The organism is Bifidobacterium aesculapii (genome assembly GCF_001417815.1).
GTDB lineage: Bacteria > Actinomycetota > Actinomycetes > Actinomycetales > Bifidobacteriaceae > Bifidobacterium > Bifidobacterium aesculapii.
In genome coordinates this window covers 1-47,236 of sequence record NZ_BCFK01000034.1, presented here as the reverse complement: position 1 = coordinate 47,236, position 47,236 = coordinate 1, and the positions used below count along the sequence as shown (strand labels likewise).

Sequence of the window (47,236 nt, the reverse complement as noted above, 5' to 3'; positions counted from 1 at the left end):
CCGCAAGCCGGACACCTACCGACGGACCTTCATCCCTCATCTCCGCAATCCGCATCCGCGCAACAACGCACCCTGCACAAGCGCACTATATATAAGGACAGAACCCGTGGATTTCGCATACGTGCTCACCCTGCTGCCGGCGTTCCTGCTGAAACTGCCGTACACGCTGCTCATCGTCGTCGGCTGCTACGCGGCGGCGTTCGTGCTGGCGTTCCTCATTCTCAGGGCGCGAGTCGACCGCATTCCCGTCCTGTCCGCGATCCTCGACGTCTACGTCTCGTTCGTGCGCTGCGAGCCGATCGTGCTGCTGCTGTTCCTCATCTACTTCGGATTGCCGCAGCTGCTCGGCACGTTCGGCATCGACATCACCTCATTGAGCAAGACGACGTTCGCGTGCGTCACACTCATCTTCTTCAACGCCGGCTGGCTCAGCGAGATCCTGCGCGGCGCATACCTGAGCGTCACACCCGACCAGTTCGAACTCGCCGATTCGCTCGGCTACAGCAAAGGCCAGCTGTGGCGCCGCACGCTGCTGCCGCAGATCATCGGCATCGCCATCCCCGATCTAGGCAACGCGGCCGTGGATCTCCTCAAGGACACGTCGCTGCTGTTCACCATCGGCGTGGTCGACATGATGGGACTCGCCTCGATCAAAGTGGCGAACAACTACGGCGTCAAACAGTCCGAAGTGTATCTGGCGGTGGCGCTCATCTACTGGGTCGCCGCACTGCTCATCGAATTCCTCGTGTGGCTGGCGAAACGCAACAACCGCTACTACCAGGTCATCGACGCGGCATCCCGACTGCGCGCCCGCACCGCCGCGTAAAACCCGCCGTCACACCAACCGATCGACCCGCCAGACGACCACCAGACAGAAAACAAACCACGGGAAACGGCCCCGCGCACAGACCAGAGGAAAACCCATGCCAGCGTTATTGGACTACATCATCAAGATCGCCACCATCGTGCCATCGGTGCTGCTGCACGCGATCATCATCCTCGCGCTCGGACTGCTGTTCGGCATCCCCGTCGCACTCGTGTTCCGCGCGCACGTGCCCGTCCTGTCGCAACTGCTGCGCCTCTACACGTCGTTCTTCCGCGGCACGCCGATCCTCGTGCAACTGCTGTTCTGGTACTACCTGCTGCCGCAATGGTCGTCCGCCATGCTCAACACCGTCGGATTCCACGTCAGCAAGAACTCGGTGAACGCGACCATCGTGCTCATCTTCACGTTCGTGCTCGTCTACACCGCCTACCTGCAGGAGACCGTGCAGGCATCGCTCGCCTCCATCGACCCGAACCAGCTCGAACTCGCCGACTCGCTCGGCTACACACGCTGGCAGAAAGCCATCCACGTCATCATCCCGCAGGCGGTGGTCTACGCGCTGCCCAACCTGTTCAACATGTTCATGAACGTGCTCAAGGCGCTGTCGATGGGATTCACCATCGCCGTGATCGACATCTTCGCGCAGGCCAAGCTCATCGCCGGACTCAACGGCGACTACATGACCTCATACACGGCTGCGGCACTCGTCTACTGGGCGTTGTGCGGCGTGCTGTTCATCATCATGAACCTGTACCTGCGCAGGCATGACGCCGTGCTCACCGGCACACGCCTGTAACGCGCGGATTGCGGGGCCGTAGGTTCCGCCCACCCGCATTCCAACCACGCCCCGCAATCCGCACACGATACTTACCCATCCATCAACCAACCTGTTGCCGTCCCCGCCGCAAGGCGGCAGCATCGACAACGCGGCACACGAAAGGCAGTACCATGACCCGCGACCGCAGACAGGAATTCCACGACCTCGCCAAAGGCGAAGGCACCACGCCGTACCTGACCAGTGCGTGGCAGCACTTCATCGGCGCCGAATACGACGTGGAGCTGCAGGCCCGCGCGCACATCGACTTCGTGCGCAAATGGGATTGGGATTACGTCAAGATCAACCCGCGTTCCGCCTACTACGCGGAAGCCTTCGGCGCCCACTTCGACCCGGACGACTACGGCACCGGCCGCTCCCCGCGCCTGCTGGACTACCCGGTGACCCGTCCGGAGGATCTGGCGAAGATCACGCCCGTCGACCCGACCGCGAGCAAGCCGTTCGCCGACCAGATCGCCTCCGCGCGTCTGATCCGCGAGGACCTCGGCGACCGCGCGATTCTCGAAACCGTGTTCTCCCCGCTGACGGTGCTGCTGTTCGTGGCCGGCCTGCCGCGTATCAACGGCAAGGCGTTGTACGGCGCCGCGCCCGTGCTCGACAAGGACACGCTGCTGTTCACCGACAAGGAAGCCACCCTCAAGGCGCTGGACGCGATCACCGAGACGCTCATCGCCTATGTGAAGACCGTGATCGCGCCGGTCGAGCAGGGCGGCGCCGGCCTTGACGGCATCTTCTACGCGGAGACGGGCATGGCCAGCCGCGGCTACTTCACGCACGAACAGTTCCTCGAGCTCGCCCGCCCGTACGACGAGCGCATTCTCGCCGCCGTGGGCGACCACGTGAGGCTGCTGCACACTTGCCGTGACCACGCCAACCCGGACTGGTTCGCCGACTACCCCATCGACCTCCTGCAGTGGGACCCGTACGTGCCCGGTAACCCGCCGATCTCCGACGATTTCAACGCGGTGCCGGTCGGCGGCCCCGACGCGGTGCTCATCGGCGAAGGCACCGACACGGACGAGCTCGCCAAGCAGATCAAGGAGACGGTCGACTTCCGCAAGGGCAAGCCGTTCCTGCTGGCTCCGAGCTGCACGATCCCGCCGAAGCCGGACGACGAGCACCTGCGCCTGCTGCGCGAAGCGTGATTGGTTGCCGTCCGGTCGATATGTCCGGGCGGGCGGCCCCTCCGGACATATCGACCGGCGTATGAATCCGCGCATCCTACTCGAAGCACGGATTCATACGCCGGTGCCGTCCCAGCCCGGCACGAGGTTCGCATTCATCCGCGAACACGCATAGCCTCATCACCGATCTGCGCAGTTCGGCCTATGACCTGTTCAATCAGATGCGCAACCTGCTCATTCGGCAATATAACCTGAGCGGTTTCGTATACAACCTGCGCAATCGAGACCGCAACCTGTGCACCCCCATTCTGAAGAGAGCCGTTCCCGAGCCAAGCAACGATTCTGAAATCGGCGGATTTCCAAGCATCTGGCGACCGGTCAGCAGCGCCGGAAAGCCCCACTACCCGACCCCTATGCGCAGGTTCGCCTCCAGACTGCGCAAGTTCACCCTCAGACTGCGCAAGTTCGTACCTCAACTGTGCAGGTTCGCCTCCCAACTGCACAGGTTCACTCCACTGCCCACTCCGCTACCCACTCCTTCACGTTGCTCCATCGCTCAGCAGCTTCGTTCACGCTACTCCGTCACTCCACTACCCACTCGTTCACGCCACCCCGTCGCTCCGCCGCTTCCTTCACTTTCATCACATCGCTCCGCCGCCTCCCTCAACATCACCCCATCACTCCACCGCCCGGCCATGCCGCCCATTCCCTCTATTCCACCCTTCATCCGCATGGCACGGGTAGCATGAAGGAAACCCTCCTCACCGAGCGCCCCTCCCACGAGAATCGAGCCGCATATGACGGAACATCCGACGCCCTCAGCCACGCATCACGCGACTGAGCTCAACCCGCAATCGCTGGTCACCCTGTGGCAGATCGAACGGTATGGCTCGTTCTCGGCCACGGCAAAGGCGCTCGGCTGGTCGCAGCCGGCGATCAGCCAGCAGGTCAAGAAGCTGGAGGCGCAATGCGGCACAACACTGGTGGAGCGCACGCCGCATGGGGTGCGCCTGACCGCCACGGGCGCGATGCTCGCCCGTCACGGCGAGTCCATCGCGGAGCGGCTTGAGCATGCCGAGCACGAGTTGGAGGATTACCGCGAACGACGTTTCGTGCATTTGAGTCTGGTCGCGCCTCCCTCTATCTGTTCGACGATCGCGGCGCGCGCGGTGGTCCGCCTGGGCATGGTCAATGATGTGAAGCTGTCGCTGACGCAGATGGAGCCGCCGGAGGCGATTGTGCAGGTGTCGCAGGGCAAGGCGGATGCGGCGGCCGTGTTCCGCTACGGCAGCATCCCTTCGTTCCTGCCGTTGGGCGACGATTTGGAGTTCCATTCGCTGGGCTCGGATCCGCTGCGCCTGCTGGTGCGGCGGTCAAGCGACGTGGCGCAGCGCTACGAGGAGGACGGCAAGCCGGTTTCGTTGGCCACGGCGAAGGACGAGCCGTGGATCGCCGGCTGCCCGACGTGCCGCGCGAATCTCGTCAAGCTGGCTTCCCGCGCCGGGTTCACGCCTGATGTCGTGCACGCGACGGACGACTATTGGGCGACGCAGAACCTGGTGGAGGTGGGTATGGGCGTTTCGCTTGTGCCCGAGCTGGATACGCATATCAATCTGGGCGAAGGGCTGATCGCCTGTCCGATCGCCGACGATTACGCGACGCGTGAGATCGGCGTGGTGACCCGCGCCGGCGACCATCGTCCCGCGCTGGACGCGCTGGTGCGTGAACTGCAGCGCACGGCCACGGCCTATCTGACGGCGGCATAGCGCCGCCACGGGTTTGCGGCATGGGCTCCGACAAGTCACGCCGGCGCCCATGCCGGAATCCACGACAGACCATGAGCATCCAAGGTCCACACTCGACAGATCGGATACACCCAGACCACACACGCCCGAAGAGCCAAATGTATATACCAAAAGGTGCCGCGGACACCCCCTACAGGGCATCCGCGGCACCGAATCAAGCGGCAAGAGCCGGAATAGGCAACTGGCCTGACGCACCGGAGTAAACAGCCGGTTCCGGCATCCAGAACCAACCAACGCACCGGAACCAGCCGACGTTCCTCCTACTGTCTAGTTGCTTACGCGAGCACGCCCGCGGTGAGCGCGCTGAACACGTCGGTGTCGGCGTGACGTTTGATGTACTGCTCGTAGGCGATGTCGAACGCCTGGCCAAGGTCTTCGATGAGGTCCGCGGCGTCTTCGATGCCGACGGACAGGCGCACGAGTTCGTCGGTGATGCCGACTTTGAGGCGTTCCTCACGCGGCAGTTCGAAGTGCGTCATGCGACACGGCAGCTCGGCGAGCGATTCGACGGCGCCGAGCGAAACGGCCAGCCGGAACACGTGCAGGTTGTCGAGCACGTCGGCCGGGTCGACGCCGGGCACGACTTCGAAGGCGAGCACGCCGCCGGCGCCCTTGAAACCTTTGGCGCGCAGTTCGTCTTCCTGGGCGGGCAGGCCCGGGTAGTACACGGTCTTCACGAGCGGGTGGGCGAGCAGGTATTGCGCGACGGCTTTCGCGTTGGCCTGCTGGCGGTCCATGCGCAACGCGAGCGTCTGGATGCCGCGGCGCACGGCGTCGCATTCGAGCGGCGCGAGGACGCCGCCGAAACGGTTCTGCGCGAAGTAGATCTTCTCGCCGAGGCTGTCGCTCAGGGTGACGACGAGTCCCGCGTTCACGTCGGAGTGGCCGGCGAGGTATTTCGTCGCGGAGTGGATGACGATGTCGGCGCCCAGATCGAGTGGACGCTGCAGGTACGGGGTGACGAACGTGTTGTCGACGATGGCGATGGCGCCGTGGCGGTGTGCGATGTTGGCGATGCCGCGCACGTCGTTCACGTCGAGCAGCGGGTTGGTGATGCCTTCGAAGTAGACGGCCTGGGCGGGGGCGACGCCGTGCTCGCGGTCGCCGGCGACAGCCCGCTCGAGCGCGTCGAAGTCCTGCGTGTCGACCGAGGCGATGCTCAGCCCGCGGTCGGCGAAGTACTCGTGGAACATCGAGTAGGTGCCGCCGTACACGTTCTTGCCGACGACGATGCGGTCGCCCGGCTTGAAGATGCTGAGCACCGCGTGGATGGCGGCGAGGCCGGAGGCGAATGCGAATCCTCGCTTGCCGTGTTCGAGCTGGGCGATCTGGCGTTCGAGGAAGTCGCGGGTCGGGTTGCCGCTGCGCGCGTAATCGTAGCGGGGCATGGAATCGACCTTCTCGAAAGCATATGTCGTGGAGTTGTAGATCGGCGGGTTCACGGCTCCGGTGGCATTGTCGCCGACCGGCAGGCCGTGGACGAGCTGAGTGTTGAACCTGGTCATTGCGCACCCCCTATCGTGTTGCGTTTGCGCTGCGCGTGCGTCCCGTACTGCTTGGCGCTGTCGCATGGCACTTGTTGTTTTCCCCACCCCACGAGGCCGTTCCCCGTGCGGCTGTTATCGAAGATAACGGATGATGCCCGCGAAGGGAACGGCGTTGCTATATGGGTTGGTTATGGGACGCTATATACGGTCCAGCGCTATACCAGGCTAAGGTCCACATTGCCGGCTCTGCGCCGTCCCGCGCTCGCCCGTCCCGCGCTCGTCTCACTCCGACTCACTCGCCTTGCCCTTCACTCGCTCCTCCCGACACTCGCTCCTCCCGACACTCGCTCCTCCCGACACTCGCCTTGCCCCTCACTCGCTCTAGTCCGCATTGCCGCCCCTCGCTCGCCTCGCCCCATACTCACCCCGGTCCGCATGCCCCTGCCGTAATCGACGCGGCCTACACTGATTGGTATGAAGATCACCAAGGCTTTGACGCGTCTGAGCGCTCCCACTGCCTCCGATGCCACCGCCAGTGTCACCGCCACCGCCGGTTCCGGTGCCGCTTCCGATGCCCCCGTGTTCGTGCTGCTGCACGGCTGGGGTTCCAACGAGTACGATCTGCCCGATCTGCTCGACTACTGCGGCGCGGGTTCCGCCGATTATGCGAGCCTGCGCGCCCCGATCCCCTACGGCATGGGCGGCACGTGGTTCGGCGATTGGGCGCATGAGGGCGTGCCGGAAGGCGAGTCGCTCACCCGACAGGCCGGCGAGGCTGCCGCCGCGATCGACGAATGGGTCCATGCGAACATCCCCGACGAGCGTCGGGTGGTCACGATGGGCTTCTCGCAGGGCGGTCTGCTCGCCGCGCACATGCTGCGGTTCGATCCGGAACGCTATGCCGCTGCCGTGAGTTTCTCGGGTTGGCTCGCCCCCGGCGCGATGCCCGGCGACGACGCGCTGATGGCCTCCCGCCCGCCGGTCTTCTACGGTCATGGTTCGGCGGACGACATCTTCCCCAAGTCCGATGTGGCGGCGATGAGCGCGTTCTGGGATGCGCATGCCACGCTCGACGAGCACGTCTACCCCGGCATGACCCATTCCATCAATATGGATGAGCTGCGCGACGTGCGGTCGTTCCTCGAATCGAACGGTTTCGTCCGCCCGCGGATCTGGTAGGCGTCGTTCCGTCCCGCCTGGACGCGCGCTCGGCACTCGCGCTCCGCGCACGCCGCACGATCGTGCACGCCCGCGCACCGTCACACGCGGTCACGCACGACGACCACGCACGTCACACAACCGCGCACGCCACACGCCCGCACACCACACCATACACACCCACACACGTCACGCGGTCGCATAGTCGACGTGTGCGAATTCCGGCACTTTGTACCATTTGACCGGGTAGCCGGCGCCGTGCGCGCAGAACACGGAGTCGGGCGTGTTCTCCAGGTCGGATTCGGGATCGTAGGCGGCGGCTTCGATCACGCGCGCGGCGTCATGGCAGAGCCGGTATCCGCCGAATGTGGCGGAGAACCGGCCGCGCCCGTGCGTGTATGCGTTCACATCCATCGCGTAGTCGCGCATTTCGGAGACGGGCGCGTACCCTTCGACGACCGCGTAGTCGCCGTCGTCGGTCGGCGCGTCGAACGTGCCTGACATGCGCTGCACGTCGCTCATGGCGCGCCCGACCATGCTGTTCGGCACTTCCAGCCGGAACCGGTACCACGGTTCGAGCAGCCGGCAGTTGCCTGGGTCGGCGGCCACGGCCTTCACCATCGCGTCCACGTCGCGCGTGTCCGCATCGGCACCACCGTGTCCGGCACCACCGTTCCCGGCACCGCTGTGCCCGGCGCCGTCGCGCCCGACTCCTTCCGCACTGCCGCGCGCCCCGTCGCGCGCGCTGTCGCGCACGTCGTCCTCGTCTTCGGGCGGCTCGTATGCGGGGCGTTGCGTGTCGCGCCCGACGACCGGACGCCCCGTGATGCCGCCGCGCGCCTCCATGAGCCCCTGCCGTATCGCACGGTAGGTGGCCTGCCGGAAGTCGCCGCCTTCCGTGTGTTTCAGGTGCGCGCGCCCGGCCACGAGCGTCATGCGGATGTCGGTGAGCGGCGAGCCGGTGAGCACGCCGAGATGGTCGCGTTCGGTCAGGTGCGTGAGGATGAGCCGCTGCCAGTTGCGGTCGAGTTCGTTTTCGCTCACGTTCGTGGCGACGCTCACGCCGCTGCCCGGCTCGCCCGGTTCGAGCAGGATGTGCGCTTCCGCGTAGTGGCGCAGCGGCTCGAAATGCCCGACGCCCTCGATGGGCGCGGTGATGGTTTCGCGGTAGAGGATCGATCCGGCGCCGAACGAGACGTCGAGTCCGAACCGGTCATGCAGGGTCTGCTGGATGATTTCGAGCTGGACCGCGCCCATGAGCTGCACGTGGAGTTCCTGCACGCGTTCCACCCATACGACGTGGAGCAGCGGCTCCTCGTCTTCGAGTTCGCGAAGTGCGGCGATCACCTTGTGGAGGGTGAGGTCGTCGAACCGTGGGGCCGCCGGGGCCGTGTCGCCGCCGGGCGTTCCGGCGTCCGCTCCGGCGGGCAGCACGGTGTAGGTGAGCACCGGCTGCATCGTCGTCGTGCCGGCGTCCGGTTCGTCGCCGAGGCCGGCACCGGGAAACGTATGCGTCAAGCCGGTGACCGCGCACACCGCGCCTGCGGGCAGTTCGGTGGCGATGTCGAAGCGGGAGCCGTTGTAGACGCGCACCTGGTCGATTTTCTCGCGTTCCGCGACGGCATCGCCGGACATGACGGGTGTCGACGCGCCTGCGACACCTTCGTCGCCGCCTGCGGCACCGGCGGCGACGTCGGCATGCTCAGTGTTCCGCGCGTCCACCCCGCCGCCGAGTGCGACCATCGATTTGGCTTTCAACGTGCCGCCGGTCACGCGCAGCCAGGTGAGGCGATTGTGTTTGTCGTCGTGGGAGATTTTGAACACGCGGGCGCGGAACGGTTCCGGCCAGACGGTTTCGCGCGTGTACGCGTCGAGCGTGTCGAGGAATTCCGCGACGCCGTCAAGTTTCAGCGCGGAGCCGAAGCAGACGGGGAACAGCGCGCGTTTCGCGATCATCGAACGCACTGTGTCTACGGTGAGCGCACCGGTTTCAAGGTATTCGTCCATCGCGGATTCGTCGAGTGTGGCGATGTCTTCGGCGGCGTCGCCGAGATCGACCGTGGCGGCGCCGGCGGTATCGTGCGCGGCGGCGTCACCGTCGCGCGCGGCGTCGCCTGCCGCGTCGCGCGACGGCAGCGGCAGCGGGTAGACGGCGTCGGACAGGCGGCGGCGCAGGTCGGCGAGCGCGGTGGCACGGTCGAAGCCTGCGGCGTCGCTTTTGTTGACGAAGACGAATGTGGGTACGCGGTAGTGTTTCAGCAATCGCCATAGGGTTTCGGTGTGGCCTTGCACGCCGTCGATGCCAGAGACGACGAGGATCGCGTAGTCGAGCGCGCGCAGTACGCGTTCGGTTTCGGCGGCGAAGTCGACGTGGCCGGGGGTGTCGAGCAGGGTGAGCTGGAGGTCGCCGTGTTCGACGAGCGCCTGGTGCGCGGAGATGGTGATGCCGCGCGCTTTTTCGAGGGTGTCGGTGTCGAGGAAGGCGTCGCCGTGGTCGACGCGGCCGAGTTTGCGGATTTCGCCGGTGCGGTAGAGCAGCGCTTCGGAGAGGGTGGTCTTGCCCGCGTCCACGTGTGCGACGATTCCCGCCACGATCCGTTTCATGTTCCGCCTTTCGTTCCGTGTGCGCCGCGCGGGGCGCGTGCGCGTTGCGCCGGTCTTTCAGGTCGCGGTGTCCGGCGCACGGCAGCCGGGTCGCGATGTCTGACGCACGGCGCCCGGTCACCGACCACCGGGTCGCGATATTCGCCCGGTCGCGGTCTGCGCAATCGCCGCCGGCCCGGACCGCGGTATCCGCCGCCGAGGGGCGCGCGACACGCTACCCCACTATAAACCGGTCTACTTGTTCCGTGTCCCGGCGGCTCGGCTACGATGGTCTGCGCAAGGATGGCACGTGCGGCTTCGCCGGGCTGCGGGGCGATGTGCAGCATCTGCGTGGCCACGTGCGTCACGCATGCATGGCACATGTTTTGCGGCATGCGGCTCCCGCGTATGCGGCGTGCGTGGCGCATCCATGCGACGTTTGGATTTTTAGGTAAGGAGCAGCCGTGACCGTTTCCGGCATCACCGTTTCCGGGCAGCAGTCCGATCTCGAGACCGCCGCGGCGGCCTTCCTCCCGCAGGGGTTCCCGGCGGATTATGTGGCGCTCGATTTGGAGACCACGGGGTTCTACCCGAACAGTTGCTCGATCACGGAGATCGGCGCGGTGCGCGTGCGCGAGCGGCGCATCGTGGACCGGTTCCAGCGCCTGGTGAACCCGCTGCGGCCGATTCCTCCCGCGGTGGTGCGGCTCACTGGCATCACGGATGATATGGTCGCGGGCGCGGATCCGATCGACACGGTGCTGCCCGAGTTCGTGGCGTGGCTCGGCGAGGGCGCGGAAGGCGGCGAGACGACCGATGCAGCGGCGGGCGCGCAGATCGCGGTGGAGCCGCTGATCGGGCACAACATCCGCTTCGACCTGAGCTTCCTGGATTGGAATGCGCGCAAGGTTCTGGACACGCCGTTCTCGTGCGTGGATTTCGACACGATGCAGATCAGCCGCGCGCTGTTCTCGTATGAGCGCCATCATCGTCTGCTCGACCTGATCCGCCGGTTCGATATCGCGGACAATGAGGAGCACCGCGCGTTGAGCGACGCCATCCAGACGCAGCAGTGCTTCGAATGGATGCGCAAGTTCGTGGACCGTCATGCCGGCCGCGCCAACGGGTTCGAGTCCGTCACGTGGAAGACGGTGCCCACGAAGGGCAACGACGCGATTCTCAACCGCCAGATCGTGCTGCTGTAGGCAGCTTTCGCCGCTCGGCCGGCCTTGGCCCGCACCGGCTGCGGTCGGCCGTACCCGTGGTCTTCGCGGTCGCGGATGCGGCCGATCACAGCCGAACCGCATCGGAACCGCCGGTGAACTATGCGCGTGGCGGGCGGGCGGAACGTGCGCGGAACCCGCACGGCCGACTACTGTGGTGTGCATGAGTGAAACATCTGCAACCATTGCGGCCGGCTCCGCGCCGGCGCTGAAGTCGGGCATCGACCCGGCATCGTTCTCCGGCGTCGTCAAGCCCGCCGACGACCTGTTCCGCTACGTGAACGGCCCGTGGATCGACACGTACCGTCTGCCCGACGACCGTTCCCGCTACGGTTCGTTCGACAAGCTCGCCGAGGACGCGGAAAACCAGATCCGCGACATCCTCGAAGACGATGACGCGCAAGGCGTCGGCACCGCCGATGCGCCCGACGCGAACGCCGCCGCGGCCGACGTGAACGCCATCGCCGCTCCGGCGGCGAAGTCGCGCGCCCTGTACCGTTCGTTCCTGAACACGGATGCGATCGAAGAGGCGGGCATCAGCCCGATCCGTCCGGAACTCGACGCGATCGACGCCGCCGAAGACAAGGCGGCGCTTACGCGCGTGCTCGGCCATCTCAACCCCGCGGGCGGCCCCGACCTGTTCGGCGTCGCCATCTACGGCGACCCGGGCGACCCCGACTTCAACATCGCGCACATCGAACAGGGCGGCATCCTGCTGCCGGACGAAGCCTACTATCGCGAGGAGCATTACGCGCCCGTGCGCGAATCGTTCGTGACGATGGTCGCCACGCAACTGGTGAACGCGGGGTACGCGCCCGCCGCCGAAGACAATCCGAACGTCGACGACGAACTGCCGCGTCGTGCCGGCGATGACGCGGACGACGCCGACGAGGCGCAGGGCGCCGCCGGCGAGGCCGCGCTCCCCACGCCGGGCGAGGAGGCGCTCGCCCTGGCCCACCGTTTCCTCGACGTGGAGACGCGCATCGCCGCGAACCATTGGGACAACGTGGCCACGCGCGATTCGGTGAAGACGTACAATCCCACCGATTTCGCCGATCTGGCCGCGTCGCTCGCGCATTTCGGGCTCGACGCGTGGATCGACGCATGGCAGCGCGCCTACGACGCGACGCCGGCCGCGACCGTGCAGCCGCTCGACTTCCGCACCGTGTTCGCCCGGGTGATCGTGCACGAGCCGAGCTTCCTGACCGGACTGGACGCGTTCTGGGATGCGGCCGATCTGGACGATCTGAAGCTGTGGGCGCGCGTGCACGTCATCGTGGGTTCGGCGAGCATGCTCTCGCACGTGTTCGACGCGACGAACTTCTCGTTCTACGGCAAGGTGCTGTCCGGGCAGAGGAAGCAGCGCGACCGTTGGAAGCGCGGCGTGAGCCTCGTCAACGGCGCGTGCGGTGAGGACGTGGGCCGCGAGTATGTGCGCCGCCACTTCCCGGAAAGCTCCAAGCGGCGCATGGAGCAGCTGGTCGCGAACCTCATCGACGCCTACCGCGTGTCCATCACGAATTCGGACTGGCTGGGCGAGGAGACGCGCGCGAAGGCGTTGGAGAAGCTCACCAAGTTCACGCCGAAGATCGGCTACACGAACCATTGGCGCGACTATTCCGCGTTGGACGTGCACGAGGACGCGGTGCTCGCCGAGAACGCGAAGGCCGTGACCCTGTACGAGACCGGCTACCAGCTGGCGAAGGTCGGCAAGCCGGTCGACAAGGACGAGTGGCTGATGAACCCGCAGACGGTGAACGCCTACTACGAGCCGACGATGAACGTGATCGTGTTCCCCGCGGCGATCCTGCAGCCGCCGTTCTTCGACCCGGATGCGGAGGATGCGGCCAACTACGGCGGCATCGGCGCGGTGATCGGGCATGAGATCGGGCACGGGTTCGACGATCAGGGCGCGCAGTACGACGGCGACGGCAAACTCAACGACTGGTGGACCGCCGAGGACAAGGCGAACTTCGAGACGCGCACGAAGGCGCTGATCGCGCAGTACGACGCGTTCACGCCCCGCCAGCTGGCCGAGAAGTACGCGGACGAGCCCGACAAGATGCCGCATGTGAACGGCGCGCTGACGATCGGCGAGAACATCGGCGATCTGGGCGGCGTGAACATCGCGTTGAAGGCGTACGCGTTCGCGCTCGACAAGGCCGCCGGCCGCGCGGAGGACGGTTCGCCCGCCGCGATCGAGGCGTCGCTCGCGGGCGCGCCCGAACTCGACGGGTTCACCGGCCTGCAGCGCTTCTTCCTGAGCTACGCCTCGATCTGGCGCACGAAGAACCGCGACGAGCTGGCCGAACAGTACCTGCAGATCGACCCGCATTCCCCCGCCGAATGCCGCACCAACGGCATCGTGCGCAACGTGGACCTGTTCTACAAGGCGTTCGACGTGCGGCCCGGCGACGCCATGTGGCTCGCCCCGGAGGAGCGCGTGCGCATCTGGTGAGTGCGGCCCGTGACGGCCTTGCATTTCCACCCCTGAACACCACACTCCCTGGCGGGGAAGTCTCGATTCGCTCCGGGGTTTATGCCCGGAATACGGTACAAACCCCGGAGTGAACCGAGAACGCCACGTGACGAACACCTCTCCCGTTACATCGTGCCGCTGTTGAAGTCGTCGGGTTCGCGCATCTCGCCGGTGGCGGGGTCGACTGCGGCATCGCCCGCGCCGGAGTCGGCCACTCTGCCGGCATCACCGGCGCCACTGGCGTCATCATCGCCGGTGGCGCCGGTGACAATCGCACCGCTTCCGGCGGGTTCACCGGAAACGGTGGCGGCATCATCATTCCCGACCGTTCCGCCGGTGTCGTCGCTGATGCCGGACGTGTCGATGACGACGCCGGGGGCGCCTCCCGCATTGGCTATGGGGTTCGACGGAATCGCGGGGTTCAGCGGATTGTTCGACGGCGGGCCGTACTGTCCGCCGACCCCCGGCGCACCGGTACCGGATTCCGGTGCGTTCGCCGCCGCGGACGCACCGGGCTCACCGGCACCACCCGCGCCGGCGGCGGCACCGCCGGCTCCGGTCTGGTTGCGCGGAATGCGGTTGAGTCTGGCGATGCCCTGGCTCAGGTCAGGCCCGACGGCCGAGGCGTCGATGACCGGCGTGACGCGGTCCACGCCGTCCTTCTGCCAGCGTTCGGTGCGCATCGTACCGACCACGATCACCGGATCGCCTTTTTCCAGCGAACCGAGGATGTTCTTGGCCAATCCGCGGTAGGCGCATACGCTCACCCATGAGGTGCCGCGGTCACGCCACTGCCCGGTGCTCTGGTCGAAGAAACGCGGGGTGACGCCCATGCGGAACGAGCATGCGGGGACGTTCGCGCTTGTGGTGAAGGGGTTGGGTACCGCCCCGAGGTTGCCGGTGACGGTCACCAGCGCTTGTTGGATGCCCATGAGAGGTCCTTTCCTGCCGGCTTTCGCTGTCCGGCGCCGTTGCTGTTCGCGGGGTCGTCCCGCGAGTCCGATGTGGTGGCTGTTCGGTTATGGACCGAAGGAGACCGCCGCATCGGTGCCGTGCGTCGCCGACTTCGCCGATTCCTCCGGTGCTTCCAGCGTGCGTCATCGCACGCCTCCCGCGCCACCTCCACCGGCCGATGTGGAAAGAGCCCCCTGCCCCGGGCGTGTTGTGGACAACGTGTGGATTGCGGCAGGTTATCCACCGTCATGTCAACGGTCTTTACGATTTCGTGCGGTCGTGCAGCGACTGCACATCCACAGATGGATGACATGACACATACGGCAAGACCGCCGCATTCGAAGGAGTGAATGCGACGGTCTCGTCGTATATCGGGAGAAACGCGGTCAGCTCACGCCCGGCGCTTGCGCCAGACGGTCAGGCCCGCGCCGGCCGCGGCGAGCAGCGCGACCGCGGCGGCCACGCCGGCGACCGTGGAACCGGTCGTGGAGAGCGCGCCGTTGCCCTTGCCGGCGGTCGAACCGTTCGGGGACGGCTTCGGAGCCGGGTTCGGCGACGGGTTCGGAGCCGGGGTCTTCTCCTTCAGACCACCCACGGCCTCGGCGAGCGCCTGCTGGGCGGCGGTCACCTCATCCTGGGTGACGTCGGCGTTGTCGAGCACCTTCTGGGCTTCGGCGATGGCGTAGTCAAGCGCCTTGAGGGACTCGTCGGTGTACAGGCCGCGGTCGACGGCCTTGGCCGTGTCGACATCGGCCTGGAGCGCGGACTTGTCGACCGGCGTCGGAGTCGGAGTCGGAGTCGGCTCGACGGCCTTCTTCTCCAGTCCGAGGATGGCCTTGACCAGTGCGGTCTGCGCGTCGGTCACGTCGTCCTGCGTGGCGGACACGTCGCCAAGCACGCCGTTCGCGGCGGCGAGGGCGTCGGCGAGCGCCTTCCAGGATTCCGGCGTGTAGTCGGCCTCATTGAGGTTCTTCGCGTTGACCGTGTCGACCGTGGCCTTGAGACCGTCCTTGACCACCGGCGTCGGCGTCGGCTCGACGACCTTCTCCAGACCGGCGACGGCCTCGACGAGCGTCTTCTGGGCGGCGGTCACCTCGTCCTGGGTGGCCTTGGCGTTGTCAAGCACGGCCTGCGCGTTCTTCAACGCCTCGGACAGCTTGGCCCACGACTCGGCGGTGTACTGCTTCTCGACCAGCTTGCCGGCGACCTCGACGGAGACCTTGAGACCGGACTTGTCGACGGTGGGCAGCTGTTCGACCGGCTTGAGGCCTGCGACGGCGTCGGCCAGCTTCTGACGGGCGGCGTCCACCTGGTCCTGCGTGGCGGACTCGTCGGCGAGGACCTTGTTCGCGGAGGCGAGCGCATCGGAGAACGTCTTCCACGTCGCGGACGTGTAGGCGGACTGCTGCAGCTTGCCGGCGATCTCGACGGCGGCCTTCAGTCCGGACTTGTCGACCGGGGCCGGCTCGGGCTCCTTGGCCTTGACGGTCACCTCGACGGAGGCGGACTTGGACTCGTCGACGGTGGAGGTGGCGGTGATGGTCGCCTTGCCGGCGGCCACGGCCTTCACGTTGCCGTCCTTGTCGACGGTGGCGATCTTCTCGTCGGAGGACTTCCAGGTCACGGTCTTGGCCGCGTCGCCGGTGGTCTTCACGTCGGCGGCGAGCTTGGCGGCGTCGCCGGCGGTGAGCGCCAGCTTGCCGTCCTTCACGCCGTCGCCGGTGATGGCCACGGAGTCGACGGACGGGGTCGGCTCGGGCGTGGCCTCGCCCTTGCCGAGGTTGATGTTGGCGTAGGCGGACTCGTTGCCGGCGGCGTCCTGCGCGTAGAAGTGCACGTAGGTGTTGTGGTCGGCGGAAAGCTGGACCTTGATCTTGTCGGCGTCCACGTAGGTGCCCCACATGGTGTTCTCGTTGGACTTCGGGTTGTTGGACGGACCGGTGGAGTAGAGCACGCGGGTCACGCCGGAGCCCTTGGCGCCGTCGTCGGCGGTGAGGGCGACGACCACGTCGTTGCCCTTCTTGCTCTCCTGCTTCGCGGTGACCTTCGGCGCGGCGGTGTCGACCTTGATGGTCTGGGAGGCCTCACGCGAGTTGCCGTTGGCGTCGGTGGCGCGCGCAGAGACGGTCACCTCGCCCTGCTCGTTCACGCTGACCGGGCCGGAGCCTTCGATCCACTGGCCGCCGCCGATCTTGTACTCGACGGAGGTGACGGGCACGGTGGAGACGCCGCGCTGCGCGGAGACGGAGAACTTCGGCGCGATCGTGTACCAGCCGGAGCCGGGCGCGGCGGAGTCGAAGTCGATGGCGACGAGCGGCTTGGCGTTCGGATCGGACGGGGCGACCACGAAGAACATGCCCTGCGCCTTGATCTCGGTGCCTTCGATAACGCCGGAGACCTCGCCCATCTGCTCGGCTTCGGCGTAGTCGGCCTTCGGCACGTCGGCCCACGTCACCTTGGCGCCGGATTCGACGGAGCCGTCGGCGTAGGTGAGGGCGACCGTGTCCTGCAGCACGGGCTTGACGCCCGGCGTGGTGACGGTGGAGACGTACTCCGCGTCAGTGACCTCGGTGTTGAGCTGGTCGTACACGCCGATGGTGGCGGTGACCTGCCCTGCCTCGACCTTGATGCCGTCATACGTGCCGGCCTTGGTCTCGCCCTTCACTTCGCTGGTGGTACCGGCCTTCGCGTAGGCGTCAGCGCCGACGGCGTCCCAGGTGACGGGCACCTTGAGGCTCGGGCCGTTTTCGGGCGTCACCCACACGTTCTTGGGCAACTTGGCGGTCGGGTCCGCGCCGGGCGTGGTGCGCACGGCGACCTGCTGCGTGTACAGGAACGCGTCCGGATCGCCCGGGTCGACCGGCTCGGCGGCGCTGGAGCCCAGCACCTGCCATTCGGTGACGGTGATGCCCTTGTTGTCGTTGGCCTGCTTGGCGACGACGAGGCGCAGCGACTTGGTGGTCACTTGGTCGAAGGTGTACGTGTACGGGCCGTAGACCGGGTTGTCGGCGTCGAGTTCGGAGTCGGACGGGAACGCCTTGTCGACCTTGAGGTTCGGCACGGTCTCGTACTTGCCGGAGTCGGCGTTGAGGTATTCGATGGACACACTCTTCGGCAGCAGCACGCCGGCGTCGCCGGTCTTCGCGTTCGTCCAGTAGTACCCGACGGACTTGGCGGTGGTCACGTCGCGGTTCCACGTGTAGGTGGCGGTCTCGTGGTCGCCGGTGTTGCCCCACGTGCCCCATCCGCCGTAGTTGGCGTTGCCGTCGAGGCTGCCGTCGTTGAGTGCCGTGGTCTTGTTCCAGCCGGTCACGTAGCTGACGGCGATGTCGGGCGCGTTGTCGTTGCCTTTGTCGGCGCTGAGCGCGACGTTCGTCTCCGCGGGAGCCGGCTCGTCCGCCGCGCTTGCCGTTGCGGCGATGGCGCCGCCGGCCAGCAGCGTCGCGGCGGCGACGGCGAGCGCGGCGAAGCGTTTCGCCAGTCCCGCTTTCGCGGCCGTTGCAGTGCTTGCGATGGTCATGTATGTTCTTTCTCTTCGATTGGTGTCTTCGATGATGACGGTGGTGTCCGTGCGATGTCGTCCGTGCTCAGCCGGGTCAGCTCATCCTGGCGCGGCCGGCGGCGAGGAGCACCTGCTGGCGGTCGTGGCTGGACAGGAGGCCTTCGTCCTGGTAGGTCTTGGAGACCTCCTGGACCTTCCTGACGAAGTCGGCGCGGCTGGCGAACGGCGCGGCGGCCCAGATGTCGTCCATCAGGGTGGAGGCGTCGCGGTCCTTGGCGGCCGGGCGCTTCGGGTTCTTCACGTCGGTGAGGCGCCCCGCGAAGCCCACGTAGTCGTCCTTGCGCTGGAAGTACATGTGGTACGGGGTGTTGTCGCCGTTGTACGCGGGTTCGAACTCGTCGCCGTCGATGATGAAGTAGTTCTTGGTGCCTTCCTTCTTCTGCACGCCGAGCTTGATGGTGCCGTCGAGTCCGTTGCGCTCGTAGAAGCCGCGCTGGATGAACTTGGTGGACGGGTTGAGCGCGTTGAGCAGGGTCGGCCCGTAGAACAGGGATTGGATGTCCTGGCGGTCGTCGGTGGATTCGGTGCGCAGCTGCAGCGGGATGGTGACGGCGATCTTGTCGCCTTCCTTCCAGCTGCCGGCCACGGTGGCGTATTCGCCGGCCTTGACGCCGTCGACCGCCTTGCCGTTCACTTCGATCTTCGCGCCCCTGCTCCACGCGGGGATGCGGATACGGAAGGTGACGGCGCTCTTCGGCGCGGCGGTGACGATGAGCGTCGAGGTCTCCTCCTCCGGGTAGTTGGTCTCCTGGGAGAGCTTGAGCCCGGTCTCCGTCCAGTCGAGGGTGGACGGCGTGAACAGGTTGACGTACAGCTCCTTGTTGTCGGCCGAGTGGAAGTAGATGGAGTCCTGGTACTTCGTGTGGCTTTCCAACGCGGTGCCTCCGCAGCAGGTGCCGACGTTGCCGTCGCCGTATTCCTTCTGGGTGGCGGGGTTCACCGGGTACATGTAGCAGTTACCCGGGGTGAAGCCGGTCGTCGCGCTCGCGTCGGTGGGGTTGTGCAGGTCGCGCGACTTGCCGCCGAGGATGTGGTTGAGCACGGTGCGCTCGTAGTAGTCCATGTAGGCGGGCTTGTGGTCGATGAAGAACAGGCAGCGCGCGATCTTGAGCATGTTGTACGCGGCGCAGGATTCGCAGTTGCGCGTGCCGATGTCGCCGGCCACGGTGTGCGCCGGACCCCACATCTCACCTTCGCCGGTGCCGCCGTGCGAGTACATGCGACCGGGCACGATCATGCCCCAGAAGCCTTCGACGGCCTTGAGGTAGCGCTTGCGGTCCGCCTCCTTGATGTCCGCCTCGGGCATGGCGGCGTCCTTGGCGTAGCCGACGAACTGCGGCAGGTGCTGGTTGGCGTGCAGGTTGTTGAGGATGTCCACGCCGGCGCCGCAGTTGTCGATGAGCTTGTCGGTGTCGAAGAACTTGGACGCCTTGAGGAACTCGGCGCGGTCCTTGTCCTTGGAGAGGTTGTACAGGTCGACGAGCGAATCGTTCATGCCGCCGTATTCGCCGCCGATGTAGATGTCCCACATCTTCTGCAGCTGGGACTTCGTGCACTTGCTCAGGCGCGCGTACGTCCAGTGGCCGATGCCTTCGGCCAGGTCGAGCGCGTCCTCGTTGCCCGCGTACTCATAGCAGGCGAGCAGGCCTGCGAGGATCTTGTGCTCGGTGTACCAGGGAGCCCAGATCTCGCCGTAGGGGGCGTACTCCTCCAGCGCCTTGAACTGCCATTCGCCGTAGGCGGCGAGGAAGCCGGGGTGCGTGTAGCGGGGCTTGCCGTCGTAGGTCATCTTGCGCAGCGCGTCGCGGCACTCCACGAGGCCCGCGATGAGCGCGTTGATCTTGTTGAGGATGGTCTCCTCGCCGCTTTCCGCGTACGCCTGGGCGAGCATGGACATCGCATGGCCGGCGTAGTGGCCGCGCAGCAGGCCGTCGGCGCCGTTCTTGTTCTGGCCGCGCTTGTACTCGGCGTCGCCCCACTGCTGCTCCTTGGCCTTGTCGAGCGAGCCGTTCGGGAAGTTCTCCCAGCCGCCCGCGGGCTGCGCGCCTTTGGTGTCGAGTCCGGCCTGCGCGCGGAAGCAGGTGAGCATTCGGTCGATCGGGTAGTAGCGCGCGAAGTTGAGCTGGTCCTGCTTGGCGCGATCGAACACGCCGCCGGTCACGGCGACCTTGCCCAGCGGGAACGGTTGGACGTCCCATCCGGGCAGCACCGGTGAATCCGGAATGGACTTCACGCTCTTCGTGGTGCGTTGCGCCGCGGGGACGGCCACGCCGCCCGCGCCCTTCGCGCCGCCCGCGCCTGCGGCTCCGGTGGCCGCGGGCGAGGCCGTCGCCGGTGACGTGCCCACTCCCAATGCGCTCGCCACGGCGATGGTGCCGCCGATGGCGGCCGCGCCGGCGAGCACGGCACGGCGTGAGATGCCGGTCGTTGCTTCTGTAGAACTCATCTTGCTCCTTCGCTGAACACCGGCGCATCCATACGTCGGCTCGTGCATCGCATCGATGACGGGCGGCGGTTGGACGCAACGGACCCGGGCCTCCACGCCCTGCCGTCGATCCCGTTGAGGTGCGTCCCCTGTCTGCTTGCGTATGTTGCGGGGTGGGATCGTCGGTTCGTCGCTTCGGTCCTGTTGGTCTGTTGTAGGCTTCCCTCCTTCGGTTCGCCCATGTGGGGCGGCATCCGTTGCCGCTCCGTCTTCGCTGTGCACGTTCACAATAAGCACGTTCCGCCGGGCGCGCCACACGCCTCGTCCACCTTGTTGCGCATCCGTTGCACAGTGCGAAATCGGTTTCCCCTAAGGTTTCGCACGGTATTGAACACCGTTTTGCACAGGTTTGCCGGTTCGTTTCCCGTTGCGCAACGGCCCGTTGCATGGCACCCACGCCACACAGACGCTATACTGTGTGACTGGTGCGTCAATAAGGTGATACTTCCCTGCCTCAACATAGGAGTTGGAAGGAATACAGTCATGCCTAATCTTCGTCCCACCGAGCTCATCATCATCCTGCTCATCATCGTGCTGCTGTTCGGCGCCAAGAAGCTTCCCGAACTCGCCAAGTCCGTCGGCCAGTCGCTGAAGATCTTCCGTTCCGAAACGAAGACCGATGATGCCCCCACGGCGGAGAAGTCTGCGGAGGCCCCCACGCCGGCACCCGCCGCCCAGCCCGCACCCGCACCCGTCGTCTCCCCTGCCGCCACGGTGAGCGCCACCGCCGCGCCGGTAGCCGCCCCCGCGACCGGGGCCGCTGCACGATGAGCACGGCCGCGATGGGCACGGCGGCCGGGGGCGCCACGCTTCCGGCTCCGGCGCTGCATCCCGGCGACAACGACACGCATCTCGATCTCGACAGCCTGCTCGACCATTCCGATGACGACGTCTCCGCCGGGACCGGCCGCACGGCCGCCGGCCGCAAGACCGGCCGGACGCGCGGACCCCGAGGACTTCGCAGGCCCCGCAATCCCGAAGCGGTCATGCCGCTTGCCGACCATCTCGTCGAATTCCGCAAGCGGTTCATCCGTTCCATGGCGGGCATCATTCTCATGACCGTGGCGGGGTGGATGGTCAGCGACCAGGTGTTCCGGATCCTGCAGCAGCCGTTCCTCACGGCGGCCGCCCAGCAGCAGGGTCTGATGAGCATCACGTTCAACGGCGTGGTCTCCGCGTTCAACGTGAAGCTGGAGATCGCGTTCTTCCTGGGCATGGTGGCGTCCTGCCCGTGGTGGTCGTACCAGCTGTGGGCGTTCATCAACCCCGGTCTCAAACGGAAGGAACGCTGGATGGCCGTCGCGTTCATCGGCGCGTCCGTGCCGTTGTTCCTCACCGGCGCCGGCCTCGCATGGGTGTTCCTGCCGCAGGCGGTGGCGATCCTCACCGGCTTCGCCCCCGCGGACACGGCCACGTTGCTCAGCGCCGACGTGTATTTCGACTTCATCCTGCGCATGACGCTCGCGTTCGGATTGTCGTTCCTGTTGCCGGTGGTGATGGTGGCGCTCACGATGATGGGCGCGGTCGAGACGCGCACGTGGCTCAGGCAGTGGCGTGTGGCGGTGCTCGTCGCGTTCGTCTTCGCGGCCGTCGCGACGCCCACCGGCGACCCGGGAACGTTGTGCGCGCTCGCGCTGCCGATCATCGGCATCTATTTCGCGGCGATCGGCGTGTGCGCCCTCTACGAGCGCATCCAGTTGTGGAAAATCATGCGCGAGGCCGGCGAGGAGCCGAAGCTGTTCGCAGTGGCGCGCAAGGTGCGTGCCGTAGTGACGTTCGCATGGCTGCGCTCCCGCAAGATCGGCCGTAAGGGCGCCGGCGAGACCGTCGGACAGGTCGCGGCGTCACGGCCCGAAGGAAGGTGATGGTGATGTTCGGTATTTCCGGCACGGAACTGGTGGTGATTCTCGTCATCGCGCTGATTCTGGTCGGCCCGGACCGTCTGCCCGGATACGCCCGCAAGGCCGGCCGCTTCGTACGCGACATGCGTACACGCGGCACGGCGTTGCGGCGTCAGAGCGACATCGACGTGCACGGCATCGTCGAGGACTCCGGCATCAACGACATCCGCCGCAATCTCGACGCGGCGAAACAGGATGTGGACCGTCTGCTGCCGCCGATCCGGTGACGCGCGCGTCTCGCCGGCGATGAACTGTCAGTCCGAGGGCAGCGTCGATTCCCGCTGTATCAGCGACGCCGCCACGTATTCCACGCCGTGGTGCGGACGCCCGTCGATGGCGTCCATCAGGCACACGGCGGCCTGGCGGCCGACATCCTCGTTGCGGTCGTTGATGGAAGTGAGGTGCGGGTGCACGTATGCGACGTAGTCAGGCTTGTCGTCATGCCCGATGACGGCCGTATCCTGGGGGACTCTCCGGCCGCTGCGCTCGAGTTCATCGATGCATCCGCGCGCCAGCACGTCGCTTTGGCACACCACCGCATCGAACGTGGGGTCGTCGTTCAACAGCAGTCTGGTGGCGGCGCGACCCCACTCGGTGTCCCATGGGCCGAACCGCGGCGTACCCACCGGTTCCAGTCCGTGCGCGCGCAACGCGTCGAGAGCGCCCTCCATGCGTTCGCGCGAGGCCACATACGCCTTGTCGCCACCGATGATGGCGATGCGGCGATACCCGCATGAGAGCAGATGTTCGACGGCCAGACGCCCCGCCGCCACGTTGTCCTGCACGATGGAGCAGTCGTCGGGGTCGCTGGAGCGCCCATACGCGTAGACGCATGGCACGGGTACGTCCAGATGCGCGACCGGGTCGGTGCGCCGGGAGATGACGAGCAGCCCCGCGACGTCCTGTGCGAGCAGCTGTTCGACGCACCGGTGCAGCAACGCCTCGTTGCCGCCCGCGTTGATGAGCAGCATCGCCGTCGCACGTGCCTGGAACGCGTTCTCCGCACCAAGAAGGATCGTCGGCGAGAACGTGCCCTCCAGATCGAGGCAGACCACGCCCACGCGCGTGTCGCGCGACGGGCCCACGGCACGGCGACCCGCCGCACTCTCGTCGTCCGCGTCGGCCCGTCCGCCGCCGTCGGGAGCCGCGCAACGCCCGACGTCATAGCCGAGCCTCCGCGCCGCCTCCCATACGCGCCTGCGTGTCTCCACATTGATGCGCGACTGCCCGCGCAACGCACGGGACGCGGTGGACAACGCCACGTTGGCCGCTTCCGCGACGTCCCGCAACCGCACGGAACGCGGCATCGCCGCGCCCGCCGTCGGGTCATGCTCCTCACGTTGTTCCGGCATGCGCCACTCCTCTTCGCCTCAGACTGCAACGTCTGACCGGTACGTCATCGTTTCAGGCACGATTCTAGCCGCGCCTCCGCGTGAACGCTCACTTGTGCGAGAACGATTCTCACTATCCGAAAACGGCTTTCCCTTCGGTATGCCGTGGCGGCAGGCCGAACCGGAAGGCAGCCACGGGAGAGATGCCGCGCCATCCAATCGCGCCCCGCCGAACGCTACGCGCCCAGTCGTTTCTCGTATATCCGCCCGCTGCTCTCCAACGGCGTGCGCCGCCCCGCCTCGGTGGATTCGCGCACGATCATCGGGCATTCCACGCTGAACACGCCGTGATGCGGGTTCCCGTTGATCGCGTCGAGCAGGTATTGCGCCGCGGTCTTGCCGATCAACGTGATGTTGTTGTCGAACGTGGTGAGCGTCGGGTGCGTGTTCGAACTGAACACGTACCAGTTGTCATGCCCGATCACGGCCACGTCGCCCGGCACGTTGCGCCCCGCGGCCATGAGCCCGCGTACGGCGCCGCGCGCGATCTCGTCGCTCAGGCAGTAGATCGCGTCGAGGTGCGGGTGCCGTTCGGTGAGGATCCGCGCCGCGCGTTCGCCCCAGTCCTCGCTCCACGAGTCGTACAGCACGTCCACCGGGCGGAAATCGTACAGCACGAACGTGCGCTGCGCGCCCTGGATGCGGTCGCGCGCGGCCTGGAAATCCTCCGCGCCGGCAATGATGGCGATGTAGCGGCGACCGAGACTCAGCAGGTATTCGATGGCCTGCGCACCGGCGCCGACGTTGTCGCAGATGATGCTGCAGTCGTCCGGGTCACGCGAGGGATCGTACGTGTAGACGACCGGCAGGCCCATCGTGGTGCGTTCTTCGAGCGGGTTGCGCGGGTTCGTGGTGTCGCCCACGACGATCAGTCCGTCCACGCCGTAGGCGGCGAGACGGTCGATGTGCCCGCGCTCCAACGCGGGCTGTCCGTGCGAGCTCATCAGCAGCGCCGCATGGTTGGACGCGCCGAGCGTGGTTTCGGCGCCGGTGAGCAGCGGCAGGGAGAATCGTCCGTTGTAGTCGGAGGTGATGAGCCCGACGAGCCCGGAGCGCTTGCGTTTCGCCGAGCGCGAGGCGCGTTCGGCCGGGCTCGCGTAGCCGAGGCGCCGCGCGGCTTCGGCCACGGCGCGTTGCGTCTGCGCGGAGATGCGGTCGGTGTGCCGCAGCGCCTTCGACGCGGCCGACACCGACACGTTCGCCTCGCGCGCCACGTCGGCGAGCGTCACTTTGGGATGTCTCCGTGCCGTCATGATTCCGTCTCCTGCCGATCCTCCCGTCGAATTCGCCGATACGGCCACATACGCGACGGACTATCGCCATGATACCCGCCATCGGATGCCTGAGCCATAAGCCCCGGCTGTTCAATGGAATGCAACACTGATCAACACATGGGGGCGCCCGTCGGGTATTCCCGACGGGCGCCCCCATTCAGCGGCGGCTACCGATGGCTGCCGTCAATCGCCGTCAACAGTCACGGCGTCGCTTGCGGATCAGAACCGCGGTTCCGACCGTCACGGCCACCAACGCCACGGCCAGCACACCGGCTACTTCGCTGCCGGTGACCGTCAGAGAGTCGTTCTTACCGGAGGCGGCATCGGCCTTGCCGTTGTCTCCCTTGCCGCCCGACTGGCCGGGTTCGGTCTTGTCCGAACCGTCGCCCTTGTCCGAACCGTCGCCCTTGTCCGAACCGTCGCCGGGGTTCGGAGCAGGACCGACCTCGCCGCCGCCCTCACCGGTGCTGATGGTCACGGTGGCGGTGGAGCCTTCGAGCGACAACGGCACCGTGGCCGAGCCGTCGGCCGCACGCGTCACATCGGCGGTAGAGCCGGAACCGGCGACGGAGACCTTCCACTCGCCTTCCGGCAGGTTGGTCAGGTCCACGGTAGGCGTGTATGCCCCGTCGCCCTGGGTGTTCTCCAGTTCGAGCGTGACGCTCTTGCCGTCGGCCGCGACCGTGGCCTTCGTGTACTTGGCTCCACTCAGTTCGAATCCGAGCTTGCCGAGGTTGTAGAACACGGCCTTCCTGCGCACGCCGTCCTTCGGCGTGATCACGTAGGTGCCGTCGCCGGTCTTCATGTCGGCGCCGTACGCGTATTCGCCGAGGATCTTGTCGTCGACGACGTTCACGGAGGCGGTGCGCAACGCGCCCCAGAAGCCGAGGTCGGCCTCGCCGCTCCACATCCACCAGTGGTTCTGCACCTTGATCATCCTGTACGAGCCTGAAGCGGTGGTGTCACCGCCCTCGGACTGGTACTGCCATGCGGCCGCGCCGATGTTGCGCTTGTCGGAGCTGATCTGCCCCATGTTGATGTTCGACCATCCGGCCATGTAGGCGCCGTAGGTGGAGCGCATGAGCTCGTCGGCGTCGAAGCCGGCCGCCGCCACGTCGGTGTTCTCGAGGTACGACTGCTGCTGCCATGCTCCCAGTTGGGTCTCGTATCCGAGGTTCCACCAGGATTCGCCCATGTGCCGGTTGTCACCGCCGTTGTAGTACCACAACGGCTGCGTGCCGCGCGCGGACAGCGAGGCGAGCGTGGTCTTCTTCTGCAGCGCGGTGTCGCCGAACATCTTCGACATCGTGTACGTGGATTCGAACGCGGTGGTGTCGATGCTCATCTCGGAGGCGAACGGGTAGTCCTTCGACTGGTACGTGCCCAGCTTGTTCTTGGCGTGCTCGGTGAGCACGTCGGCTTCGTCCGTCTTTCCGGCGGCCTTGAGCGATGCGATGATCTCGGGAATCGTTCCCTCGCCCATCGCGCCCATCTCACGGGAGGAGTTGTCGAGGAAAGCGGCCTTGTAGTCGAGGTCGTGGTTGTAGAAGGCGTTGGCGGTGTTGTACGCCATGTCGAGGTATTGGTCCGCCGTAAACTTCATGTCCTTGGCGAGGGACGGATACGCCTTGGCGATGCGGTACATGTTGTAGTACGTGTTCCACACGTGCGGCGCGTTCATCACACGCCAGGTCACCGCGCCTTCGCCCACGTTGCCGCTGTTCCACGTGCCGGAGGGCCTGTCGCCGTCGGTGCCGTCATACCAGTGGTAGATGTTCCACGTACGCTCGTTGCACTCGTCTCCGGTGCAGGCGACGCCCGCGTCGGATTTGCGCTCGTTCTGCAGGTAGCCGAGCAGGAAGTTCTCGATGTAGTAGTCGAGGGCCTTGACCTGCGTCTTATCGGGGGATTCCGCGTTCTTTTCGGACAGGAACTCCGCCGGGGACAGTCCCAGATCGTCGGCACCGCCGGCCATCCAGCGCTTGTTCCATTCGCTTTGGCCCTGCATGGTGGCGCTGTCGCGCGTCACGAGCTCGGCGGCCGCCATGTTCCATTGCAGGAACGCGCCGTCATAGCCCTTGGACGGGTTCTTGGCCTGCTGGTTGTCCACGAGGAAGTCGGCGTGCGTGTCGATGAGTTCCTCGATCGGCTTGATCGAGTTGTACTGCATCACGGATTCGCGTTTGCCGTCCTTGCCGAAGTGCACGGTCAGATAGTTTTCGCCGAGGCTCGGAAATTCGATCTCATAGAGGTCGTAGCCGTTCTTTGAACCGGTTTTGGCGATCTTCGCGTCCTCACCGGCCTTCGTGCCCTTGCCGCCTCCACCGGTGATGGAGGAGACGCCGTCCTTGGCGCGCACGGCGAGCGTCGCCTTGGAGTCGGTGGAGACCGTGTAGCCGGGGTAGGACACCGCGTCCACCACGCCGGCTTCGTAGAGCACGTTGTGCAGGTCGTCGTAGCTGTCGGCCCAACGGAACGTGAATCCGTAGGTGGCGGAGTCTCCTGCGCCGAGCGTCAGCTTCGTGGCGTCGAGATAGCCGTCGATCTTGCCCTTGCGCGCGTCCTGGACGTGGTTCGAGTGGATTGCGAATTCGGTCAGGCCCTCCCAGCTCGGATCGGATTCCGCGAAGGTGCCTTCGCCCGGCTTCGCCTTGTCCTTGAATTCGAGCGAGGTGCCTTCCTTCGGCACCATCACGAGGTATGGGCCGGTTCCGGAGGGGCGCTGCCAGTAGATGTAGGAGCCGTCCTTGGCCACGTAGGCGTGGCGGGAGACGTTCTGCTCGTAGATGTTGTCCTGGCTGGAGGAGTCCCACCACGAGTTGAACAGCATCGGCAAGGTCAGGTCGTCCATGGTGAGTTCGGCGCCGGAGGTGTTGTCGACGGTGATGTCCCAGTCGAGCACGTCGCCGCCGTCACCGGAGAGCGCGTAACGTTCCGTAAGGTCGAAGTCCTTGATTGCGCCGGCGCGGTTTTCGGTTTTGCCGGAGTCGTACGAGACGGTGACGCTAGCGCCGTCCTTGCTCTTGACGACGGTGCGGCCCTTGTCGGACAGTCCGGTGTTCTGTGCCTTGCCGTTCGTCCAGGTGCTGATGTCTCCGGTCCAACGCGAGTCGTCCACGTTGAATCTGCTTCCGGCGGTCTTGGTGGTGGGGTTGATGACGTAGTTGGTGCACTGGGGCGCGTCGGCGGTGTTCGTGAGGTTGTAGATGCCGCCGGTCTCGCGGCTCACCCCCACTTGGAAGCTGTCGGATCGCAGTACGGCCAGCCCACTGTTCGGGTTCGTGGGCACGTCGCCTTCCGCGGTGACGGCGAATTCGCTCACGCCGATGGCGGCGTTCGTCTTGCCGTCGCTTGAGGCCGTGAAGACGGCGCGCAGGTACTTCGCCTTGACCGGCGCGGCGAAGGTCACGTCGTTCGCCTTGTCCTTGTCACGCGGGTACGCGGCGTCGTCGGCGAGCGCGACGTCGACCCATCGTTCACCGTCGTCCGATGTCTGCAGTTTCCATGATTGCGGTACGGCCACGCCGTCGCCAGCCGTGTCGGAGTCGTTGTCATGCCAGAAGGAGACGGACGCGCCGGTGAGCGTCACGTCGCCGGACCAGCCGTATCGCAGCCATTGCGTGTCGGGGCGGTTGTTCGAGTAGGTGCCCCATACCTGCGAGTTGTCGCCTTTGGTGAACACCGATTCGCCGTCTCGCACGGCTTCGATGTTGTTCCATGATGCCGTGTAGGAGGCGGTCAGTTCCGCTTTTTGCGCCGGCGTCTGGTTCGCAGAGGCGTCTTCGGCGTCGGTCAGCGGCGCGCAGGCCGCGGTTTGGCCATCGTTCGCGGGCGCAACCGTACCGTTCGTGTCGTCTGCGAAGGCGACGAGTCCTCCGGCGAGCAGCGTCGCCGCGGCGGCGCTTATGCCGACCGCCGCGCGCATGGCGTTCTTCAATCGTCGTCTGCCCATGTGCGTTCCTTTCCTGTAGTGCGGCGCGCTGCAATGCCTACGCCGCTGTTGCGTCGTGGGAGTGAGGAAGGATGCGAAGGCGGGAGGTACCGCTCCCATGACGGTGCCTGCATCGTGTCATTCCCTGTTCGGCACAGATTGTATTGGGCCGTGTTCTGCCGTCATCGGCCTATCGCTCCAATGCGAAAGATTTCGCATAGTGAACGATTACGCAGGCCGTGGGCGGTGGGAAGGAAGGACGACGTCGGCGTATTTCCGCGCGATGCTACCGCGCGTCGTCCAGCAGCCGCGTGGATTCGCGCGGCACGAGCCGGCAGGGCACGTAGTCCGTGCCACGCCGCCGTCTGCCGCCGACCGCGTCGAGCAGGTAGCGTGCGGCGCACCGTCCGATGCCTTCGCCGTTGTTGTCGATGGTGGTGAGCGTCGGGCTGGTGGCTTCGGCGATCACCTCGCGGTTGTCGTGTCCGATGACGGCCACGTCGTCGGGAACGCGCACGCCGCGCGCCTTGAGCTCTTCGAGCGCGCCGCGCGCGAGTGCATCGCTCTGGCAGATGACGGCGTCGAAATCGACATGGTCCTCGTCGATGAGACGGCTCACGGCCTGCCGACCCCAGCTTTCGTGCCATGAATTGAAGCGCACCGGGCCGGCCGGCTGCAATCCGAGCTCGCCGAGCGCCTCCAATGTGCCTTTGAGCCGGTCCGCCGCGGCGAGGAACCTCCGGTCGCCTCCGATGACGGCGATGCGGTGGCGCCCGCAGTCGACGAGATGGTTGACTGCGGTGCGGCCGGCCTCCAGATTGTCGCAGGTGACCGAACAGTCGGCGGGATTGGTGGAGGGACCGTATGCGTAGACGATGGGGATGCCCCAATCGTCGCCGAGCGAGGGATGCGGGTTGGTTTCGTTGTGGACGATGATGAGCCCGTCGACGTTCATGGAAATCAACTGTTCGACATGGCCGGGTTCCAGTGAGGCGTCCGCCTGCGCGTTGGCGAGCAGCATGCTGATGCCGCGTGCGCTGAGCTCCTGTTCGATGCCGACCAGCACCGGGCCGGTGCAGTGCGCGCTGAGCTCGTAGGCGAGCACGCCGACGCTGCTCGTGTGTCCGCCGGCAAGCGACTGCGCCTGCTTGTTCGGCGAGTATTCGAGCGCGCGGGCGGCCTCCATCACTCGTGTGCGCGTCGCCTCGCTGATGCGCGGCTTGTTGTGCAGGGCCTTCGACGCGGTGGAGATGGATACGCCTGCGGCGGCTGCCACGTCCTCCAGCCGCGCCGCGGCGCGCGCGTCCCTGTTGCGGGCGTCTCTGCCCATGGGTGGCGTCCTTTCTACGGTCTTTGGTGATGGACGGATGGTCGTGCGGATGCCGCACGACCGCGTGCATCCATCGTAGGGGATAAAGGACCGTGCCCCGGCGCATGGATCGCTGGGATTCACACGCCGGGGCACGGCCGGAAGGAAGAAATGGAAAGAAAGAGATAAGACGGAGGGCATCCACTGGCCGGACCCCGCCCGGTCCGCCGCCGCGTTCCGCCGGATTCATCGAATCGGCTGGAACGGTGCGGGAACGGTCGGGGCCCGGTCTACGGGAGCCTTATCAGGCGTTGGCCTCTTCGGCCTTGAGCTGGGCCTCGTGGCGTTCGGCGAGCTCGGCCTTGATCTGCGGCTCCATCTTCTCGAACTTGCGGTAGAAGCACATGATGACGCCGACGATGACGTAGACGATCACGGGCAGCCAGATGAAGCAGAAGGTGATGGCGTCCTGGGCGGCCTGGGACTGGACTTCCTTGGTCGCGTCGTAGCCGGCGGCGCCCATGATCTCCAGCGGCAGGAAGGCTCCGAAGCCGGAGCCGACCTGGATGCAGAAGGCGGAGCCGACGGCGGTCAGGAAGCCGGCCGCGTGGATGCCGGTCTTCCACTCGCCGTAGTCGACGGTGTCGGCGAGCATGCCGAACGGCATGCCGATGGCGATGGCGGCGCCGAGCACGCCGATGGTCCAGAAGACGACCAGCAGCGGGACGTTGGTGCCGGCGAGCGGCATGAGCGCCTGGCCGAGACCACCGATGATGAGGCCGATGATCATGGTCAGGGTCTTGTTCTTGGTCTTGTTGGCGATGATCGGCATCGCGATGGTGCCGATCAGGCCGAGGACCTGCACGCCGTTGAAGATGGACACGAGGTCGCGGTTGTTGAGCACGTACTGCGCGTAGTAGGTGGAGACGCCGTTACGGGTGGACTGGGCGACCCAGTAGATCACGAAGGCGACGACCAGGATGATCCACGGCCAGTTGCCCTTGGCGGCCTTGAGGGAGTCGGACAGCGGAATCGGCTTGTTGAGCTCCGGGTGGTAGTTACGCTCGTTGAGGTTCTTGAAGGAGAACAGCAGCAGGATGATGGCGACGATGCCCCAGATCGCGGTGACGATCATGAAGCCGGTCTTGTCGCCGCCGCCGAACTGGACGCCGAAGAAGCCGACCAGCGGGATGGTGAAGGACGAGGTGATGAAGGAGCCGATCTGGCCGCCGGCCATACGGAAGGAGTTGGCGTTGTTGCGCTCGACCGGGTCGGAGGTGAGGTTCGGCAGGATGGCGGTGATCGGGGTCTGGATACCGGTGTACACGGCGCCGGCGGCCAGGATGTAGGTGATCAGCGCGTACCAGAACTTCGGGGCGCCGTCAGGCAGGCTCGGAGCGGTGAAGGCGATCCACACGGTGATCGCGAACGGCACGCACAGCCACAGGAACCACGGGCGGGACTGGCCCCACTTGGTGTTGGTGTGGTCGACGATAGAACCCCACACGACGGCGGAGATGGCGTCGGCGAAGCGGGCCACCAGCAGGATGGTGCCCGCGCCGAGCGCACCGGCGGCCGGGATGTGGAACACGTTGGTGTAGAAGTACATGATGTACGAGGAGATCGTCACGTACAGCAGGTTGCCTGCCATATCGGTGAAGGAGTAGGCGACCTTCTCCTTGACCGACAGCTTCACGGCAGAAGCGTCCTGAGTTGCAGCACTCATTGCTTGTTTTCCTTCTTCATTGATTGGGTTGTTGATGGACAACAGGTGGTGGTTCACGCCGTTCCCGCGCCCGCACTACAGGGCGCTGGGGCGGGAACGGCGATGGGGCGCGAATGGGCCGGACGGATGGATGAATGGTTCGGCGTACCTCCGGTGCCGGCCTGGTCGCGCAAGGGTTGGAATCAGAAGTCGGAGTCGAACCAGACCTGCATCTGGCCGACCTCACGGTTCGCCCACGCGTAGTACGGGATGAGCTTCAGGTCGTAGGACTTCTCCCCGACCGGGTGCTCCTCGACGTCCGCGTACAGCGGGAATTCCACGTCGTCGTGCGTGCGCTTGGTCGCGGGAATCGTGATGACCTCCACGCCGTCGAGCTCGCCGAAGTGGTATTCCGCACGCGCCTTGGAGGCGTCGTGGCTGCCGATGTGGTAGTTCCACAGCGGAGCCGAGTTGTCCGCCTCCTCCGCGCAGTACACGATCGGGCCGCGCATCACGGCGATCTTGCCGATGTCGTGACGCACGACGGTCTTGGAACGCATGAACTTGACGGCCATGTCGAGGTCGAGCGTGATCTTCGACTCGCCGGAGGTCAGTTCGATGGTCACGAAGCCGTCCTCGACGGGCAGACGACGCGCGTCCTCTCCGTTGACGGTCAGCTCGTGCTTGTACGCGGACCAGGACGGGATGCGAACCAGGAACTTCACCGGATCGGCGCCTTCCGGCACGTCGACGGTGAACTCGATGTGGCCCTCCCACGGGAAGTTGGACTTCTGGGAGACCTTCACGCCGTCGAAGAACTCGGCGTCGTTCGCGATGAACTGGTGGGCGATGATCTCGCGCTTGTCCTCATGCACCGTGTACAGGTAGCGGTCCACGGAGGCGATGAGGCGGGCGATGTTGGCCGGGCAGCAGGCGCAGCCGAACCATTCGGCGCGGTGCATGAGCACGTGGTAGCGGTCCGGGTTGTGGTCGGTGGCGGTCGGGTCGGCCTCGAGCGCGTTCACGTAGTAGAAGTGCTTGCCGTCGAGCGCGATGCCGGCGATGGAGCCGTTGAACAGCTCCTTCTCGAGCACGTCGGCGTATTCGCCCTTGGTCTCGAGCTCCAGCATCTGCTTGGCGAGGAAGCTCATGGCCACGGAGGCGCAGGTCTCGCCGTACATGGTGTCGTTCGGCAGGTCGTAATCGTAGGTGAACGCCTCGCCGACGTGCGTGGAGCCGACGCCGCCGGTGATGTACATGCGGCGGGTGACGATGTTCCTCCACAGGCGCTTGGCGGTCTCCTCCAGCTCCTTGTCGCCGGTCAGGCGAGCCACGTGGGCGACGCCGGTGAGCATGTAGCCGACGCGCACGGCGTGGCCTTCGGCGGTCTTCTGCTGGCGGATCGGGCGGGCGGTCTGCGTGTACTCGTGCGTCCAGCCGCGCATCTGCGGGAAGATGTCAGTGGAGCCGTCGCCGATCTTCTCGTTCTGCTTGTCGTAGAAGCTCGGGTCCTTGCCGCGCACGTCGATGAAGAACTGAGCCAGCTTGAGGTACTTCTCCTCCTTGGTGACCTCGTACAGGCGGGCGAGCGCGAGCTCGATCTCCGGGTGGCCGTCGGCGCCGGGGATCTTGCCGTCCTCCTCGCCGAAGTTGGCGTCGAGGCAGGCGGCCATCTTCTCGGCGACCTCGAGGGCCTGCTGGTTGCCGGTGACCTCGTAGTAGGCGACGGCGGCCTCGATGTAGTGGCCCATCACGTACATCTCGTGGGACTGCTGGATCTGGGTGAAGCGCTCACGGTCGGCGAAGGCGCCGGACTTGATGATGTACGGGGTGTCGAGGTAGCCGTCCTCGCGCTGAGCGCGGGCGATGAGGTCGACGAGCTTGTCGCACAGCTCCTTGAGCTGGTCGTCGGGCTCGTAGGCGAGCGCGTAGGCGGCCTCTTCGAGCCACTTGTAGACGTCGGAGTCCTGGAAGACGAATCCCTTGAAGTCGCCTTCCTCGTCGCCGGCGGCGATGCGCAGGTTGCGCACGGCGCGGCTGTAATGGTAGTCGATGTCCTGCTTGGCGCCCGAGGGGTCGCGCGGGATGTCGATCTTCTGCTCGTCGTTGATGACCGCCCACTGGTAGGGGATCACCTCTTTGGCGACGTTCTCGCGGTATCGCTTCCAGAATGGCGACGTCACCGTGACTTTCTGGCTCATGCCTCGTCCTTTCCATGGCGCTGGGACGCGATTCGACCCGTCGATCCGCGCCCCGTACGTGTGCTGTTCACATGTTGTGTTGTACTGCCGGCCGCATTGTCTGGCTGGGGAACGTGGCCGCTGCGCAATCGATATCGCGTTCCTCCGAACGGCTTCGGTTAGCAATATAGGAGGGCAGGAAAAGCCTTTTTCCCGGTTTTCGCAAATGCGAAATATTTCGCTGCGACATTTTTCGCAACCGTGAGTTCCGCCTCCGCGAAGCGGTCACGAAACCATAACATTGCGGCGAACGCCACATATCCGATGTGAGGTTCGGCATTCGGGAGCGCAACAGTGCAGTGGTTCGTGCGCCCGCGAACGAATAGGGAATGACGGGTGTGTGGCGATAACCCAAATCAGCCCGGTCCGGTGTGGCATCGGCGGTAGTGCGTGCGACGGCGGACCGTGCAGACCAAGGAGAAGGAACACAGCATGGACTCATCCACGCAAAGGTCCACTAGGAAGAAGTGGATCGCGTCGATAGGTGCCGTCGTCGCCGCAGCGACGATGTTCGGTTCGGGAGCGCTCACCGCCTCCGCCGCGGACATCGCCGAGCCTAACGCCGACGTGCAGTATCCGAAGTTCTACGGATCCGACGATCCGATGCAGACCAAGGCCAACGGCGTCGCCTACAACCCCACGCAGAGCTATCTGGCGAACACGTTCGCCAAGGACCAGGCGAACGGCGCAGGCACCGACACCGACCACGACTTCTGGATCGACCGCATCCTGGCGCGCACCGGCAACACGCCGAACGGCAAGGACGGCAAGAACGACGCCGGCACCTACAGCTTCGACGGCGCCGACAACAACGCCATCCTGTTCACGCGAGGTCGCGCCGCCTACATGTACACGCACGAGCCCTCCCGACTCGGCTTCGTGGGCGACGCCGCATACTGGGACCAGACCGGCAAGGACGGCTTCACCGTCACCGTCGACGGCCAGTCCCTCACGGAGGACGCCTCCCAGCGCAAGCAGACCCCGAGCTACTTCAAGACGGTGTTCGCCAACGCCGACAAGTCGCTCACCGTCACCGAGGTCAAGTACATCACCAACAACAACGTGATGGTCGCCAACCTCACCCTGGACAGCGCCAAAGGCGGCGACGTGACCCTCACCGCCTCATCCCCGTTCGTCACCACGGGCGCCGACGGCGACGCCGAGCTCACCGGGCGCGTCAACGTCAAGAACAACCTGACGACCATCTACCCACGCTTCTCCGGCAACGGCTTCACCGCCAAGGGCGGCAAGCTCGTCAGCACCCTGAAGCTCGAGGCCGGCAAGCCCACGACCACCAAGCTGCAGCTCGGCCTGATCGCCAACGAGCTGCCGGAGTCCACCACCGAGTACGAGGCCCGATTCAACGGCGACCTCCAGGACCCGGCGGCCTCCTACAAGGATTCCGTCACCACGTACAACAAGTGGTGGGTCGACAACTCCCCCTACGTCGACACCCCCGAGGACAACATCGACAAGACCGTCGTCTACCGCTGGTGGCTGAGCCGATTCAACATGCTCGACGCGAACATGCCCGGCAACACCTTCCAGTACCCGACCTCCGTCGAGGGCGCGCTCGGCTACAACAACCAGATCGTGCTCACCTCCGGCATGTTCATCATGGACACCAAGTGGTTCCGCAACCCGGAGTACTCCTACGGCACCTGGCTCTCCGCCGGCGACACGGCCAAGAAGGGCAAGTCCGGGTACTACTACTACCACGACAACCCGGGCGATCCGGCGAACTGGAACCACAGCTACACGCAGTACATCACGCGCGCCGGTTGGGACTCCTACAAGGTGCACGGCGGCCCCGCCACCGTGGCCGAGAAGCTTGCCGACCAGGGCGCGCAGGACGTCAACGGTCTGCTCGCCTCGACCACCGAGCCGGACAACAACGACAACCAGAACAACAACAAGAACAGCCTGATCGACTGGAACTGGTGGTCGATGACCGGCAACGACGCGGACGCCGTGTCGTTCTCCGAACATTCGGGCGAGCGCATGGACCGTGCCGACGGCTCCGCCAACCTGTGGGCGAACGCCAACGCCGCCGCCCAGGCGTACCGCTCCGCGGGCGACACCGCCAACGCGGACAAGATGCAGAAGGTCGCCGACGAAATCAAGAAGGAAGTCACCACCGAACTGTGGAACCCGGACACCAAGCTGATCCAGCACAGGTTCATCGGCTCCCACAACGGCGACTTCGCGAAGTACAAGGAGCTCAACAACTACTACCCGTACTCCGAAGGCCTGATGCCCACCGGCAACAAGGACTACAACGAGGCGCTACGTCTGTTCGCGGACGCCAAGGAGTTCCCGATCTTCCCGTTCTTCACCGCCAACCAGGCCGATAAGGAGACCCTGGCGGCGCTCAACGGCGGCAAGCCGGTGGGCTCCAACAACTTCTCCATCATCAACGCGCAGCCGCTGCTGCAGATCTACTCGGCCGGCATCCGCAACTACGATGCCGCCAAGAACGGCTACATCAGCAACGAGAACTTCAAGAAGCTGCTGTACTGGGTGGCGTTCGCGCACTACCAGGGCGGCAACAACCAGTACCCGGACCAGAACGAGTTCTGGAACGAGGACAACAACCCCGCCTCCGACACCATCGCCGGCAAGAACAAGGACGGCCGCGAGAACGGCGGCAAGATCACCTACCGCTCCTGGATCCACCACACCCAGCTCGGCACCACGAACTGGACGATGGTCGAGGACGTGGCCGGCATGGTCCCGCGCGAGGATAACAAGATCGAGCTCAACCCGATCGAGATCCCCGGCTGGAACTACTTCACGGTGAACAACCTCAGCTACCACGGCAAGGACGTCTCCATCGTGTGGGACAAGGACGGCAGCCACTACGGCGGCCCGGCCGGCTACAGCCTGTACGTGGGCGGCAAGCTCGCCTTCACCTCCGACAAGCTCGCCCACCTCGTCTACGATCCGGCCACCGGCACCGTCGAGGACGTCGCCAAGTCGGGCGCGAAGATCACCGGCGCCACCGGCTCCGAGCTTCCGGCCGCGAACCAGATCGCGTTCACCGCCGACCAGCGCGTGACCGACCTGTTCGCCAAGTCCGGCGCGAACGTCGACTCCGCCTCCAAGAACCTGACCGACGTCGCCAAGGGCGCGGACGCCAAGGCAACCTATGAGGCCAAGGGATACCCGGCCGCCAACTCGGTCGACGGCAACAACGCGATGGAATCGTTCTGGGGGTCGAAGGGCTCCTCGAACAAGACCGATACGCTGACCGTCACGTTCAAGCAGCCGCAGACCATCGACGACATCCGCCTGTACTTCTACCAGAGCTCGTCCAGCCAGACCATTTCCGGCTACGCCGAGCCCGCGAACTACAAGCTGGAGTACACCGAGAACGGCACCGATTGGAAGCCGCTCACGAACCAGGTTCGCACGCCCGCCTACGCCGGCGCGAACTACAACCGCGTCCAGTTCGACGCGGTGAACGCCAAGGCGGTCCGAGCCATCTTCACCCCGCAGGCCGGGCAGGCCGTGGGCGTCAAGGAGCTCGAGGCCTACGACACCGGCATCAAGGCCACCGGCACCGCCGGCAACCAGGCCCCGCAGGTCGACGCCTACCTCGCCTCCAGCACCTCCTCCGGTGCCTCGCTCGTCGGCTCCGTGAAGGACGACGGACTGCCCGCCGAAAGCGACATCACGACCACGTGGTCGCAGGTCTCCGGTCCGGAGGGCGGCAAGGCGTCGTTCCTCGACGCCAGCGCGGCCAGCACCACCGCCACCTTCAACAGGGAAGGCGACTACGTGCTCAAGCTCACCGCCTCCGACGGCGAGCTGACCGGCGAGAAGGAGGTCACCGTCCACGGCATCCCGTCCGACGGCACCTCCAACATCGCGCCGCAGTCCACCGCCTCCGCCAGCTACACCAACGGCTACCAGCCGAAGGACAACGCCAAGAAGGTCGTCGACGGCAAGGTCGTGTACGATAACACGCCGAACGAGACCTGGAACAACTGGGGCGACAACACCGGCAAGGAACCGACGCTGCAACTCGCATGGGCCGGCCGCGTGCCGTTGAAGAAGGCCAAGGTCTTCTTCTGGACCGATGGCGGCGGCGTGCCTATGGCCAAGAGCTGGAAGCTCCAGTACGCGGACGCCGACGGCAAGTGGCAGGACGTGAAGCTCGCCGACGGCCAGTCCTACACGGTCAAGCAGAACGAAGGCAACGAGGTGAAGTTCGCCGACACGGTCGAGACGGACAAGCTGCGCATCGTGTTCCCGAAGGGCGCGATCGTGGGCGTCTCCGAATTCGAGGCGTACGGCGTCGACCCGCTCGGCGTGGACGGTGTGAACCGTCTCGTCAAGACCGGCTCGAAGGCCGCCGACCTCAAGCTGCCCGCCACCGTGTCCGCCTACTACGCGGACGGCTCCCGTCGTGACCTCGCCGTCACGTGGGGCAAGGTGAGCGACGACCAGCTCGCCGCCGACGCCGAATTCGACGTGCGGGGCGCAGTCGCCGGCGCCCTCGCCGGAACCACCGCCCACATCGGCGTGCGTTCCGACGCCGAGAGCCAGACCTCCGGCACTGCCCAGCCGGTCGAGCAGACCGTCTACCAGAACGCGAAGTCGGTCACGCTGCCGACCACCGTTCCGGTGCGTTTCCCGAACGGTATGCTCGACGACCGCAAGGTCACCTGGAACGACGCCGACGTGGCGAAGATCGACCTGACCAAGGTGGGCGACTACGAGGTCTCCGGCACGGCCGAAGCCTCCAGCGGCGCCGCCAAGGTCACCGTCCACGTGGTCGCCGACCCGAACGCGGGCACCACGCCGGAACCGGAACCCGAGCCCGCCGACGGCTGGATCGAGAAGACCGCCTCCAAGACGTCCGTCTCCGCCGAGGCCGACTGGTCGAAGGCCGAAGGCAAGCTCAACGACGGCGTCGTGGTCGACAAGACCTGGCCCACCACCGACGACCAGGACGTCAACGCGAAGGTCTGGGGCACGTGGGGCAAGGCCGTCGACGGCATGTACGCCCAGTACGACTTCGACAAGGCCGTGACCGTCGACTCCAGCCGCGTCCAGTTCTGGGCCAACTTCGCGAAGACCGACGACGCGAAGGGCGGCCTGGAGACTCCGGACGCCTGGAAGATCCAGTACCTCGCCGAGGACGGCTCCTGGAAGGACGCCCCGAACGCGAAGGTCACCACCGTGCGCAACTCGCCGGCCGCCCTGGCCACCGAGAACGACGGTTGGAGCGTCGCGACCTTCGACAAGGTGACGACCACCTCGCTGCGCCTCGTGCTCACCCCGCACACCGGAGAGGGCACGTTCGGCACCGCCGTGGCCGAGTGGGGCGTGCACGCCGCCAAGAACGACGAACCGCAGCCCACCGTGGACAAGTCCAAGCTGGAGGCCGCGCTGAAGGCCGCCGCCGGACTGGATAAGTCCAAGTACACGGCCGACGCGTGGAACGAGTTCCAGAAGGCCGTCGCCGACGCGCAGAAGGTGTACGACGACCCGAACGCCACCCAGGAGGATGTCGACGCCCAGGTGACGGCGCTTGCGGACGCCCAGAAGGTGCTCGCCTCGCACCCGGCCACCAAGCCGGACCAGCCGGTGAACAAGAACGATCTCGCGGCGTCCATCGCCCAGGCCGAGAAGGCCGACAAGGCGAAGTACACCGATGAGGCGTGGAACGCCCTGCAGGCCGCGCTCGAGAAGGCCAAGGCCGTGTTCGCCGACGCGAAGGCCGACCAGAAGACCGTCGACGCCGCACAGGACGAGCTGGACAAGGCCTACTGGAACACGAAGCCCGAGCAGAAGCCCGGCTCCGACCAGCCTGGCGTGAACCAGCAGGGCGGCACCACCGCCGCGACCGGTGCCGCCGTCTCGGCCATCGCCGTCGCCGCGGCGCTGATGCTCGCCGCAGCCGGCATCGCGCTCACCCTCAAGCGCCGGAGCGACCGCTCCGCCCGCTGACCCGTCATAGCCGGCTAACCCCGGCATGATCTACAGCCAACCCTTTGGACCCGTAGCGGCTCCCCCGCACGGGTCCAAAGGGTTGGTCTATATTGCAAAAGACCATCCGCATAGACAGACCCACCGGGGACGGCGTCTCCGCCCCGGGACTCGAAGAGGAGAAAGGCAATCATGCATCATCGTGTGTCATCATGGCGTTCAATCGTGGGAGGCATCGCGGCCGCAGCCACCCTGCTCGCCGGCGGAATCGTCGCCGCACCGACGGCACTTGCCGCCGACACGCCCTCCGCAGACAACGCGCCGAGCGTCGCCGGACAACCATACGACAATCTGCCGTACAACAACCCGGACGTCACCGTCACCCAGATCGACAACAGCGCCCTGCCGAGTTACATGCGCAACCCGATCGGGCAGAACGAGGGCATCGACACCCCGGACGACCTGTCGCGCAACTACTATTCCGCCGACGCCGCCGCCCTGAGCTACGACGGCAAGCTGTTCGTCTTCACCGGCCACGACGAGGCCGCGCCCGACTTCGGCTCCTTCAACATGAAGGACTGGGGCGTCTACGTGACCGACGAGAACGGGCTCGACGAAGGCAAGTGGACACACTACAAGACCGTCGCCAAGGCCGACCTGTTCAGCTGGGCCACCGGCGACGGCGCGTACGCCGGCCAGGTCGTGGCCGACGACAACGATACCCCGGCCGACAAGTCCGACGATTGGTTCTACTACTACATCCCGGTGAAGGACAAGGCCTCCGAGGCGGCTGGCGTCGACCCGTTCGCCATCGGCGTGGCGAAGTCGAAGAGCCCGCTCGGCCCGTGGAAGGACGCCATCGGCAAGCCACTGCTCACCACCGCGCAGACGAAGATAGAGACCATCGACCCCGCGTTCTTCGTGGACGAGGACGGCACCGGCTACCTGCACTTCGGCACGTTCAGCACGCAGCTCGCCATCAAGATGAAGAAGGACGCCGCCACCGGACGCACCTCATACACCGAAGTGGAGACCAAGGACGACGGCACTCCGAACCTGCACACGATGAAGGACGCGGACGGCGGCAACGGCCCGAAGGGCTTCTTCGAGGCCGCATGGGTGTTCCGCAAGGGCGACACCTATTACAACGTCTATGACGGCGGCAAGCCCGGTTCGGGCGCGGCCACCTGCGTCGAGTCGAACTACCAGGCGTGCGTGCAGTACTCCACCTCCGACAGCCCGCTCGGCCCGTGGAAGTACCAGGGCGTGCTCGTGCCGTCCGGCTCCGCCACGACGATGCACCCCTCCGTGCTCAAGTTCGGCGACAAGTGGTACGTGACCTACCACACCGGCGATAAGGTGGGCGGCACCGACTTCCGCCGCGCCGTGAGCATCGACGAGGTCGACTGGACTTCCGAAGGCCGGATGACCTCCACCGCGCACCCGACCAAGGCCGAGAAGACCCAGCCGAGCCGCAACGTCGCGCCTTACGCGAAGGTGAGCGCCACGTTCACCGAGACGCCCTCCTACAAGGGTTCCGTGAACGACGGCCGCGTGCTCGTCACCGCCGTGGTCCCGCCGGACCATTGGACCAACTACCGTTCGATGCCGCAGCCGCAGTCCGGCGACTCACTCATCTACCAGTGGGACGGCACGGTGCGCGTCGATTCCTCCAAGGTATGGTTCGACGTGGACTCCAACGCCCTGCGCGCGCCCGGCTCGTGGAAGATTCAGTACCTCGCCGAGGACGGCACGTGGAAGAATGTCGCGAACCCGAGCGCCTACACCAACACCACCGGCAAGGACAAGCCGAACACCGTCACCTTCGACGCGGTGACCACCACCGCGCTCAAGCTCGACCTGACCGGTGAGGCCGTGGACGGCGGCTACGCGTCCGTGGCCGTGCCCGAATGGGAGGTCTACTCCGCGGACGAGTCCCCGGCGATCCAGCAGCCGGCGGGCGTGACCACCGCCACCGGCGAGGCGCCGCGGCTGCCCGCCACCGTGAAGGTGAAGTACGGCTCCGCCACCATCGACTCCCCGGTGATCTGGCGTCCGGTCGATGCCGACTCCTACGCGAAGGCCGGCACGTTCGACGCGCACGGCGTCGTCTCCGGCGTGGACGGCGAGGCGAACGTCGATGGCAACGTCACGCTGCCCGTCACCGTGAAGGACGGCTACAAGCCCGCCGCCGACACCACCAAGCCGACGGCGAAGGCGTCCGTCGCCGCGAACGCCGGCAACGGCACGTGGCTCACCACCGCGCCGTTCGCCGCGGTCCAGGCCACGGACGACGCGGCCGCCCCGGTCGCCAAGCTCGAGGTCTCCACCGACAAGGGCGCCACGTGGAAGACGGTCGCCACCGACTCGAACGCGGCCGTCGCCACGTTGGACGCGCAGGGCGACGTCGAGGTGTGGGCGCGTGCGACCGACCAGGCCGGCAACGTCTCCGACATCGCGAAGGCCTCCGGCAAGGTCGATTCCGCCGCACCGAAAGTCACCGCCACAGTGGACAAGGCGAAGCGCACGCTGGCCCTCAAGGCGGATGACGGCACCGGTTCGGGCGTCGCCTCCGTCGAATACCGCATCGGCAAGGACGGCGAGTGGACCGTCTACAAGGATGCGGTCGCCGCGCCGACAAGCTCCCGCACGACCGTCTACTACCGTGCGACCGACAAGGCCGGCAACGTCTCCGCCGCCTCCGCCGACATCCCGTCCGACACGTCCGTACCGCTGACCGGAAACATCGAGAAGGATGCGGTCGCCACGGACGTGGACAACAAGGCCGCCAGCTGGACGAAGGGCGTGGCCGCGCTCAACGACGGCAGGATCCTCCCCGACGTGACCAACGCGAACGAGGACATCTGGGGCACCTGGCCGAACACCGGCGAGATGCGTCTCGACTACGAGTGGGACCGTGAGGTCACCATCGATTCCAGCCGCGTGCAGTTCACGTCGGATGGCGGCGGACTGGGCATCCCCGCCTCGTGGAAGCTCCAGTACTGGGATGCCTCGAAGAACGTCTTCACCGACATCCCCGACGCCTCCTATACGCTGACCCCCAACTCGCCGGCCGACGGATTCGGCACCGAGAACGGCGGCTGGAGCGATGCGACGTGGACGACGCCGGTGAAGACGACCAAGCTGCGCATGGTCATCACTTCAGGCTCCGCCTCCCCCGCCGTGGCGGAATGGCAGGTCCACGCGCCGGAGACGCCGGCTGACAAATCGGCATTGAAGACCGCGCTCGACAAGGCCGCCACGCTCGATGAGCACGACTACACCGCCGACTCGTGGAATGTATTCCAGACGGCCGTCGAGTCCGCCCAGACGGTCTATGACGACGCCAAGGCCACGCAGGACGATGTCGATGCCGCGACCAGCGCGCTCAACGACGCGATCAACGGCCTCGATCCCGTCAAGCCGAGCCCGGACAAGCCGGGGGCCGGCGATGGCGGTAACTCCGGTAACTCCGGTAACTCCGGTAACTCCGGCAACTCCGGTAACTCCGGTAACTCCGGCAACTCCGGTAACGGCAACGGTAACGGCAACGGGCAGAAGCCCGCCGCGCCGAACGCCGGCAAGACCGGTCTGAGCACCACCGGCTCCGCCGTGGCCGCAATCGTCGTGCTGGCCGTCGCAGCCGCCGCAGCCGGCATCACGCTCACCCTCATCAAGCGCCGGAGCCCCCGCTCCGCCCGCTGACCCGGTTCGGTGCCGTTGCCGTCTCGGCTGACCCAGCGAGACGGCAACGGCACCGTTCCCTTTCTACGATCGAGGCTTCGCGGCGGACCCGCGCACGACAAGTTCGCCGCGAAGCTCCACGAAGCGCGCAGGGAGTTCCTCGCCCTGCTGTCGCGCCTCGATGCGCGACAGCAGCATCTGCACGGCTTTGCGCCCGGCGGCGGGGAAATCCTGCCGGTACGTGGTCACGGGCGGCGTCCACACGCAGGCGAGCGGATGATCGTCGAAGCCGATGACGCTGATGTCGTCAGGCACCGACTTGCCTTCGTCCTCCAGACCACGAATCAGCCCCATGGCAATCTCGTCATTGCCGGCGAACACGGCGGTGAGTCCATCGACATGCGCCATGTGGCGGCCAAGTTCCCTCGCGTCGGCTGGCTGCCACGAACAATGCAGCATATCCGGAATGGGTCTGTCGGCGGCACGCAGCTCGGCCTCCCAACCTGCGGTGCGGCTGTAGCCTCCGCCGCCGCCGGGAATCGTCACATGGAATACGTTGCGGTGGCCGAGCGCAAGCAGGTACCGCGTGATCTCACGGCCAGCCTGGTTCTCGCACAGGTCAATCTGGTCGAGATCCGGCTCGCGGTCACCCGCGATGACCACCTTCGTCACCGTATCCGGCAGCAGCCGCAGCGCCTGCGCGGCGAGCGCATCGTATTTGAGCACGACGACCCCGCTCGGGTTCTGATCCATGACCATCGTGATCGCGGCGCGCAATGCCTCGGTCGAATCGTCGGCCAGCTTCGAGATGCTTACCGGATAGTTGTTCGCACGGGCCTCGTCCTCGATGCCTTGGATCGTCATCGCCGAACCGTACAGCGTGGTGTCGCTGGTGAGCACGACGATCGACTTCATGGCGGAATTGACCAATCCGCGTGCCACACGGCTCGGATGGTAGTCCAACAGTTTGATGGCGTGCGCGATGCGCTCCCTGCTTTCGGCGCTGATGCGGGGCGAATCGTTCAGGTATCGGGACACCGTCGACACCGATACGTTGGCGAGCGCGGCGACGTCCTTGATCACCGGCGCGCGCTTTTCCTTAGGCCTTGGCATATTCACCTGTCTGTCTTCCATATCCAATCACTATATAAGTAAGGGTGTTGGATGATGGCTGTCCGTTGGTACGGGAACGCCCCGGATCCCGGCAAGTCGAGGAGACCTTGCGGGGCCGGGGCGTTTCCGGATGGAAGGAGAGGGAAGGAGAAACGATATTGCTTTACTTGACGGCTCCGCCGGCAATCAAAGACTCGCCTACGGCGAGACCCCAACCTGCCTCGCGGCTGCCACCGCTCGGCGGAACCTATAAACAGCCCACCGGGCTGTTTACTTAACGGCTCCGCCGGCAATCACGGACGCCCCTACGGGACGGCCCAACCTGCCTCGCGGCTGCCACCGCTCGGCGGAACCTATAAACAGCCCACCGGGCTGTTTACTTAACGGCTCCGCCCGTAATACCGCTGATGATCTTGCGCTGACCGATGACGAAGATGATCAGGAGCGGGAGGGTCATCAGGATGATGTAGGCGAAGATGAGGTGCCAGTTGTTGAGGTACAGGCCCGCGCTCGCCACATTGTAGAGGTTGAGCGGCAGGGTGCTCATCTTGCCGGACAGGATGAACAGCGAGTAGAAGATGTCGTTCCAGATGTACAGCACCACGAGAATCGTCGAGGAGGCGAGCGTCGGGGCGAGCAGCGGGAAGATGATCGTGAAGAAGATCCTCATCGGGCTGGCGCCGTCGATGCGGGCCGCCTCTTCGAGCGACGGCGGAATCGTGCGGATGAAGCCGGTGATGAAGAAGATCACGACGGACAGGTAGATGCCGATGTACACGCAGTTCATGCCGACGGCGGTGCCGGACAGGCCAATCATCTTGAGCAGCATCATGATGGTCACGACGGACGGCGGCAGGATGACGCCGGAGATGAACAGCGCGTAGAGCATGGACACGCCCTTGGAAGTGCGGCGACCGAAGATCCACGCGGCCATCGAGCCGAACAGCAGGCAGATGCACACGGACGGCACGGTGACGAGCAGGGAGCCGATCAGCGCGGGGAACACCTTGCCCTGCACGATGACGGTCTGGATGTTCTCGATGAGATGCCACTTGCTCGGCAGCGCCATGCTCGGCACGACGGCCTCGGCCTGCGTCTTGCCGGCGGTGACGATGAGGATCCAGAACGGCACGGCGAGGAAGACGAGCATGAGCAGGATGACGATGACGGCGTGGATGATGTCGCCGGCCTTCGACTTCTTGCGCACGACGGTGAGGCTGTTGGTCTTGACGCCGGATTCGCTGTAGGTTGCGCTACTCATAGGATCTTCTCCTCACGCTTACGCAGGTAGATGATGAGCGGGATGGCGATGACCATCACCATCACGAAGAGCACGAGGCTCATGGTGGTCGACTGGGAGTACAGGCCCTTGCCGAACGTACGCCAGATGAACAGGTTCAGGATTTCGGTGGATCCGCCGGGGCCGCCGTTGGTGGTGGCCTGGACGATGTCGAAGGAGTTCATGGAGCCGAGCAATGCGGTCGCGACGTTGAAGGTGACGGCCGGGGCGACCAGCGGGAACTTGACCTGCCAGAAGGTCTGCCAGGCGTTGGCGCCGTCGATGGAGGCCGCTTCGAGCACTTCGGAGTCGATGGTCTTGAGGCCGGCGAGGTAGGTGAGCATCGCGAAGCCCATCCACTTCCATCCGTGGATGATGGTGACGACGACGATGGTCCACGTGGTCGAGCCGAGCCATTGGATGTCCACGGTGTGGCCGGCGAAGAAGCTCAGGATCTGGTTGACGACGCCGTCGGTCTTGAGGACGGCCTGCCAGATGTAGCCGGCGCCGAGGGCGGACATGATCACCGGGATGAAGAACATGGTGCGGGCGAAGCGGTTGAGCGGCGTGTCCTTTTCGAGGAGCACGGCGAGCGCCAGACCGAAGACGTTCTGGAAGAACGCCACAAGCACCGCGTAGATGAGCGTGACCTTGATGTCGGCCATCAGGGTGCCGCTTTCGAAGAGCTGTTTCAGGTTTTCGAGGCCGTTGAAGTCGATGGTCTTCTTGAACGCGGACCAGTCGGTGAACGCGTAAATGAAGTTCATTACCGTGGGCAGGAAGAAGAACACCAACAGCATGACGCCCGCGGGAACGACATAGCGCAATGGGTAGTTCTTGCGCTCCAGAGTCCGCGTGCCCTTGATCGGGGCGGACTTCGAGACGTGTGTCGTCGTCATCAGATTCGTTTCCTTATATCTGTGTGTCGTGGCATCCCGGCCGGGGCCCGGA

The 47,236-nt window shown here is 65.8% G+C and carries 26 protein-coding genes; 12 read left to right on the top strand and 14 right to left on the bottom strand.

Annotation, left to right across the window (positions count from 1 at the left end):
- The first annotated feature begins 106 nt into the window (after positions 1-106).
- From BFAL_RS05310 to BFAL_RS05295, 4 genes are all read left to right on the top strand, one after another.
- The gene (locus BFAL_RS05310; RefSeq protein ID WP_055427389.1) at positions 107-826 is read left to right on the top strand and encodes an amino acid ABC transporter permease; all 720 of its coding nucleotides are present in this window, start codon (positions 107-109) and stop codon (positions 824-826) included.
- A gap of 97 nt (positions 827-923) precedes the next feature.
- The gene (locus tag BFAL_RS05305) at positions 924-1,622 is read left to right on the top strand and encodes an amino acid ABC transporter permease (RefSeq protein WP_082440385.1); all 699 of its coding nucleotides are present in this window, start codon (positions 924-926) and stop codon (positions 1,620-1,622) included.
- Between the two features lie 152 nt (positions 1,623-1,774).
- The gene (locus tag BFAL_RS05300) at positions 1,775-2,806 is read left to right on the top strand and encodes a uroporphyrinogen decarboxylase family protein (RefSeq protein ID WP_055427387.1); all 1,032 of its coding nucleotides are present in this window, start codon (positions 1,775-1,777) and stop codon (positions 2,804-2,806) included.
- Positions 2,807-3,582: 776 nt separating this feature from the next.
- A complete protein-coding gene (locus BFAL_RS05295) occupies positions 3,583-4,551 on the top strand; it encodes a LysR family transcriptional regulator (RefSeq protein WP_055427386.1) in 969 nt (322 codons plus the stop codon).
- Between the two features lie 314 nt (positions 4,552-4,865).
- Here the strand turns inward: BFAL_RS05295 and BFAL_RS05290 are convergent, their stop codons facing one another.
- Positions 4,866-6,095, bottom strand: a complete 1,230-nt coding sequence (locus BFAL_RS05290; RefSeq protein WP_055427385.1) for a trans-sulfuration enzyme family protein — start codon at positions 6,093-6,095, stop codon at positions 4,866-4,868.
- Between the two features lie 456 nt (positions 6,096-6,551).
- Here BFAL_RS05290 and BFAL_RS05285 point away from each other — a divergent pair, with 456 nt between their 5' ends.
- Positions 6,552-7,256 carry an alpha/beta hydrolase gene (locus BFAL_RS05285; RefSeq protein WP_082440384.1) on the top strand — a complete coding sequence of 235 codons (705 nt, stop codon included), beginning with the start codon at positions 6,552-6,554 and terminating at the stop codon, positions 7,254-7,256.
- Positions 7,257-7,424: 168 nt separating this feature from the next.
- On the opposite strand, the gene BFAL_RS05280 is transcribed toward BFAL_RS05285, so the two are convergent.
- Entirely contained in the window at positions 7,425-9,839 is a 2,415-nt protein-coding gene (locus tag BFAL_RS05280; protein WP_055427384.1) for an elongation factor G, read from the bottom strand.
- Positions 9,840-10,282: 443 nt separating this feature from the next.
- Here BFAL_RS05280 and BFAL_RS05275 point away from each other — a divergent pair, with 443 nt between their 5' ends.
- Entirely contained in the window at positions 10,283-11,023 is a 741-nt protein-coding gene (locus BFAL_RS05275) for a 3'-5' exonuclease (protein ID WP_055427383.1), read from the top strand.
- A gap of 181 nt (positions 11,024-11,204) precedes the next feature.
- Positions 11,205-13,499, top strand: coding sequence for a M13 family metallopeptidase (locus BFAL_RS05270; RefSeq protein ID WP_055427382.1), 2,295 nt, complete (start codon positions 11,205-11,207; stop codon positions 13,497-13,499).
- A gap of 146 nt (positions 13,500-13,645) precedes the next feature.
- On the opposite strand, the gene BFAL_RS05265 is transcribed toward BFAL_RS05270, so the two are convergent.
- The 3 genes from BFAL_RS05265 to BFAL_RS05255 form a co-directional block, all read right to left on the bottom strand.
- Complete coding sequence (locus BFAL_RS05265) at positions 13,646-14,452, bottom strand: single-stranded DNA-binding protein (RefSeq protein ID WP_055427381.1); 807 nt, start codon at positions 14,450-14,452, stop codon at positions 13,646-13,648.
- Between the two features lie 413 nt (positions 14,453-14,865).
- Positions 14,866-17,994 carry an Ig-like domain-containing protein gene (locus tag BFAL_RS05260; protein WP_082440383.1) on the bottom strand — a complete coding sequence of 1,043 codons (3,129 nt, stop codon included), beginning with the start codon at positions 17,992-17,994 and terminating at the stop codon, positions 14,866-14,868.
- A 76-nt stretch (positions 17,995-18,070) separates the two neighbouring features.
- A complete protein-coding gene (locus BFAL_RS05255; protein WP_055427380.1) occupies positions 18,071-20,482 on the bottom strand; it encodes a beta-L-arabinofuranosidase in 2,412 nt (803 codons plus the stop codon).
- A gap of 522 nt (positions 20,483-21,004) precedes the next feature.
- On the opposite strand from BFAL_RS05255, the gene tatA reads away from it, so the two are divergent.
- From tatA to BFAL_RS05240, 3 genes are read left to right on the top strand one after another with little or no spacing between them, the layout of a single operon-like run.
- Positions 21,005-21,292 (top strand): twin-arginine translocase TatA/TatE family subunit, encoded by a 288-nt coding sequence (gene tatA, locus BFAL_RS05250; RefSeq protein ID WP_055427379.1) that lies wholly within the window; start codon positions 21,005-21,007, stop codon positions 21,290-21,292.
- On the top strand, positions 21,289-22,386 hold the full coding sequence (tatC, locus tag BFAL_RS05245) for a twin-arginine translocase subunit TatC (protein ID WP_236691676.1): 1,098 nt from the start codon (positions 21,289-21,291) through the stop codon (positions 22,384-22,386). The genes tatA and tatC overlap by 4 nt, the downstream gene beginning before the upstream one ends.
- 5 nt (positions 22,387-22,391) lie before the next feature.
- Complete coding sequence (locus BFAL_RS05240) at positions 22,392-22,649, top strand: Sec-independent protein translocase subunit TatA/TatB (RefSeq protein ID WP_236691675.1); 258 nt, start codon at positions 22,392-22,394, stop codon at positions 22,647-22,649.
- A gap of 27 nt (positions 22,650-22,676) precedes the next feature.
- Here BFAL_RS05240 and BFAL_RS05235 read toward each other — a convergent pair whose 3' ends face one another.
- From BFAL_RS05235 to BFAL_RS05210, 6 genes are all read right to left on the bottom strand, one after another.
- Positions 22,677-23,774, bottom strand: coding sequence for a LacI family DNA-binding transcriptional regulator (locus tag BFAL_RS05235; RefSeq protein ID WP_055427377.1), 1,098 nt, complete (start codon positions 23,772-23,774; stop codon positions 22,677-22,679).
- Positions 23,775-23,989: 215 nt separating this feature from the next.
- On the bottom strand, positions 23,990-25,066 hold the full coding sequence (locus BFAL_RS05230; RefSeq protein ID WP_055427376.1) for a LacI family DNA-binding transcriptional regulator: 1,077 nt from the start codon (positions 25,064-25,066) through the stop codon (positions 23,990-23,992).
- 214 nt (positions 25,067-25,280) lie between these two features.
- Complete coding sequence (locus tag BFAL_RS05225) at positions 25,281-29,039, bottom strand: DUF5695 domain-containing protein (RefSeq protein ID WP_055427375.1); 3,759 nt, start codon at positions 29,037-29,039, stop codon at positions 25,281-25,283.
- A 265-nt stretch (positions 29,040-29,304) separates the two neighbouring features.
- Positions 29,305-30,348, bottom strand: a complete 1,044-nt coding sequence (locus BFAL_RS05220) for a LacI family DNA-binding transcriptional regulator (protein WP_055427374.1) — start codon at positions 30,346-30,348, stop codon at positions 29,305-29,307.
- A 283-nt stretch (positions 30,349-30,631) separates the two neighbouring features.
- Complete coding sequence (locus BFAL_RS05215; RefSeq protein ID WP_152973544.1) at positions 30,632-32,053, bottom strand: MFS transporter; 1,422 nt, start codon at positions 32,051-32,053, stop codon at positions 30,632-30,634.
- 182 nt (positions 32,054-32,235) lie between these two features.
- Complete coding sequence (locus tag BFAL_RS05210; RefSeq protein WP_055427373.1) at positions 32,236-34,233, bottom strand: glycoside hydrolase family 127 protein; 1,998 nt, start codon at positions 34,231-34,233, stop codon at positions 32,236-32,238.
- A 471-nt stretch (positions 34,234-34,704) separates the two neighbouring features.
- On the opposite strand from BFAL_RS05210, the gene hypBA2 reads away from it, so the two are divergent.
- Positions 34,705-40,230 (top strand): beta-L-arabinobiosidase HypBA2, encoded by a 5,526-nt coding sequence (gene hypBA2 / locus BFAL_RS05205; protein WP_055427372.1) that lies wholly within the window; start codon positions 34,705-34,707, stop codon positions 40,228-40,230.
- Between the two features lie 171 nt (positions 40,231-40,401).
- Positions 40,402-43,914 (top strand): OmpL47-type beta-barrel domain-containing protein, encoded by a 3,513-nt coding sequence (locus BFAL_RS05200; RefSeq protein ID WP_055427371.1) that lies wholly within the window; start codon positions 40,402-40,404, stop codon positions 43,912-43,914.
- A 63-nt stretch (positions 43,915-43,977) separates the two neighbouring features.
- Here BFAL_RS05200 and BFAL_RS05195 read toward each other — a convergent pair whose 3' ends face one another.
- From BFAL_RS05195 to BFAL_RS05185, 3 genes are all read right to left on the bottom strand, one after another.
- On the bottom strand, positions 43,978-45,006 hold the full coding sequence (locus tag BFAL_RS05195) for a LacI family DNA-binding transcriptional regulator (protein ID WP_160319036.1): 1,029 nt from the start codon (positions 45,004-45,006) through the stop codon (positions 43,978-43,980).
- 376 nt (positions 45,007-45,382) lie between these two features.
- Positions 45,383-46,267: a carbohydrate ABC transporter permease gene (locus BFAL_RS05190; protein WP_055427369.1), complete on the bottom strand. Its 885-nt coding sequence runs from the start codon at positions 46,265-46,267 to the stop codon at positions 45,383-45,385.
- Positions 46,264-47,184, bottom strand: coding sequence for a carbohydrate ABC transporter permease (locus BFAL_RS05185; protein WP_055427368.1), 921 nt, complete (start codon positions 47,182-47,184; stop codon positions 46,264-46,266). Before BFAL_RS05185 ends, BFAL_RS05190 begins: the two co-directional genes overlap by 4 nt.
- Positions 47,185-47,236: the final 52 nt, after the last annotated feature.

Coding starts and splice junctions, on each gene's coding strand:
- BFAL_RS05295 (WP_055427386.1), top strand. CDS start 3,583: ATGACGGAACATCCGACGCCCTCAGCCACGCATCACGCGACTGAGCTC.
- BFAL_RS05230 (WP_055427376.1), bottom strand. CDS start 25,066: ATGACGGCACGGAGACATCCCAAAGTGACGCTCGCCGACGTGGCGCGC.
- BFAL_RS05300 (WP_055427387.1), top strand. CDS start 1,775: ATGACCCGCGACCGCAGACAGGAATTCCACGACCTCGCCAAAGGCGAA.
- BFAL_RS05260 (WP_082440383.1), bottom strand. CDS start 17,994: ATGACCATCGCAAGCACTGCAACGGCCGCGAAAGCGGGACTGGCGAAA.
- BFAL_RS05240 (WP_236691675.1), top strand. CDS start 22,392: ATGTTCGGTATTTCCGGCACGGAACTGGTGGTGATTCTCGTCATCGCG.
- BFAL_RS05225 (WP_055427375.1), bottom strand. CDS start 29,039: ATGGGCAGACGACGATTGAAGAACGCCATGCGCGCGGCGGTCGGCATA.
- BFAL_RS05220 (WP_055427374.1), bottom strand. CDS start 30,348: ATGGGCAGAGACGCCCGCAACAGGGACGCGCGCGCCGCGGCGCGGCTG.
- BFAL_RS05200 (WP_055427371.1), top strand. CDS start 40,402: ATGCATCATCGTGTGTCATCATGGCGTTCAATCGTGGGAGGCATCGCG.
- BFAL_RS05185 (WP_055427368.1), bottom strand. CDS start 47,184: ATGACGACGACACACGTCTCGAAGTCCGCCCCGATCAAGGGCACGCGG.
- BFAL_RS05235 (WP_055427377.1), bottom strand. CDS start 23,774: ATGCCGGAACAACGTGAGGAGCATGACCCGACGGCGGGCGCGGCGATG.
- BFAL_RS05305 (WP_082440385.1), top strand. CDS start 924: ATGCCAGCGTTATTGGACTACATCATCAAGATCGCCACCATCGTGCCA.
- BFAL_RS05265 (WP_055427381.1), bottom strand. CDS start 14,452: ATGGGCATCCAACAAGCGCTGGTGACCGTCACCGGCAACCTCGGGGCG.
- BFAL_RS05195 (WP_160319036.1), bottom strand. CDS start 45,006: ATGCCAAGGCCTAAGGAAAAGCGCGCGCCGGTGATCAAGGACGTCGCC.
- BFAL_RS05210 (WP_055427373.1), bottom strand. CDS start 34,233: ATGAGCCAGAAAGTCACGGTGACGTCGCCATTCTGGAAGCGATACCGC.
- BFAL_RS05215 (WP_152973544.1), bottom strand. CDS start 32,053: ATGAGTGCTGCAACTCAGGACGCTTCTGCCGTGAAGCTGTCGGTCAAG.
- BFAL_RS05280 (WP_055427384.1), bottom strand. CDS start 9,839: ATGAAACGGATCGTGGCGGGAATCGTCGCACACGTGGACGCGGGCAAG.
- hypBA2 (WP_055427372.1), top strand. CDS start 34,705: ATGGACTCATCCACGCAAAGGTCCACTAGGAAGAAGTGGATCGCGTCG.
- BFAL_RS05270 (WP_055427382.1), top strand. CDS start 11,205: ATGAGTGAAACATCTGCAACCATTGCGGCCGGCTCCGCGCCGGCGCTG.
- BFAL_RS05255 (WP_055427380.1), bottom strand. CDS start 20,482: ATGAGTTCTACAGAAGCAACGACCGGCATCTCACGCCGTGCCGTGCTC.
- BFAL_RS05190 (WP_055427369.1), bottom strand. CDS start 46,267: ATGAGTAGCGCAACCTACAGCGAATCCGGCGTCAAGACCAACAGCCTC.
- tatA (WP_055427379.1), top strand. CDS start 21,005: ATGCCTAATCTTCGTCCCACCGAGCTCATCATCATCCTGCTCATCATC.
- tatC (WP_236691676.1), top strand. CDS start 21,289: ATGAGCACGGCCGCGATGGGCACGGCGGCCGGGGGCGCCACGCTTCCG.
- BFAL_RS05285 (WP_082440384.1), top strand. CDS start 6,552: ATGAAGATCACCAAGGCTTTGACGCGTCTGAGCGCTCCCACTGCCTCC.
- BFAL_RS05290 (WP_055427385.1), bottom strand. CDS start 6,095: ATGACCAGGTTCAACACTCAGCTCGTCCACGGCCTGCCGGTCGGCGAC.